The organism is Mycobacterium gordonae (assembly GCF_001417955.2).
Lineage (GTDB): Bacteria > Actinomycetota > Actinomycetes > Mycobacteriales > Mycobacteriaceae > Mycobacterium > Mycobacterium gordonae_B.
The window spans coordinates 1-57,671 of record NZ_LKTM01000124.1 but is presented as its reverse complement, the minus strand read 5'-3'; the positions used below and the strand labels follow the sequence as shown (position 1 = coordinate 57,671).

The window sequence follows — 57,671 nt, the reverse complement described above, 5'->3', positions numbered from 1 at the left end:
CGCTTCTGGCTGACCGAGTCGGGCGATCACGATGTGCGCCGCGCCGGGCTGGTGGGCGCCGCGCACGACCTGCTGGGTGCTGTCGTCGAACGACCCGACTCCGGCGGGCTGGTGTTGACGGGGCAGTTGTCCGTGTCGGCGCAGCCGTGGTTGGCCGATCACGCGGTGACCGGCACCGTGCTGTTCCCCGGCGCGGGCCTGGTGGAGCTGGCCCTGCGGGCCGGTGAGGAGGCCGGCTGCCCGCTGCTGCAGGAGTTGACGTTGTCGACACCGTTGACGCTGCCCGCCCAGGGTGGTGTGCGCGTTCAAGTGGTGCTGGGGGCCGCCGACGATGCGGGCAACCGGGAGATCTCGGTGTACTCCCTCGGATCGGGATCAAAGTGGACGCAGCACGCCACCGGCACCCTGGGGACGAATCCGCCCGCCCCGCAAGCGGACCTGTCCGGATGGCCGCCCGTCGGCGCGGTAGCCGTCGATCTCGCGGATGCCTACCCACGATTGGCCCGCCGCGGCTATCAGTACGGCCCGGCCTTCCATGGCCTGCAGGCGATGTGGCAGTCGCCCGACCACGTCTTCGCCGAAATCACGCTGCCCGACGGACTCACCACCACCGGGTTCGGCATCCATCCGGCGTTGCTGGACGCGGCCCTGCATGCGCTGGGGGTGGCCGGCGAGCAGGACGCGACGGTGTTGCCGTTCTCCTGGCAGGGGGTGTCTTTGCACGCCTCCGGTGCCGCCCGGCTGCGTGTCCGCATCACCCGCGTCGGCACCGACTCGGTGGCCCTGGACCTGGCCGATCCGTGGGGCCTACCGGTGCTGACGGTGCGCGAACTGGCCTTCCGCCCGCTGGTCGCCGGGTCGCTGGCGGCGGCCGCAGGCGGCGATGCCGGTCTGTTCCAGATCCAGTGGACGCCCGTCGCTCCCGCGGCCTCGGATGGGGCGCCGATGACGGTGTGGCAGGCGCTGTCCGAGGGAGGTCCACCCGAGGCGGTGTATTCGGCCACCCACGCGGCGCTGAGCCGGTTGCAGTCCTGGCTGGCCGGCGACGACCGTGGCGTTCTGGTCGTGCAAACCCACGGCGCCGTCGGGTTGGCCGGGGAAGACGTGTCGGACCTGGCGGGTGCGGCGGTGTGGGGTCTGGTGCGTTCGGCTCAGGCAGAGCACCCCGGACGGGTGATCCTGCTCGACTCCGACGGCTCGCTGGACGCAAGCGAACTGATCGGTTGCGATGAGCCGCAACTGTTGGTGCGTCAGGGGGTCGCTTACCAGGCACGCCTGAAGCCGGCCGAATCATCGGCACTGGAACTACCCGCACAGCAGCAGTGGCGACTGGTCACCGGTGGCGGCGGCACGCTGGACGACGTGCGGGTGGGCCCGCTCGAGAGGGCGGAGCTGGCCCCCGGGCAGGTCCGGGTCGCGGTGGCCGCGGTGGGGGTGAACTTCCGGGATGTGCTGGTGGCGTTGGGCATGTACCCCGGCGGCGGCGAGTTGGGGGTCGAAGGCGCCGGCATGGTCACCGAGGTCGGGCCCGGTGTGCGGGATATCGCCGTCGGTGACGCGGTGCTCGGCTTGCTGGGTGTGGTGGGGCCGGAAGCGGTGGTCGATCGGCGATTGGTGGCGGCGGTACCGGCGAGCTGGTCACTGCCGCAGGCCGCCGGAGTGCCGGTGGTTTTCCTGACCGCCTGGTACGGATTGTCGGTGCTGGGGGCGGCCAAGGCCGGTGAGCGGGTGCTGGTGCATGCGGGCACCGGCGGGGTGGGGATGGCCGCGGTGCAACTCGCCCGGTACTGGGGTCTGGAGGTCTTCGCCACCGCGAGCCGCGGTAAGTGGGACACGTTGCGCGCCATGGGTTTCGACGATGAACACATCGGTGATTCGCGGACGCTGGACTTCGAGGATAAGTTCCGGGTGGCCACCGGTGGTGCCGGAGTCGACCTGGTGCTCAACTCGCTCGCCGGGGATTTCGTCGACGCCTCGCTTCGGCTGCTGGCCCCGGGCGGACGTTTCATCGAGATGGGGAAGACCGATCTTCGTGACCCCCAGGATATTGCGCAACGCGGAATCGCCTATCGCGCATTCGATCTGATCGAGGCGGGGCCAGACCTCACCGCTGAGATGCTTTCCGGGGTGATGGCACTGTTCGACGCCGGGCTGTTGAACACACTGCCGTTCAAGACCTTTGACGTCCAGCGGGTTCGTCAGGCGTACCGGTTCGTCAGTCAGGCCCGGCACACCGGCAAGGTGGTGCTGACCCTCGACCCGCTCGCCACCGGCACCGCGCTGATCACCGGTGGCACCGGAATGGCGGGCGCGGCGCTGGCCCGCCACCTCGTTTCCCGCCACCGGGTACCCAGCATCGTGCTGGTGAGCCGCTCCGGTGCGCGGGCTCCGGACACCACGGAGTTGGTGGCGGAGTTGCGCGCGGCCGGCGCGCAGGTGTCGGTGGCGTCCGCCGATGTGGCCGACCGGGAAGCCGTCGCCGGGTTGCTGTCGCAGATACCGCAACGGTTCCCGCTGCGGGCGGTGATCCACGCCGCCGGCGTTCTCGATGACGGGTTGATCGCGACGCTGACTCCCGAGCGGCTGGATGCGGTATTGCGGGCCAAGGTCGACGGAGCGTGGCATCTGCACGAACTCACCCGGGACCTGGATCTGTCTGCGTTCGTGATGTTCTCGTCGATGGCCGGCATCCTGGGTACCGCCGGCCAGGGAAACTATGCGGCGGCCAACAGCTTCCTCGACGCGCTCGCCGAGCACCGCCGGGGACTGGGATTGCCCGCCACATCCGTGGCGTGGGGGTTGTGGGAACAGGCCAGCGCGATGACACGACACCTGGGGGACCGGGACAAGGCCAGGATGAGCCGGGTCGGCCTGGCGACGCTCTCCACGGGTCAGGCGCTGAGTTTGTTCGACGCCGCCCTGCTCGCCGATCCCGCCGTGGTCGTCGCCACCCGGCTGGACACCGCCGCACTCACCGACGACGCGCCCGCTCTGCTCGGTGAGCTGGTCCGCCGCCCCGTCCGCAGGGCGGTTGCGGCAGCCGAGATTTCGACGACCGGCCTGGCCGCGCGGCTTTTCGGGCTCACCTCCGAACAGCGTCACCGCGAACTCATCGACGTGGTGTGCAGCAATGCGGCAACGGTGCTGGGCCGCTCCGGAACCGCCGACATCGGCGCCCAGCGCGCCTTCCAGGAAATGGGTTTCGACTCACTGACGGCCGTCGAACTACGCAATCGTCTCAAAACCGCCACCGGCCTGACGCTTTCGCCCACCCTGATCTTCGATTACCCCAGTCCCAGCGCGCTGGCCGCGCATCTCGACGACCGGTTGTCCGGTCCCACGGGAGACGCCGACCCGTCGGCGCGCTTCGAAGACCTCGCCCGTGAGCTGGACACCCATGTCCGTCAGACTGATTGGAGCACCGAAGAACGAGCGAAGCTGGCCCACCGGCTGCACGATGTCCTGGCCGACCTGGCACTCGACGACGATCTCGCGGCCGCCAGTGAGAGCGAACTCTTCGCCATCCTCGACGAAGAACTCGAATCCTGAGAAACCAAGGAACATCTGTGGACGCCACCAAGCAGGTTGACTACCTGAAACGCCTGACCGCGGACCTGCGCCGCACCCGGCGGCGCCTGTCCGAGTTGGAGGAGCGGCTCTCCGAGCCGGTGGCCGTGGTGGGCATGAGTTGCCGTTACCCCGGTGGCGCGGATTCCCCGGAAGCCCTGTGGCAGTTGCTGATCGACGGTCGCGACGGCGTCGGAGACTTTCCGGCGGACCGCGGCTGGGATGTCGAGGGGATGTATGACCCCGACCCCGATGCGCTCGGGAAGACCTATACCCGGCGCGGCAGTTTTCTCCAGGATGCCGGCGACTTCGATGCCGGGTTCTTCGGTATCGGGCCCAACGAAGCTCTCGCCATGGATCCCCAGCAGCGGGTACTGCTCGAAGTGTCGTGGGAGGCGCTGGAGCGGGCCGGCATCGACCCGACCTCGTTGCGGGGCAGCGCGACCGGTGTGTTCGCCGGGGTGATCCACGCCGGCTACGGCGGCGAAGTCAAGGGTGAGTTGGAGGGGTACGGTCTCACCGGCTCCACGCTGAGCGTGGCGTCGGGCCGGGTGGCCTACGTGCTGGGTCTGGAGGGCCCGGCGGTGTCGGTGGACACGGCGTGTTCGTCGTCGCTTGTGGCGCTGCACCTGGCCGCGCAGTCGTTACGTTCCGGCGAGTGCGACCTGGCGCTGGTGGGCGGGGTCACCGTGATGGCCACGCCCGGCGGATTCGTGGAATTCAGCAGGCAGCGCGCGCTGGCCGCCGACGGCCGCTGCAAGGCGTACGCGGCCGCGGCGGACGGCACGTCGTGGGCCGAGGGTGCCGGGGTCCTGGTGGTGGAGCGGCTGGCCGATGCGCAACGGCTGGGCCATGAGGTGTTGGCGGTGGTGCGTGGTTCGGCGGTCAATCAGGACGGCGCCTCCAACGGGCTCACCGCGCCGAACGGGCCGTCCCAGCAGCGGGTGATCCGGGCCGCGCTGGCCAGCGCGCGCCTCGGCGTGGCCGACGTCGATGTGGTCGAAGGCCACGGGACCGGGACCATGCTCGGCGATCCGATTGAGGCGCAGGCGATCTTGGCGACGTACGGCCAGGATCGTCAGGAACCGCTGTGGCTGGGCTCGATCAAGTCCAACCTCGGTCATTCGTCCGCGGCGGCGGGGGTGGCCGGGGTGATCAAGATGGTGCTGGCGATGCGGCACGGGGTGATGCCGAAAACGCTGCACGTGGATGCGCCGACCCCGCACGTGGATTGGTCGGCGGGAGCGGTGTCGTTGCTCACCGAGGCGAGGCCGTGGCCGGCGCCCGGCCGGCCGCGGCGGGCGGGTGTCTCGTCCTTCGGAATCAGCGGCACCAACGCCCACGTCATCCTGGAGCAGGCTCCGGCACCGGAAGGCGTTGCCCCGGAACCGTTCACCGGTCCGGTCCCGTGGGTGCTGTCGGCACGTTCGCCGGCCGCCCTGGCCAATCAGGCCCGGCGGCTGCTGGCGCACATCCGCTCCGACGCGGAAGTCCGTCCCCTGGATGTGGGCTGGTCGCTGGTGAGCACCCGCTCGCTGTTCGAGCACCGGGCCGTGGTGGTGGGGACCGAACGTGCACAGTTCCAGGAGGCGCTGGCCGCCCTGGCCGCCGGCCAGCCGTCCCGCGATGTCGCGGTGGGCCGGACCCGTCCGGTGGGCCAGACGGCATTCGTATTCCCGGGGCAGGGCGCGCAATACCTGGACATGGGCCGCGCGCTGCATGAGCGATTCCCGGTCTTCGCCAAGGCCTTCGACGCGGCGACCGATGCACTGAACGGTCACCTCCGGCTGCCGCTGCAACAGGTCATCTGGGGTACCGACGCCGCGCTGCTGGAGAGCACCGAGTTCGCCCAGCCGGCGCTGTTCGCCGTCGAGGTGGCGTTGGCCGCGCTGCTGCAATCCTGGGATGTGGTACCCGATTTGGTGCTCGGTCACTCGGTCGGCGAGATCGCGGCCGCACACGTGGCCGGGGTGTTCTCACTCGAGGATGCGGCGCGGCTGGTCGCGGTCCGCGGCCGCCTGATGGCCGCGCTGCCGGCCGGCGGTGTGATGGTCGCGGTGGCGGCCAGTGAGGCGGAGGTGCTCGCCGAGCTGGGACCCGGTGCCGGCATCGCCGCCGTGAACGCGCCTGAATCGGTGGTGATTTCGGGTGAGCAGGCCGCGGTGGACGCGGCTGTGCAGGCCCTGACCGCCCGGGGCCGGCGGGTGCACCGGCTGGCCGTCTCCCACGCGTTCCATTCGGCACTGATGGAACCCATCCTCACCGAGTTCGCGGCGGCACTCGCCGGGATGGCCGTGTCGCAGCCGCGGATCAGCCTGCTGTCCAACGTCACCGGTCAGCTAGCCGGACCCGGGTACGGGTCCGCTGACTACTGGGCCGAGCACGTGCGCGAGCCGGTGCGGTTCGCCGACAGCGTGCGCCTGGCGGAATCGTTGGGGGCCAAGGTCTTCGTCGAGGCCGGACCCAGTGGCGGACTGATGACCCTGGCCGAGCAGTCCCTGGCAGCGGAGCCGGTGGCAGCCACCTTACTGGTCAAAGACCGTCCCGAAGTCGATTCGCTGTTAGTCGCCCTCGGCCGCTTGTTCACCGCCGGGGTGGGCGTGCAGTGGCGCGAGGCGTTCGCCGGCCTCGGAGCTCAGCGGGTGGCGTTGCCGACCTACGGCTTTGCCCGCCAGCACTTCTGGTTGGCCGAGCTGGGTGTGGGACCGGCCCAGCTGGCCACCGTAGGCCTGGCCGGCAGTGGCCATCCGCTGCTGGGAGTGGTGGTGGAACGGCCCGACATCGGTGGTGTGGTGTTGAGCGGTTCGCTCTCACCCGCGGTGCAAGGGTGGTTGGCCGATCACGTCGTCAGCGGGGTGGTGCTCTATCCGGGCGCCGGGTTCGTGGAGCTGGTGCTGCGGGCCGGCGACGAGGCCGGCGCCCCGGTCATCGAGGAGCTGACCCTGTTGGCCCCGTTGGTATTACCGGCTGGCGGCGCGGTGCCGGTACAGGTGGTAGTCGCGGCGGCCGATGACACCGGACGCCGCGGCGTCTGGGTGTATTCCGCTGCAAAGGACGCCGATTCGTGGGTATTGCACGCCGAGGGCGTCCTCGGCCCCGGCACCCTCCGGGGCGGAGCGGATCTGTCGGCCTGGCCTCCGGTCGGCGCGCGGGCGGTCGACGTTTCGGGGGTGTACGAGCAGCTGGCAGCGCGCGGCTACGGCTACGGGCGGGCGTTCCAGGGTGTGCGCGCGGTATGGCGGCGCGGCCGCGAGGTCTTCGCCGAGGTGGCCGCGCCCGAAGGGGTGAACGTGCGGCGCTTCGGAATTCACCCCGCGCTGCTGGATGCTGCGCTGCACGCATGGGGACTGGTGCAGGGCGGAGAGCAGCTGGCATTGCCGTTCTCCTGGCAGGGGGTGACGCTGCATGCCGCGGGCTCGTCTCGGCTGCGAGTTCGCCTGGCCCCCACCGGCGACGGTTCGGTGTCGGTGGAGCTGGCCGATTCTTCGGGCCTGCCGGTGCTGTCCGTGCGGGAGTTGGTGGTGCGCGCGGTATCTGAGCAGGCGTTGCTGGCTGCGGCGCCGGTGGGTGCCAAACCGGGCGGCGGGCTGCTCGAGGTGATGTGGACACCGTTGCCGCACAACGGTACTGACGCCATGACCGTGAAGTCGGTCTGGACGCCGCAGCCGGATGCGGACCTGCCGGGGGCGGTGTCGGATGCCGCGCACCGGGCACTGCGGGCGCTACAGGAGCATCTGAGCTCCGACGGGGTACTGGCCGTTGTGACGCATGGTGCGACAGCGCTGGCCAACGAGGCAGTGTCCGACCTGGCGGGCGCGGCGGTATGGGGCCTGGTGCGTTCGGCTCAGGCCGAGCACCCGGGCCGGATCGTGCTGATCGATTCCGACGACTCGGTGCCGGTCGGGGAGGCGCTGAGGCACGGGGAGCCGCAACTGATCGTGCGGTCGGGCACGGCGTACGGCGCTCGACTGGTGCGCGCGTCCTCGTCGGTGCTGGAACTGCCGGAGGGCTTGTGGCGGTTGGGCGCCGGAGCCGGGGGGACGCTGGAGGAGCTGACCGCCCGGCCATGTGAGCGGATGGAACTGGGCGCGGGACAGGTCCGGGTTGCGGTGGGCGCGGTAGGCGTCAACTTCCGCGATGTGATGCTGGCACTGGGCATGTATCCCGGTTCCGCGGACCTCGGCGTCGAGGGTGCCGGGGTGGTCGTGGAGGTGGGCCCCGGTGTCACCGAGTTGTCGGTCGGTGACGCCGTGATGGGTCAACTGGGCGCGGCGGCGTCCGAAGCGGTCGTCGATCAGCGGATCGTGACGAGGGTACCGGCGGGCTGGTCGTTGGCCACCGCCGCCAGCGTGCCGGTGGTGTTCTTGACGGCGCTCTACGGCCTGTCGGTGTTGGGTGGACTCCGGGCCGGTGAGCGGGTGCTGGTTCACGCCGGTGCGGGCGGGGTGGGCATGGCCGCGATCCAGTTGGCGCGGCACTGGGGGTGTGAAGTTTTCGCCACGGCCAGCCGGGGCAAGTGGGATACGTTGCGGGCCATGGGTTTCGACGACGATCACATCGGCGATTCCCGGACCCTGGACTTCGAGGAGAAGTTCCGGGCGGTCACCGGCGGCGACGGGGTGCACGTCGTGCTCAACTCGCTGGCCGGCGAGTTCCTGGACGCGTCGTTGCGGCTGACGTCCCCGGGCGGACGGTTCCTGGAAATGGGCAAGACGGATGTCCGCGACCCGCAAGTCGTCGCCGCACAGCATCGCGGGGTTCGTTACCAGGCGTTCGACCTGTTCGAGGCCGGGCCCGACCTGATGGCGCAGATGTATGACGAGATACTGGGCCTGATGCGCGCCGGAGCACTGAAACCGCTGCCCATCACGGTTTTCGATGTGCGACGAGTGCAGCAGGCGTATCGATTCGTCAGCCAGGCCCGCCACGTGGGCAAGGTGGTGCTGACGGTGCCGAACGGGCCTGCGGGCGCGCAGTCGCCGCTCACCGGTGCCTCGGTGGTGATCACCGGTGGTACCGGAATGGCCGGTGCGGCGGTGGCCCGGCACCTGGTGGACCGCTACGGAGTGGCGCATGTGGTGCTGGTCAGCCGATCTGGTCGACGGGCCGACGGTGCGGACGAACTGGTGGCCGCCCTGGAACAGGCCGGAGCACAGGTGACGGTCGCGGACTGCGACATCACCGAACGGGCCGCCACCGCCGCGATGTTCGAGCAGATACCGGATGAGTTCCCCTTGAAGGGCGTGTTCCATGCGGCCGGCGTCACCGACGACACGGTCATCACCTCGTTGACCCCCGAGCGGCTCGACGCGGTACTCCGGGTGAAAGTGGACGGTGCGTGGAATCTGCACGAGCTCACCCGCCGGTCGAATCTGGTTGCTTTCGTGACGTTTTCGTCGCTCGCCGGCATCGTCGGCAGTCCGGGACAGGGCAACTACGCCGCGGCCAACGCCTTCCTGGACGGGCTGGCGAGCTATCGCCGCGAACAGGGCCTCCCCGCCAACTCGATCGCGTGGGGCCTGTGGGAAGAGGCCAGCGCGCTGACCCGTCACCTCGGCGAGCGTGACCTTGCCCGGATGAAACAGGTCGGATTGTCGCCCCTGCCGACCGACCAGGCACTCGCGTTGCTCGATGCCGCCCTGCTCGCCGATCACCCGGTGGCCGTGGCCGCCCGGCTGAACACCACCGCCCTGACCAGCGAAGCCGACCTGCCGCCGCTCTGGCATGAGCTGGTCACGCGTCCCAGCCGGCGCGTCATCGATGCCGCCGACACCTCCGCGGCGGCCGCCGGCATGGTGGAGCGGCTGCACACGCTACCGCCCGAGCAGCGTCAGCGGGCCCTGACCGAATTGATATCAACAAGCGCCGCAACGGTTCTGGGCCACAGCAGTGCAGTCGACATCGACGGCCAACGGGCCTTCCAGGAACTCGGGTTCGACTCACTGACCGCCGTCGAGCTGCGTAACCGACTCAAGGCCGCGACCGGGCTGACGCTGTCGCCCACCCTGATCTTCGACTACCCGACCCCCGCCGCGCTGGCCGAATACCTGGCGGATCAGCTGGCCACCAGTGCGCCGGCACCCAGTCAGCAACAGAACCCGTTGGACCGCTTCAACGACATCAGCAGCGACCTCGACGCCCTGGTCCACCAACCCGAGTTGACCGCGGAAGAGAAAGTCCAGATCGCCACCAAGCTGCGCGCCCTCGTCGCCGACCTGACGTCTGCTTCCGACCAATCCGCGAGTATCAGCAGCAGCGAGCTCGCGGCACTTCTCGACGACGACTTCACCCCGTAGGCCGCCGTGCAACCGACTGACATCGCCATCATCGGTGTTGCGTGCAGGTTCCCCGGGGCCGCCAGCCCGCGCGAGTTCTGGGCGCTGCTGCGCGAGGGACGTGAGGTCATCGAACCACTCCCTGAGGTAGCCGATTTCGATGCCGAGTTCTTCAACCTGTCGCCCCGCGAAGCCAGTGCGATGGATCCGCGGCAACGACTTGCCCTGGAGCTGACCTGGGAACTGTTCGAAGACGCGTTCCTGGTGCCCGACAGGCTGCGTGGTGAGCAGATCGCCGTCTACCTCGGAGCAATGAGTGACGACTACGCGCTGCTGACCGCGCGGCCGGGCGGCGATCCGGTCGACCACCATGCCTTCGCCGGCCTGAGCCGCGGGATGATCGCAAACCGGGTCTCATACGTCTTCGGAGTGCGCGGGCCCAGTATGACCGTGGACTCCGGTCAATCGTCATCCCTCGTTGCCGTCCACGAAGCCTGTGCGGGTCTGCGGGCGGGCGATTACACCATGGCGATCGCCGGTGGGATTCATCTCAACCTGGCGGCCGAATCCGCGCTATTGGAGCGGGAATTCGGTGCGCTGTCACCGTCCGGGCACACGTACGCATTCGACCGGCGGGCCGACGGATACGTGCGCGGTGAGGGTGCCGGCCTGGTCCTGCTCAAGCCACTCAGCGACGCCGTGCGCGACGGTAACCGCATCCACGCCGTCATCTCGGGCAGCGCCGTCGGCAACGCCGGGTACGGCGGAGCGGGTCTGACCGTGCCCTCGGTCGCCGCCCAGGCAGACGTCATCCAGCGGGCGCTGGCCGGCGCCGGCCTCCGCCGCGGCGACATCGATTACGTCGAAGCTCATGGAACCGGAACCCAGGTCGGTGACCCGGTGGAGGCCAGAGCGCTGGGCGCGGTTTTCGGCGCGGCTCACCCGGTGGCTATCGGGTCCGTCAAGACGAACATCGGACACACCGGCGCCGCGGCGGGAGTGGCCGGCCTGATCAAAACGGTGTTGTCGATCGAAAACGGTTTCATTCCAGCAAGTCTCAACTTCGCTACGCCTGGCCTCGAGCTGGCGGCGCTGGGCCTGCGCGTCAACGACACGCTGACACCGTGGGGGTCCGCGCCCCGCCGCGGCGGGGTCTCGTCGTTCGGTATGGGCGGCACCAATGCCCATGTGATCGTGGAGCAGTCTCCCGTCGCGGAACCGGCCGCGGCGGCGCCCGCTGACGCGGTGACCGTGCCCTGGGTGCTCAGCGCGCGCTCGCCCGAAGCGCTGGCCAATCAGGCGGGTCGCCTTGCCGCCCACGCCGCCGGGCGCGGGATCGCCGACCTAGGTTGGTCTTTGGCGACCACCCGCACGCAATTTGGGCATCGGGCCGTCGTGGTCGGTTCCGGCGGCGAACAAATGGCGGCGGCGCTGTCCGCTCTGGCCTGCGGCGCAACGGGATCGGGTTCGGTGGTCGGCCGGACCGGGGCGCCGGGCAAGACGGTTTTCGTCTTTCCCGGGCAGGGCTCGCAGTACCTGGGCATGGGCCGGCAGCTCCACGACCGGTTCCCGGTCTTCGCGACCGCTTTCGACGAGGTCGTCGCCGCCCTGGACCCACACCTGACATCGCCGCTGCGACAGGTGATCTGGGGCCGCGACCAGACGTTGCTGCAGAGTACCGAGTTCGCCCAGCCGGGCTTGTTCGCGGTACAGCTGGCCATGTCCGCGCTGTTGCACTCCTGGGGGGTGAGGCCGGATGTGGTGCTGGGTCACTCGGTAGGGGAGATCGCCGCCGCCCACCTGGCCGGGGTGTTGACCCTGCCGGACGCCGCGCGTCTGGTGGCTCTTCGCGGCCGGTTGATGGCCGGGCTGCCCGAGGGTGGGGTGATGGTCGCGGTTGCCCTGGGTGAAGCGGAGGTGGCGCCGCTGCTGGGGGAGGGCGTCAGCCTGGCGGCCGTGAACGCACCGGACGCCGTGGTCCTTTCCGGACCGCAGGCGGCGGTCGGCGCGGTGGCGAAGCGCTTGGCGGCGCAGGGCCGTCGGGTACAGCGGCTTGCGGTGTCGCATGCGTTTCACTCGGTCCTGATGGAGCCGGTCCTCGATGATTTCCTGGCGTCCCTCGCCGGCCTCACCGTCTCGGAGCCGCGAATCAGCTTGATCTCCAACGTCACCGGCGAGCCGGCCGTCGGCGGTTACGGGTCGGCGCGGTATTGGGTCGATCATGTGCGCAGACCGGTGCGGTTCGCCGACGGACTCAGGGCGGCAGCGGCTCTGGGCGGCGGCACGTTCGTCGAGGTAGGCCCGGCCGCCGGTCTGACGGCCGACCAGGATGCCTCGGTTCTCACTTTGACGGACTCTCTCGCCGAGGCCGAGGTCGATGCCGTTCTCGCCGCGGCCGCGAAACTGTTCACCAGCGGAGTCGACGTGCACTGGGCCGCCACGTTCGACGGGTTGGAGCCGCGGCGGGTAGACCTCCCGACGTACGGGTTCGCGCGGCGACGCTTCTGGTTGGGCACCGCGGACCCCACCCCGGTCGCGGCCCCCGATTCAGAGCGGCTGCACGACCTCGATCCGGAAGATCAACGTCGCCGACTCGTCGAGTTGGTGTGCCACCACGCGGCCGTCGTGCTGGGACACGCCGGCCTCGGCGACATCGAAGCCGGCCGGGCCTTCGAAGACCTCGGCTTCACCTCGATGAGCGGTGTTGAACTGCGTAATCGCCTGAAAACCGAGAGCGTTTTGGCCGGATTGTCACTATCGCGCACCCTGATTTTCGACTATCCCACCCCAATCGCGCTGGCCACGCATCTGGCGCAACAACTGTCAGGCGACAAGCACGACGAATCCGGTGACGCCGGGATATGGTCGTTACTGCACACGATTCCAATCAGCGAGCTACGCCGCACCGGATTACTCGACAAACTGCTAATGCTCGCCGGAAATCCGGAAAACGCCACGTCAGAAGTGGTAGACAGCGATGAGGTAATCGACTCGCTGAGCCCCGACGCGCTAATCGCGATGACCCTGGACGGCGACGATGATAATGGCTGACAACAGGTGCTGCGAACAAATGTTTCTCACACAATAAGACAAGTGTCGAATATCACCGTCTTTGCGGCATTGCGGAAAGCGAACTAAACTCCCGAAATTGGGAGTCTTTTCGGGGTGGGCCGTCCGACGAGTAACTGAATGAGGCAGGGTCAATGAGCGTCATCGCCGGGGTCTTCGGTGCGTTGCCACCACACCGATACAGCCAGAGTGAGATCACCGATCTGTTCGTCGAGTTCCCGGGGCTGAAGGAGCACGAAGAGATCGTTCGGCGGCTGCACAAATCCGCCAAGGTGAACAATCGCCACTTCGTGCTGCCGCTGGAGCGCTACCCGTCCCTCAACGACTTCGGCGATGCCAACGAGATCTTCATCGACAAGGCCGTTGACCTCGGCATCGAGGCTTTGATGGGTGCTCTCGACGAGGCGGGACTTCAGCCGCAGGACATCGACATGATCGCCACCACCACGGTCACGGGTGTCGCCGTTCCGTCGCTGGACGCGCGGATCGCGGGGCGGCTCGGGCTGCGTCCCGACGTTCGCCGGATGCCGCTGTTCGGGCTGGGCTGTGTGGCCGGCGCGGCGGGCGTGGCGCGCCTGCACGACTACCTGCGCGGTGCTCCCGACGGCGTCGCGGTGCTGATCTCCGTCGAACTGTGCTCGCTGACCTACCCGGCGGTCCAACCCACGGTCTCCGGCCTGATCGGAACGGCACTTTTCGGTGACGGCGCCGCCGCCGTCGTCGCGGTCGGTGACCGCCGCGCCGAGCAGATCCGGGCCACCGGACCCACCATCATCGATTCCCGTAGCCGCCTGTACCCCGAATCGCTGGACATCATGGGCTGGGACGTCGGATCGCACGGCCTGCAACTGCGGCTGTCCCCGGACCTCACCGGCCTGATCGAAGCGCACCTGCCGGCCGACGTCGACGGATTCCTCGCCCTGCACGACCTGACCCGCGACGACATCGGCACCTGGGTGAGCCACCCCGGCGGACCGAAGGTGATCGACGCGATCACCAGTTCGCTCGATCTCGCGCCGGAAGCGCTCGAGCTGACCTGGCGTTCCCTCGGCGAGATCGGCAATCTGTCCTCGTCGTCGGTGCTGCACATCCTGCGCGACACCATCGAGAAGCGGCCGCCCAGTGGGAGTCCCGGGTTGATGTTGGCGATGGGTCCCGGGTTCTGCGCCGAACTCGTGCTACTGCGCTGGCACTGACTCGCGCACCTGTACTGTCAGGCCCGGCTTGGGACTGAGTGAGGCGAAGTTGGCGGCCCGAATGCGCTGACCAGGCAGCTCCAGGGTGGTCCGCGCGACCAGCCGGGCCAGCATCACCGTCATCTCGGTGATGGCCATCACCGAGCCGATGCACCGGTGCAGGCCGCCGCTGAACGGAATGAACTCGTACGGCGCGGGTTTGCGGTAGTCCGGCGCGCCCGGGTCCCACCGTTGCGGACGGAATTGCGTTGGCTGCGGCCATAATTCGGGAATCCGGTGGGTGACGTAGGCGCTGAAGACGATCATCCGGCCCGCTGGGATCCGGTGTCCGTCGAATCGCAACTCGCGCACCACCCGACGGGCGGAGATGACCCCCGGTGGGTATAGCCGAAGTGTTTCGTGCACAACGCCGTTGAGGTAGGTCAGAGCGGGCAGGTCAGCCGCCGTCGGCACCCCGCCAGTCAGCACCCGGTCGAGTTCGGCGGCGGCAGTGGCCCAGGCGCCGGGCACCGTCAGCAGCAGGTAGGCGGCCCACGCCAGCGCGCCACTCGTGGTTTCAAAACCCGCCGTGATCATCGACACGATCTGGTCGCGAATCTCGTTGTCGGACAGCATCTGCCCTTCATCAGATCGGCCTTGCAACAGGGTCGTCAGCAGGTGGTCGTCAGGTCGCGGCCGGGCGCGGGCATCGGCGATCTCGGCGTCCATCAACTCGTCGATCCGAGCCCGCGCGGCCATCGCGCGTCGCCAGCCGGGGGAGTTGAGCCGTCGTTGCACGGTCATCACCTGGGGCAGGTGGTGGGTCAGGTCCAGCAGCGGCTGCAGTTGGGCGCCAAGGAAATCCGAATGCGCCGCCATCCGGGAACCGAACAGGCTCTCCGCGGTACTGCGCCGCACCGCTGAGCGGAATTCCTGGTAAATGTCCAGGCGTTGGCCGGGACGCCAGTCGTCGATCATGGCGTCCACGGAGCGCACCATGGTCTGCACGTATTCCTGAACCTGGCGGTGGCGCAGCCCCGGTGCCACGACGCTGCGCCGGCGGCGGTGGTCTTCGCCGTCGCTGACGATCAGCGCGGTCGGCCCGTCCACCGGCGCCAGTGTCTCGAAGGTCTCCCGCCAGCTGAACGCATCGGCGTTGGCGAACACGAACTTGTTCGCCTCCGGCCCAAGCAGATAGACGAAGCCGCGGCTACCGATGCCGGCGTTGATCACCGGGCCACGGCGCCGGTATGCCGCCAGCAGCGCCTCACCGGGCGGGTACGACACCGGCTTCATTCCAGGGCCTCCGACAACTCCAGCCACTGGGCCTCGACCGCGGCGACCTCATCCTCGAGGTCACGCAATTGCTTGGTCAATCGCGTGACGCCGACGTGGTCGGACTGGTCGTGTTCGGCGAGTTCGGTGTGCTTGGCCTCGATCCGGTCAGCGAGGCGGGCCAGCTGCCGGTCGACGGAGGCCAGTTCCTTCTCGGCGGCCCGCCGCTGCGCCCCCGACATCGCCTGCTGCGCGACCGGGTTCGGGGCCGGCGCCGCCGGTCTGGCGGGTGACCGGTGTGCCAGGGCGAGGTATTCGTCGATGCCGCCCGGCAGGTGACGCAACCGGCCGTCCAGGATCGCGTATTGCTGGTCGGTGATGCGTTCGAGCAGGTAGCGGTCGTGCGAAACGACGATCAGGGTGCCCGCCCAGGAGTCGAGCAGGTCCTCGGTAGCGGTCAGCATGTCGGTGTCGACATCGTTGGTGGGCTCGTCGAGCAGCAGCACGTTCGGTTGCGAGAGCAGCGTGAGCATCAACTGCATGCGTCGGCGCTGGCCGCCGGACAACTCCCCGATGCGCGCCGAGAGCTGTCCGGAGCCGAAGCCCAGCCGCTCGAGCAACTGCGTCGGGGTCATCTCTCGGCCCTCGACCTCGTAGCCGCTCTGCAACCGTCCGAGCACGTCGGCGATGCGCTCCCCAGCCATCGCGGTCAGCTCGTCACCCTGCTGATCCAGCACCGCCAGCCGGACCGTCTTGCCGCGCTTGACGCGCCCGCTGTCGGGTTGGACGGTGCCGGCGAGCAACCCCAGCAGGGTGGACTTGCCGGCGCCGTTGGCTCCGACGATCCCGGTGCGTTCGCCCGGGGCGATCCGCCACTCGACATCGCGGAGCACCGGGCGCCCGTCGTAGCAGACCGAGACGTCCAGCAGGTCGATGACGTCCTTGCCCAGCCGGGCGGTCGCGAGCTTGGCCAGTTCGACGGTGTTGCGCAGGGGCGGGACGTCAGCGATCAACTGGTTGGCTGCCTCGATGCGGAACTTGGGTTTGGAGGTTCGCGCGGGGGCGCCGCGGCGCAGCCAGGCCAGCTCTTTGCGCATCAGGTTCTGCCGTTTGGCCTCCGACGCCGCGGCCTGACGGTCGCGCTCCACCCGCTGCAGCACGTACGCGGCATAGCCACCTTCGAACGGTTCGACGATGCCGTCATGCACTTCCCACGTCGTGGTGGCCACCTCGTCCAGGAACCAGCGGTCGTGGGTGACCACCAGCAGACCGCCGCTGTTGCGTGCCCAGCGCTGCTTGAGATGACCCGCCAGCCAGGTGATCCCCTCGATGTCGAGGTGGTTGGTGGGTTCGTCGAGGGCGATCACATCCCACTCGCCGATCAGCAACTGGGCCAGCTGCACCCGCCGGCGCTGACCCCCACTGAGCGTGGAAACCATTGCATCCCAAGCGATATCGGAGACCAGACCGGCTACCACGTCACGAATCCGGCTGTCGCCGGCCCACTGGTGCTCGGGTTGGTCGCCGACCAACGACCACCCGACGGTGTGCCCGGGATCCAGGGTGTCCGCTTGCGCCAGCTCGCTCACCCGTAGGCCGCTGCGCTGGGTGACCCGCCCCGAGTCCGGCGTGAGCCGGCCGGTGAGCAGGCCCAGCAGGCTGGACTTGCCGTCACCGTTGCGGCCGACGATTCCGATACGCGCGCCGTCGTTGACGCCCAGGGTGACCGATTCGAAGATCACCTGGGTCGGGTACGCCAGGTGGACGGCCTCGGCTCCGAGCAGGTGTGCCACTGGACTGAGGCTACCGGCCGCCGTCAGCTACCACTCGGACGGCCGGAATGCGACAATGCCCTGGTAAGGCAATGACGATGCAGGAAGCCGGTGCGAAACCGGCGCGGTCCCGCCACTGTAATCGGGGAGCGACCCTCATACGCCACGGCGATTAGCTGGAAGGCGAGGCGAGCGGCGATCCGAGAGCCAGGATACTCGCGTCATCGCGTCCTGCGACCCGGGGCGGTGTACCCCGAGAGAGCGATCGTCGCCCGATGTGTACTCGGCTTCTATTTTGTGATTTCCCAACGCTGACAACGTTTTCCGTCTCCATCCGAACGGTCGTCCGGTGACCGCCCCGATCTGGATGGCCACGCCCCCGGAGGTGCATTCAGCGTTGCTCAGCAGCGGACCCGGTGCCGGGCCGTTACTTGCCGCCGCAGCCGCGTGGAGTTCGCTGAGCACCTCCTACGCCCGGACGGCGCAGGACCTGACCGGCGTGCTGTCGGCCGTGCAGGCCGGTGATTGGAACGGCCCGGCGGCGCACGCCTATGTGGCGGCTCACCTGCCGTATCTGGCGTGGCTCGCCCAGGCGGCGACCAACAGCGCCGCTCAAGCCGTCCGGCAGGAAACCGCGGCCGCCGCCTGGACGGCCGCACTGGCCGCCATGCCCACGCTGGCGGAACTGGCTGCCAACCATGCCACGCACGCGGTGTTGGTGGCGACCAACTTCTTTGGCATCAATACGATTCCGATCGCCCTCAACGAGGCCGACTACGCGCGGATGTGGATCCAGGCCGCCACCGTGATGACCACCTATCAGGGCATAGCCGACGCGGCTGTGAACACCGCACCGCAGACCACCGCCGCGCCGGAGATCGTCACCACCGGCGCGCTGGCGGCCGCCGAGGATCTGCCGCCGGACCGGCAGAACGACTTTTATCAGTGGCTGACCGACATCGGCTACATCGACTTCTACGACGACTACATCCAGCCGCTGATCGACGCGTTGTCCAATTTGCCGTTCTTCCAGGCGCTGTTCTCGGGATTCGATCCCTACCTGGTCATCCTCGGCAATCCGCTGACGTACTTCAGCCCGTTCAACGTCGCTTTCGCCCTGGGTTACCCGATGGATATCGGCACGTACGTGTTGTTCTTGTCGCAGATGTTCTCGTTCGTGGCGCTGGATATCACGGCGGCGTTCGCCTCGGGCAATCCGACGACGATCGGTTTCACCATCCTGTTCGTCACGGTGGAGATCATCGGCACGGTCATCACCGACACCATCGCGCTGCTCAAGACGCTGCTCGAGCAGACCATCGTGCTGCTCGCGGTGGTGGTGCCGCTGCTGACCGCGCCGTTGGTGCCACTGGCGGCGGGCGCGGTGCTGGCGCCGATCGGGGTCAAAGGACTGGTCGCGCTCGCTGCCGCCGCGCCGGCACCACCCGCCGCACCCCCGGTCACTCCGCCGTTGGCGGCCCTGGTTCCGACGGTGCCGACGTCCACCTCGTCGCCGGCGCCCGCCCCGGCCGAGGCCACGGTGTCGGCTCCGGCGCCGGGCGCTCCTCCGCCGACCGCGGCGCCACCGACGTTCACCGGTACCGGTGTCGGTCTGGGTCTGGGGGCCGGCATGGAGAACTTCGGCTATGTGGTGGGCGACCTGGGCTCGGTGGCCCGCAAGGCAGCGGGTACGGGCAGCCGCAAGAAGGCGCCGGACCCGGACAGCGCCGACGAACCTGCGGCTGCCGCGGCGCCCCCGGAACCGGCGGGCGCCCCGAAACGCCGACGGGCGAAGGTGGCCCAGCTCGGCCGGGGGTACGAGTACATGGACCTGGAGCCCGACGTGTCGGCTTCGGAGAAGGGCGCGGCGTCGGGCGTCAGGGGTGCGGGTTTCCCCGGGACGGTGTCGCAGCGCAGCGCCGCGGCGACAGGTCTGACGGCACTGGCCGACGACGAGTTCGGCGGCGGCCCGCGGGTTCCCATGTTGCCGGGCACCTGGGACGGCGAATCCGGGGCCGGATCGACGTGGGACCGGTGACGGACAGACGTGAAACCCGATGGCACTCATCACTGCTCGACGCGAGCGGGTCGACGGCGCTGACCGCCGCCGCGGGTAAAGGCAGTGACCCAGACCACACGCCGTCGCCGATGTGCCATGATGTCCTCGCTGGTCAAGGCCGACGTCAGGAGCATTGAGGAGCAGTGGTGGATCTCAATTTTTCGATGGTCACGCGGCCGGTCGAGCGGCTGGTAGCCACCGCTCAGAACGGTCTGGAAGTGCTCCGGCTGGGTGGCCTGGAGACGGGCAGCATCCCGTCGCCGTCCCAGGTCGTCGAGAGCGTGCCGATGTACAAGCTGCGCCGCTACTTCCCGCCGGACAACCGGCCCGGGCAGCCGCCGGTCGGCCCGCCGGTGCTGATGGTGCACCCGATGATGATGTCGGCCGACATGTGGGACGTCACCCGGGAAGACGGCGCCGTGGGCATCCTGCACGCCAGCGGGCTGGACCCGTGGGTCATCGACTTCGGGTCACCGGACAAGGTCGAGGGCGGCATGCAGCGCACCCTGGCCGACCACATCGTCGCGCTGGATCAGGCCATCGACACTGTCAGGGACGCCGCCGGGCAGGACGTGCACCTGGTCGGGTACTCCCAGGGCGGCATGTGGTGCTACCAGGTCGCGGCGTATCGGCGGTCGAGAAACCTGGCCAGCATCGTGGCGTTCGGTTCCCCGGTCGACACCCTGGCCGCACTGCCGATGGGCATTCCGGCGAACATCGCGCCCGGCGTCGCCGACTTCATGGCCGACCATGTCTTCAACCGCCTCAACATCCCAAGTTGGATGGCGCGCACCGGTTTTCAGATGATGGACCCGATCAAGACGGCGCAGGCGCGAATCGACTTCGTCCGCCAGCTGCATGACCGTGAGGCGTTGTTGCCGAGGGAACAGCAGCGCAGGTTCCTCGAACGCGAGGGATGGATCGCCTGGTCCGGCCCGGCGATCTCGGAGCTGCTCAAGCAGTTCATCGCCCACAACCGCATGATGACCGGCGGATTCGCGATCAACGGTCAGATGGTGACCTTGACCGACATCACCTGTCCGATCCTGGCTTTCGTCGGCGAGGTGGACGACATCGGCCAGCCCGCCTCGGTGCGCGGCATCCGGCGGGCCGCACCGAACACCGAGGTGTACGAATGCCTGATCCGCACAGGCCATTTCGGCCTGGTGGTGGGATCCCGCGCCGCTTTGCAGAGCTGGCCCACCGTCGCCGAGTGGGTGCGCTGGATCTCCAGCAACGGCGACAAGCCGGCCAGCATCAGCCTGATGGTCGAGCAACCCGAGGAACACAACGACAGCGGCGTGGCTTTCAGCTCCCGCATCGCGCACGGCCTCGGTGAAATGTCCGAGGCGGCGCTGGCGCTGGCCCGCGGTGCGGCCGACGCCGTCGTCGCGGCCAACCGCTCCATGCGCACCCTGGCCGTGGAGACCGTTCGCACCCTGCCCCGGCTGGCGCGGCTGGGGCAGCTCAACGACCACACCCGAATCTCGTTGGGCCGCATCATCGATGAGCAGGCCCACGACGCCCCGCAGGGCGAATTCCTGTTGTTCGACGGCCGCGTGCACACCTACGAAGCGGTCAACAAGCGCATCAACAACGTCGTCCGCGGCCTGATCGAGGTCGGGGTGCGCCAGGGCGACCGGGTGGGTGTCCTGATGGCCACCCGGCCCAGCGCGCTGGTCGCGATCGCCGCGCTGTCCCGGCTGGGCGGCGTGGCCGTGCTGATGCGTGAGGACGCCGACCTGGCCGCGCAGGTCCGGCTCGGGGCGGTCAGCGAGATCCTGACCGACCCCACCAACCTCGAAGCGGCACGCCAACTTCCGGGCCAGATTCTGGTGCTGGGCGGCGGCGAGTCGCGGGATCTGCACCTGCCCGACGACGCGAACGTCATCGACATGGAGCAGATCGACCCCGACGCGGTGCAACTGCCCGCCTGGTACCGCGCCAACCCCGGATTCGCGCGCGACCTGGCGTTCATCGCGTTCAACGCCGCCGGCGGCGAACTGGTCGCCAAGCAGATCACCAACTTCCGGTGGGCCCTGTCGGCGTTCGGCACCGCATCGACGGCCGCGCTGGACCGCAAGGACACGGTGTACTGCCTCACACCACTGCACCACGAGTCCGCGCTACTGGTCAGCCTGGGCGGGGCGGTGGTCGGCGGCACCCGCATCGCGCTGTCCCGTGGGCTGCGCCCGGACCGGTTCGTCGCCGAGATCCGTCAGTACGGGGTCACGGTGGTGTCCTACACGTGGGCCATGCTGCGCGACGTGGTCGACGACCCGGAGTTCGGGCTGCACGGCAACCATCCGGTGCGGTTGTTCATCGGTTCGGGCATGCCGACCGGGCTGTGGGGGCGGGTCGTCGACGCCTTCGCGCCCGCGCACGTCGTCGAGTTCTTCGCCACCACCGACGGCCAGGCCGTCCTGGCCAACGTCTCGGGCGCCAAGGTCGGCAGCAAAGGCCGGCCGCTGCCCGGCGCCGGGCGGGTCGAACTCGGCGCGTACGACCCCGAGAACGACCTGATCCTGGAGAATGACGACGGCTTCGTGCAGGTGGCCGCCACCAACCAGATCGGCGTGCTGCTCGCGCAGTCGCGTGGCCCGATCGACCCCACCGCATCGGTCAAGCGCGGGGTGTTCGCTCCCGCCGACACCTGGATCTCCACCGAGTACCTGTTCCGCCGCGACGAGGACGGCGACTTCTGGCTGGCCGGCCGGCGTGGCGCGGTGATCCGCACGGTGCGGGGCATGGTGTACGCCGAGCTTGTCGTCGACGCGCTGGGCCTGATCAGCGCTGTCGATCTGGCGGTGACCTACGGGGTGTCGGCGGGTGACCGGCAGTTGGCGGTCGCCGCGGTGACGCTGCGGCCAGGCGCGACGATCACCGCGGCCGACCTCACCGAGGCCATCGAGGGCATGCCGGTCGGGCTCGGCCCCGACATCGTGCATGTGGTGCCTAAGATGTCGCTCAGTGCGACTTTCCGGCCCACCGTCAGTGCCCTGCGGGCGGCCGGGATCCCGAAATCCGGGCGTCAGGCATGGTACTTCGACGCCGCCACCAACGAATTCCGCAAGCTGACCCCGGCGGCCCGCGCCGAGCTCAGCGGAAAGCAAGTAAATGCCGATGCTTGACGACACCCTGCTGAACATCCTGGTGTGCCCGGGCGACCGCGGCCCGTTGCTGCTGGTGAACGAGGGCCGAGAGCTCTACAACCCGAGGCTGCGCCGCGCCTACCGCATCGACGACGGCATCCCGGTGTTGCTGGTCGACGAGGCCCGCGACGTTGACGACGAGGAACACGCCCGGCTTACGGCGTGAGGCCCTCCGGCAGATCCCCGGTGAGGTAGCGCTGCAGGTTCGGTGCGATGGTCGCCACGATCTGCTCGGTGAGCAGTGACGCGAACGGCTCCACCTTGATGATGTAGCGCGCCATCACCACGCCCATCAGCTGTGAGGCGACGAACTGGGTGCGGAGCTTGCCCGTCCCCGGTGGATCGTCGACCCGCGATCCCACCGCGCCGCCGACGATCTCCTGCAGAAACGAACGCGCCAGGCCCACATCGTCGCCCGAGATCAGCGAGCGCAACGTGGCGATCAGGCCGGCGCCCAGTTCGGAGTCCCACAGCGGCAGCAACAGCGACGGCAGCTTGCACCCCAACTCCTCGACCGGGACTTCCAGTAGCGGTCCGATCACCTGCATCGGGTCGACCGGAATGTGGATAGCAGCGGCGAACAGCTGTTCCTTGGTGCCGAAGTAATGGTGCACCAGGGCGGAATCGACGCCGGCTGCCCTGGCCACCGCCCGGATCGAGGTACGGTCGAAACCATTGACCGCGAACAACTCTCGGGCGCTGGACAGGATGCGGTCCCGGCTGTCGGAGTTTCCGGCGGGCCGTCCCGGACGCCGGCCTGCCACGCTAGGGCGTCCTCCGGCGCAGCGTCACGGCGGCCAGGCACAGGGACGCCAGGGCGAAGGCCAGCACGACAACCATGTCACGCACCGTAACGGCCGTCAGCCCGGCGTGCGCACCCACCTGCTGCAGTGCCTCGAGGGCATAGCTGGCCGGCATGGCGTCGCTGACCCAGTGCAGCCAATCGGGCATCGCGCTGCGCGGCACGATCACACCCGCCAACAGCAACTGCGGGACCATGACCAGCGGTATGAACTGCACGGCCTGGAACTCGGTGCGCGCGAAGGCGCTGCACAGCAGCCCCAGGCCCACGCCCAGAATCGCGTTGATCACGGCGATCACGAAGACCCACAACGGGCTTCCCTCGGTGTGAAAGCCCAGGAACCAGAACGAAACGACACAGGCGACGACGGCCTGGGCCGCGGCGGCAACCGAGAAAGCGGTGCCGTAGGCCATCAGCAGATCGAGCCGGCGCAGGGGGGTGGTGAGGATGCGTTCCAGCGTCCCGGAAGCGCGTTCGCGTTGCATGGTGATCGAGGTGATGATGAACATGACGAACAGCGGGAATAGGCCCAGCAGGATCAGACAGGTGTTGTTGAACGGCGTCGGCATACCCGGCCGGTGCGGCACGTTCTGAAACATGAAGTACATCAACGTGATCACCACCACGGGCACCACCAGGATCATCGCCACGCTGCGGTGGTCGGCAGCCAGTTGGCGCAGGATTCGCGCCGTGGTGGCGGTGTAGCCCTTGATGCCTAGCCGGCTCGGCGCTCTGTGCTGCGCCGGATGATGGACAGAAACGCTTCCTCCAGTGACGTGCACGACGTGTCCTCTCGTAGTTGGGTCGGGGTGGTGTGGGCGACCAGTCGGCCTTCGCGCATCAGCAACAGATCGCCGCAGTGATCGGCCTCGTCCATCACGTGACTGGACACCAGCAGCGTGGTGCCAGTCCGCGCCAGCTCGTTGAACTGAGACCAAAGATCAACGCGGAGAACGGGATCCAGCCCCACGGTAGGTTCGTCGAGGACCAGTAGTTCGGGGCCGCAGACCAGCGCGCAGGCCAGGGACACCCGGGTGCGCTGCCCGCCGGACAAGTTGCCGCAGTAGGCGGTCCGGTGATCGGTCAGGCCGACACGCTCGATGGCGTTGTCGGCGGCGTCCGCGTCATAGCCGTACAGGCTGGCGAAATAGCGCACATTGTCGACGACCCGCAGGTCGTGGTAGATGGTCGGGTCCTGTGGCACGTAGCCGACCCGTCGGCGCAGCGCGGCCGAGCCGGCCGGGTGCCCGAGCACCATGACGGTGCCGGCGGTCACGATCTGGGTGCCGACGATGCTGCGCATCAGCGTGGTCTTGCCGCATCCGGACGGTCCCAGCAGGCCGGTGATGCTGCCCCTGCCGATCTGCACTGAGAAGTCATGCAGCGCAGTTCGTTTGCCGCGGTTGACCCGCAGGTGTTCGATGCTGACGGCCGGGCCGGTTAATTCATCATGCGATGAAGTCATCATGTGATGAATATCCGCCCTTTGTTCGGCGGTTGTCAAGAGCCGGGCAGAATCGGTTCGGTGAGCGCTACCGAACTCCTGGTGGATCCGGTCGAGGCCGCCCACCGGTTACTCGGTGCCACGCTGCGGGCCAGGGGGGTGACGGCGCTGGTCGTCGAGGTAGAGGCGTACGGCGGAGTCCCGGACGGACCCTGGCCGGACGCCGCGGCACACTCCTACCGGGGCATCCGAGACCGCAACGCCGTCATGTTCGGTCCACCCGGGCGGCTCTACACCTACCGCAGCCACGGGATCCACGTCTGCGCCAATGTCGCGTGCGGACCGGACGGCACCGCCGCCGCGGTCCTGTTGCGGGCTTGCGCGATCGAGGACGGTGCCGACGTGGCCCGGGCCCGGCGCGGGGCGGCGGTACGCGGCAGCGCACTGGCCCGCGGTCCGGGAAACCTGTGCGCGGCACTGGGAATCACTATGGACGATAACGGGATCGACCTGTTCGACCCGCGCGGCCCGGTGACGTTGCAACTCAGCGCACCGCTGACGGCGACCGCGGGTCCCCGGGTGGGAGTCAGCCAGGCCGCGGACCGGCCGTGGCGGCTGTGGCTTGCCGGCCGGCCGGAGGTGTCGGCCTACCGGCGAAGCCCGCGGGCGCCGGCGCCGGGCGCCAGCGACTAGGTCTCGCGTCGGGCGGCGCCTCGATACGCGGGATCGAGCCGGCGCACGAGGAACAGGAACGTCAGCGCCACCAGCGGCGCAAGAACACCGTAAACGGCCGGCGGTGTCGCCATTTCGGCATTGTTGAGCAGTTGCGGACTCAGGGCGATGCCGATCGCCACGACGGCATTGTGCAAGCCGATCTCCAGGCTCACGGCGATGGCCTGGCGCGGCGCCAGGTGCATCCAGCGGGGCGCGAGGTATCCGACCGTCAGACTGATCGCGCAGAACGAGACGACGGCCACGCTGAGCACACCGAAATTCTTCGTCAGCGTCGCGCGGCCGCCGGCGATTCCCGCCGCCAGGGCGACCACCAGCAGCACCGCCGCGGCGATCCGGACCGGCTTGTGCAGTCGCCCGGCGAGATCGGGAAAACGGTGCCGGATACCGACACCGATGGCTGTGGGGATCAGCACCACCGCGAACACCCCGAGGAACTTGTCGAACTGCAGCGGGATGAAGCGTCCGTCACCGAGGAACCACGTCATCGACAACGCCAGGATCGCGGGTATCGCGAAGATCGACAGCACGGCGTTGACCGCGGTGAGGGTGAGGTTCAGGGCCAGGTCGCCGTCGGCCAGATGGCTCAGGACATTCGCCAACGTCCCGCCCGGCGTGGCGGCCATCAGCATCAGCCCGACCGCCAGGTTCGGCTGCAGATCGAGAACCTCGGCGACCACCAGGCACAGCAGCGGGAGCAGGACGGATTGGCACAGCAGCGCCACCAGCAGCGGGCGGCGCAGGGTGGCGGCCCGCTTGAAGTCCGCCACGGTGAGCGTCAGGCCCAGGGCGAGCATGATCGCCACCACGACCAACGGGAAGAAGCGGTTATCCATAACCCTCCGCAAACTACCGGATGGCCGTTGCCGGGCAACCGGCTGGAATCAGCCTGAACGCATCCGGCGCGCACCGGCCCGCTACCGCCCTGGAAGGATCGCAGCCATGGGTAACGAGTCGTCCGGGATTCTCGACGAGTTGGGCTGGCGTGGACTGATCGCGCAGTCCACCGACCTCGAGGCGCTGGCCGCCGAGGCGCAGCGCGGACCGATGACCGTGTACGCCGGATTCGACCCGACCGCGGCGAGCCTGCACGCCGGGCACCTGGTGCCGCTACTGGCATTGCGTCGATTCCAGCGCGCCGGGCACCGGCCGATCGTGCTGGCGGGTGGGGCCACCGGCATGATCGGCGATCCGCGAGAGGTGGGCGAGCGCAGTCTGCAGGAGGCCGACACGGTCGCCGAGTGGGCCGAGCGGATCCGCGGGCAGCTGGAGCGCTTCGTCGACTTCGACGACTCGCCGACCGGCGCGATCGTCGAGAACAACCTGGAATGGACCAGTGAGCTGTCGGCCATCGAATTCCTGCGCGACATCGGCAAGCACTTCTCGGTGAACGTGATGCTCGACCGCGACACCGTGCGGCGTCGCCTGGAGGGGGAGGGCATCTCCTACACCGAATTCAGCTACATGCTGTTGCAGGCCAACGACTTCGTCGAACTGCGTCGCCGGCACGGCTGCTCACTGCAGATCGGCGGGTCGGATCAGTGGGGCAACATCATCGCCGGGGTCCGCCTGGTACGCCAAAAGCTGGGTGCCGCGGTGCATGCGCTCACGGTGCCGCTGGTGACCTCGGCTGACGGTAAGAAATTCGGCAAGTCCACCGGTGGCGGCAGCCTTTGGCTGGACCCGCAGATGACCAGCCCGTACGCGTGGTACCAGTACTTCGTCAACACCGCGGACGCGGACGTCATCCGCTACCTGCGCTGGTTCACGTTTCTGTCGGCCGATGAACTCGCCGAATTGGAACAGGCGACCGCGGAGCGCCCCCAACAGCGCGCCGCGCAGCGCCGGCTCGCCGCCGAACTCACCACGCTCGTACACGGCGAGGCGGCCACCGAGGCCGTCCAGCACGCCAGTCGGGCGTTGTTCGGGCAGGGGGAGCTGGACCGGCTGGACGAGGCCACCTTGTCGTCGGCGTTGCGCGAGACGGCGGTGGCGGAGCTGAAACCCGGTGAGCCGGACGGGATAGTCGACCTGCTGGTGGCCAGCGGCCTGTCCGAGAGCCGCAAAGCCGCGCGGCGCACCATCGGCGAGGGTGGGGTGTCGGTCAACAATATTCGCGTCAGTAGCGACGAATGGTCGCCGCAGCCAACGGATTTCCTGCACGGGCGATGGCTGGTGCTGCGCCGCGGGAAGCGGAACGTCGCGGGGGTGGAGAAGGTCTAACCCCCCAGAATGCCGACCTGAATCGAGGGCAGCTGGTCGTCGGCGGCCGCCACCGCGAACAGGCTGGCGGCGTTGTAGAACGCGTCGTTGGTCATCAGGCCGCGTTGCGCGATTTCGACGTGGTCCACCTCGGTGCCCCAGCGCATCCCGAACAAGCGCTTCAGCTGCGTGGGATCGGGCCGTCGCAGGTTCAGATTCGGCTTCTGCCGGGCCAATTCGTCGCGACGGGCCAACGCGTGCGCGGCCATCGTGCGCCAGTCAGGCAGCCGGGGATCCGCGCGCAGTAGTTCCAGGAAGTGTTGGATCGCCGGCAGCGACCGGGTGAAGAACAGGGTGCGGGTGGTCAACCGTGCCGAAACCGAGATGGGGTCGTCGCCGAACCGTCGGCGTTCCTCGTCGGTAAGCCAGTGTGCACGAACGTCTTCGGGAAATCCCGACGCATCGATGATTCCCGATGCCATCGCGTAGTGGTGGGCGATGGTCTCCAGCGCGCGCTCGTTTTCGCCCTCGCCGACGCTGTCGATGGCCCGCGATGCGCGGTCGCGGACGCTGCCTTGGTCGCCGGGATGTGTCAGGTTCCAGTACCAGGCAGCCACCTGCTCCAGAGCCGGGCGGTAGGCCCAGCGGTCGGTGGCGCACACGCTCAACAGCGAAAGCACGTCGACATCGAGGATGTCGACGACGTCGCTGCTCCCGGGCGTCACTTCAACGGGTGTAGGCGGGGCCCACCGTTGCCGCCAACGCTCCGACCACACCGTCGGGGGCGGCCCGGGACGCACTGCGACGTTTCTGGGGCCGCGGATGACTTCCCGCAGTGCCAGTACCGCGTCGGCGTGCTTGATGTCGACCCGCATCGCTTTCAATTGCCGGGCCAGCGTGCGGCTTTCCGGCACTCCCGCGGATTCGAGCAGACGATTCCAGGTGCGCTGGGTGAAGGGTGTGCGGCGGGCCGTCTCGATGAGCTGTTCGGCCGTCGCCGACGGCAGAACGCCGGATTCGACTGCCTGCGAAACCGTTTGACGGATATTGACCAGGGCGTCCACGAAGACCGGGTACCCGTCCTCGGGATCGCCGTGCACCATGCCGACTTCATCGTCGGCGTCGATGATGCCGTCGCGGTAACCCTCGAAGACCCACCCGTAGCCCTCCATGCCGAACGGATGCAGCTCCGCGGCGCGCAGCGCACCCATGCTCGATGAGCCGACTACCCGCACTCCGTCGTCCATCAGGGTCAGTAGTTCCTTGTGCCGGACCGACGCGCTCTGAAAGAACAGGCCGTCGACGATGAGCAGCGTGTCGCCGGAACGCAACCCGTAGCGCAGCGCGTCGCCGAACGAAATCGGTGGCACCACTTCGGCATGCGGGATCACCGCGTGAATGTCTTCGGCGCCGATGGTGGGCCCCGCAGTCACGACGACGCGAGCGTCGGCGGTCATGCGTGCTCCTGCAGTGGGGTGCGCAAGGGCGATTGCACCGTCGCGGACATACCGGGCGCGATCACCTTGACGACGGGTACGCAGGCATCGGGAAAGTCGCACACCACCGCAAGTGGCTCGGCGCCGGCCACCGCCGCGACGGCCGTCGTCGCCGTGGCGAGCAGCTCCGCGAGCGAGTCGGTGCTCGAGATGTGCCAGGGCGTGGGCTCGGCTTCGGGCATCGGCTGCATGGACTTTCGGGCAGGTGCGAAAGTGTGCACCCGGGCGAATCTCTGATAGATCGCCGAGGGCAGATCCTCGCGGGCTCCGCTGATCGCGGTCAGGCGCGACTGTGCGGCTTCGGTAATGGCCCGGGACAGAGCGACATTGGGATCGTGGTGCAGGCCGCTGCCGCTGAACGGAATCTCCATCATGGGTGAGGTGATCTCGGCGGCGAAACAGTAGAAGTCGTCCCAGACGTCCATCCGGGCGACCTGAAGTTCGCTTCCCGCGCGGTGGATCATCTCGACCAGTTCCGCGCACTCCGAGCGCATGACGTCCTCGATCGGCACCTCGAACAGTGTTATCCCCGGCTGAGCGGCGGCCATGCCGTATCGCTCCATGATCTCGTAGAGGCCGTGCAGGGTGGCCTCGTGATAGCTGTTCCCTGACGCCAATCCTGTTGTGTCCATGCCGAAGATCGGTGGGCCCCAGGAGTCGTTGACCGAGATGTTCACCACGGTGGCCAGCCACGGCACCCAGGTTCGGCGGCCGGTCAGCAGGGTCGTCGCCACCATCCAGTCGAGCTTGGCGCCCGGGTGATAGAAACTGCCTGCCGGCCGGTTGAGGTCAGCCGGGTCATAGGTCAGCGCGTCGTTGAGTTCCGTTGTGGGCGTTGATAATAGGTCGGGCTCGATGTTCTCGACGTGCCAGTTCTCCAGGGATTCCATGGCGGCGGACACCTGAGCGGCCCGGTAGGTGGTGGCCTTACCCTGGCTCACCGACAGCGTCAGCGACGCGGGGCGCACCGCTTGCACGGTCGGAATTCCGAGGTCGTCGAGCCAGGTGAGGTCGGCGACCCGGGTGATGCCGGCGGCTTTCAGCAGCGGCTGGATGGCCGCCCATGTCCGGTCCGGGGAGATGATGCGGTGGGTACCCGCGTGGTGGCCGATCTTGAGCGGGTCGGCGTGGCCCAATACCCGTGCGGGCCAATATGACCAATCTGGGCCACTGGCCGGTGCGGTGCCGCTGATGGGCGTTTCCGACATGGGCTTCACGCTACTGAGTAAGGGCATCAATGGAGTGCATTCGGTCGGGTTCGACAGGAAAAATCCAGCGGGATCTCATCGCGAGGGGAGGGGGAGGGGAAGGCGATGAGACCCCGCTGGGAGTCAGGTCACTCGGTGGCTTCGCCCACCGCGAACAACGGGATGGTGTAGGCGCACTCGGTCTCGCAGAACAGGGTCTCGTAGGCCATGTGGCGTTCCTTTCTCGCTTGTGATTCCGTACCAGGACAATTCTTGGCTGTCCGCAACCACCGAGGTATCCCACTGCCGGCTGATGAGCGGCGGAAAACCGATTCCGCCGTCGAGATGAGGGCTGATGTCCACCGGGTGGGGGACAACGAACGCATTAGCCCGCACGCCGCCGGCAGGCGCCGGCAAAACGCGGTAGTGGGCAAACCTTTATCTCACCGTGTTGCGGTTGTGACAGTTGTTGAGCACTGTTGTCACGATGACCGCACCCGCGATCGCCTTCCGGCTTCTGGCCCTGGCCGCAGGCGTGTTCGGGGTGTCGGCCACGGTTGCGGCGCCGATCCATGCCGACATGTTGGGCAACGCGTTTCTGAACGCGCTGAACAATGCGGGCATTCCCTACACTCAGCCCTCTACCGCGGTAGCCCTCGGCCGCTCGGTATGTCCGAAGGCGCTTTCGCCCGGCGGATCGTTCGACGCCATCGTCGAGGAGATGGCGGAGCTCAACGGTCTGCCGCGGGAACGGGCGGCCGCGTTCACCATCGTCGCGATCGCGACCTACTGCCCGGCGCTGATCTCGCCGATGCTGCCGCACCGGCTGCAGGCCTAGGGACTGCTGAACTGGTTGCCTGGTGTTCCGGCGGTGCCGACCGCGCCCCGGACTCCGTTGCTTCCAGCCATCGGACTCCGCTATCCGTGGATACCGTCGTTGTCGGCGATGCCGGCGTTTCCGTCATTGCCGGCGGTGCCGGGGACGTTGTCGATGTTGCCGCCCGATGCCTCGCCCAGTGCGCCGCCGTTGCCGACGGTCTTACCGCCGGCGCCGCCTTCGCCTCCGGCCCCGCCGGCGCCGACGCCGCCGTTTCGCCCGGCGCCTCCGAACAATCCACCGGCCCCGCCGGCACCGCCCTGCTGGCCGCCCGCGCCACCGTTACCGCCTTGCCCGCCCTGGCCGCCGTCGCCGCCGTTACCGCCGTTGCCGCCGGTGTTGTCCGAGCCGCCGGTGGCGGTGGCGCCGTTGCCGCCGTGGCCTCCCGCGCCCCCGTCGCCACCCGCGCCACCTGTACCGCCGACGCCGGCGTCACCACCGGCGCCGCCGAAGCCGAAGAGTTTCCCGCCCGCGCCACCATTGCCTCCGGCGCCGCCCTGGCCACCGGTTCCGCCCACGCCGCCGCTTCCGCCGGTGCCTCCGTCACCTCCCGAGCCGGCGATGCTGCCGAAGTGGGCGCTGTCCGAATGCCCGCCGGCGCCTCCGTTACCGCCGGATCCGCCCTGGTCGCCGGCACCACCGAGGCCGCCGATGCCGCCCTGACCGCCGGCTCCGCCATTACCGATCAGCTGTCCGCCGTTACCGCCGTTGCCGCCCGCGCCGCCCGTGCCGCCGTTCAGCGGCGGGGTTTCCCCAGAGGCGCCGTTGCCGCCTCGACCACCGCTCCCGCCAAAGTTATTGGTCTCGTTACCCACCGCGGAGCCACCGTTACCGCCGTTGCCGCCGGACCCGCCGGGCGCGCTGCCCGGTGCGCCGTTGCCTCCATCACCTCCATGGGTGCTGTCCGCGAGCACATCGTCGGGGGCGTTGACGTTTCCGCCGTTCCCACCATTCCCGCCGTTGGCGCCACCCTGTCCGGCCGCCCCGCCGTCGCCGCCCCTGCCGGCGTTAACGGTGAAACCGCTGGGCTCGCTGCCATTGGCGCCACTGCCGCCGGTGCCGCCGTTCTGGCCGAAACCGCCGGTGGATCCGGTAAGACCGCTGCCATCTGGTTGCACATGGAAGTTGGGCTCGGCCCGCGTCACGTTGAGAGCGTTGAGCCCCGTCCAGCCGGTGCCGCCTTGGCCGCCGGTGCCGCCGTTGCCGATGAGGTAGGAGTTGCCGCCGGTGCCGCCGGTGCCGGGGGCGATGTTGGGGAAGTCGTAGAGGCCGCCGGGGTTGGGGTCGGCGTAGAGGCCGTGTCCGCCTTGGCCGCCGGTGCCGCCGTTGCCGAACAGGTGGCCGCCGTCGCCGCCGGTGCCGCCGTTCATGCCGGGTCCGCCCACTCCGCCGGTGCCGCCGTTGCCGAGGAGTCCGGTGGCACCGCCGTTGCCGGCGGCGCCGCCGCGCAGCAGGGCACCGGCGCTGCCGCCGTTGCCGCCGGTGCCGCCGTCGCCGTAGAGGCTGCCGCCGGTGCCGCCGTTGCCGCCGGCGCCTGCGCCCCCGAACGCGCCGCTGCTGGAGCCGCCGTTGCCGCCGGTGCCCCCGGTGCCCAGCAGTCCGGCGTTGCCGCCGTTGCCGCCGGTGCCGGCGGTGCCGGTCAGTCCGTAGGTGGGATCGGGCACGGTGTTGCCTCCGGCGCCGCCGGCCCCGCCGTTGCCCGACAACCACCCACCGGTCCCGCCGTGGCCGCCGGTGGCGCCGTTGAACCCGGCCCCGCCGGTGCCGCCGGTGCCGCCGTTGCCGATCAGTCCGGCGGCTCCGCCGTTGCCGCCGGCTTGTCCGGTGGCCCCGGTGGCGCCGTTGCCGCCGTTGCCGTAGAGCCAGCCGGCGTCACCGCCGTTGCCCCCGGCGGTGGCGGCATCGGCGCCGTTGCCGATCAGGGCGCGTCCGGTCAACGCCACCGAGGGCGCGTTGACCACATCCAGCAGCGATTGCAGGGGATCGATCGCGGCGGCCTCCGCGGCGGCATAGGCACCCCCGGCCGCATGCAACGACGCCACGAACTGCTCCTGCAGGCCCGCCACCCGCGCACCGAACAGCTGATACTCCACCGCATGACCGCCGAACAACGATGCAACCGCCACCGACACCTCATCGGCGGCCGCCGCCGCGAGGGCCGCCGTCGGCGCTGCGGCGGTGAAATTGGCAGCACTGACCGACGAACCGATGTCGGCCAGATCCGCCGCGGCCGTCGCCACCAATTCGGGAATGACGCTCACAAAAGGCATGGCTCATGCTGTGCAGTGAGCGTTGGGCGATGTATGAACAGTCGTGAAATGTGCTGGTAGCAGCCCTGCCCACGGCAGTGCCAGAGGTACCGCAAATTGTGAGGGCGGTTGCGGTACCCGTAACCTCTAGCGAGTGGTCGATGACAGGCGTGGTCGTAGCAACGAGCGGCGACCGCGATCTGCGTCCAACGGATTGCCACGGCGCTCCGGTCCGGGCCGGGCGCGACCGGCTCAACCCAGCGCCGACACCGCACACGCCGGACCACCGATTCCGGCCGACATCGAGGCGCGGCAGCTGGCCCCCGACGTGCGACGCGAGCTGAGCACGCTGGACCGGGCCACCGCCGACGCGGTGGCCCGCCACCTGGTGGCCGCGGGCGGCCTGCTCGACGAAGACCCCGAGGCCGCACTCAGCCATGCCCGCGCCGCCCGGGCTCGGGCCAGCCGGATCGCGGCGATTCGGGAGGCCGTCGGCATCGCCGCGTATCACTGCGGCGACTGGGGCCAGGCGCTGGCGGAATTTCGTGCCGCCCGTCGAATGGGCAGCAAATCACCGTTGCTGGCCCTGATCGCGGACTGCGAACGCGGTCTTGGACGTCCGCAGCGCGCCATCGACCTGGCACGCGGACCCGAGGCGGCCGAACTCAGCGGTGACGACGCCGACGAGCTGCGCATCGTCGCCGCCGGTGCCCGCGCCGACCTGGGGCAACTCGAACAGGCGCTGACGGTGTTGTCCACCCCGCAGCTTGACCCGTCCCGGACCGGTTCGACGGCCGCGCGGTTGTTCTATGCCTACGCCGAAACGCTGCTGGCGCTCGGACGAGGCGACGAGGCGCTGCAGTGGTTTCTGCGTTCGGCTGCGGCCGACACCGAGGGCGTCACCGATGCCGAAGACCGGGTCAGCGAACTTGGCTGAGATGAACAGCATTGCGCGGCAATATGATTGCCTCCTGCTTGACCTGGACGGAACCGTCTTTCGAGGTCACCAACCCACCGAGGGTGCGGTGGACTCGTTGGACGGGATAGACAGCCGCAAGCTGTTCGTCACCAACAACGCCTCGCGCAGTGCCCACGAAGTCGCCGAACACCTGCGCGACCTCGGTTTCTCGGCGAACGCCGATGACGTCGTGACCAGCGCGCAGAGCGCGGCACACCTACTGGCCGCGCAGCTGTCGCCTGGCTCGAAGGTGCTGATCGTCGGCACCGACGCACTGGCCGCCGAGATCGAGACCGCAGGTCTGCAACCGGTCCGTCGTTTCGAAGACGAGCCCGACGCCGTCGTTCAGGGGCTTTCCATGACGATCGGCTGGCCCGAACTGGCCGAGGCCGCGCTGGCCATCCGGGCGGGCGCGTTGTGGGTTGCGGCCAATGTCGACCTGACGCTGCCCAACGAGCGAGGTCTGTTGCCGGGCAACGGGTCTCTGGTGGCGGCGCTGCGTGCCGCCACCGGTGAGCAGCCGCAGGTGGCCGGCAAGCCGGGGCCGCAACTGATGAAGGACGCGGTAGGTCGCGGCGATTTCGCGGCGCCGCTGGTGGTGGGTGACCGGCTCGACACCGATATCGAAGGCGCCAACGCCGCCGAACTGCCCAGCCTGATGGTGCTCACCGGAGTGAATTCCGCGCGTGACGCCGTTTTCGCCGAGCCCGCGCAGCGGCCCACCTACATCGGTCACGACCTGAGGTCGCTGCACCAGGACGGTGAGGTGCTCAAGGTGGGCCCGCAACCGGGTTGGCGGGTCGAGGTCGAAGGCGAGGTCGCTGTGGTGACGGCCGCCGACGACCAACACGGCGACGACCTTGCGATCGTCCGCGCCGTCGCCAGCGCACTGTGGGACGCGTCCACCCAGGTGCGGATCGAAGCCGGCGACGACCAGGCCCGCGAGGCCCTGGACCGCTGGTCCCTGATGCACGGCGAGTAGCCGGTGACTACCGTAGGAGCGCAATGACTATCGATCCTGAGCAGATCCGCGCGGAAATCGAATCCCTCGTGGCCCAGTTGCCCGACAACGCCGACGCCGGCACCGGGCCGTCCCTCGAGGAGCTCGAAGACATCGCCCGCCGCCTGTCGGAGGCGCACGACGTGCTGTTGCAGGCGCTGGAGTCGGCGGAGAAGGGCTGAGTGCCCGCATGCCCCGGCGTGCTCGCGTCGACGCCGAGTTGGTGCGTCGCGGTCTGGCGCGCTCGCGTCAACAGGCCGCGGAGTTGATCGGGGCCGGCAGGGTGCGGATCGACGGACTGCCGGCGCTCAAGCCGGCCACCTCCGTCGCGGTCACCGCTGCGCTCACCGTGGCCGACGACGGCGAACGCTCCTGGGTGTCGCGGGGGGCGCACAAACTCATCGGCGCACTGGACACCTTCGGAATCACCGTCGACGGCCGGCGCTGCCTGGACGCGGGCGCCTCGACAGGTGGGTTCACCGAAGTCTTATTGGATCGGGGCGCCGCACAAGTGGTTGCCGCCGACGTGGGCTACGGGCAGCTGGCCTGGTCGCTGCGCAGCGACCCGCGGGTGGTCGTGGTGGAACGCACCAACGTGCGCGACCTGTCGCCCGAGGCGATCGGCGGGCCGGTGGACCTGATCGTCGCGGACCTGTCATTCATCTCGTTGGCGACCGTGTTGCCCGCGCTGGTTGGTTGCGCTTCGCCGGACGCCGATATCGTTCCCATGGTGAAGCCGCAGTTTGAGGTGGGGAAGGGTCAGGTCGGTCCCGGCGGGGTGGTGCAGGACCCCCGGCTGCGGATCGATTCGGTGCTCGCGGTCTCGCGGCGCGCCGTCGAATTGGGCTGGCACACCGTGGACGTGACGGCCAGCCCGCTGCCGGGCCCGTCGGGCAACGTCGAATATTTTCTGTGGCTGCGTGCCCGGACGGATCGCGCGCTGGCGGGGGATGAGCTGTTGGCAGCGGCCCAGCGCGCAGTAAGAGAGGGCCCACAGTGACCACCGAACGTACCGTGTTGCTGGTCGTCCACTCCGGCCGGGACGAAGCGACCGAGACCGCGCGCCGCGTCGAGAAGGTGTTGGAAGACAAAGGGATTGCGTTGCGTGCCCTGTCCGCTGAGGCGGTTGACAAGGGCTCGTTGCGGCTGAGTCCCAACGACATGCGGGTGCTCGGTGTCGATATCGAAGTCGTCGACGCCGACCCGATGGCCGCCGACGGTTGTGAGCTGGTGCTCGTGCTGGGCGGGGACGGAACTTTCCTGCGGGCGGCCGAGCTGGCCCGCAACGCCGGCATTCCGGTGCTGGGCGTCAACCTGGGCCGCATCGGCTTCCTCGCCGAAGCTGAGGCCGAGGCCATCGACAGCGTGCTCGAACACGTTGTCGCACAGGACTATCGGGTGGAAGACCGGCTGGTTCTGGATGTCGTGGTACGCCAGGGCGGCGAAGTGATCGACCGGGGCTGGGCGCTCAACGAAGCCAGCCTGGAGAAAGGCCCCCGGCTCGGTGTACTCGGTGTCGTCGTCGAAATCGACGGCCGGCCGGTCTCGACGTTCGGTTGCGACGGTGTGCTGGTGTCCACGCCCACCGGGTCCACCGCATACGCCTTTTCCGCGGGTGGTCCGGTGCTGTGGCCTGACCTGGAGGCAATTCTGGTGGTGCCCAACAATGCTCATGCCTTGTTCGGTCGTCCGATGGTCACCAGTCCGGACGCAGCCATCGCCGTCGAGATCGAGGCGGACGGTCACGATGCGCTGGTCTTCTGTGACGGCCGCCGGGACATGCGGGTGCCGGCCGGCAGTCGGCTCGAAGTGACCCGTTCTGACACGCCGGTGAAGTGGGTGCGCCTGGACAGCGCACCGTTCACCGACCGGCTGGTGACGAAGTTCCGGTTGCCGGTGACGGGTTGGCGCGGGAAGTAGCCGGTGCTCAACGAGATTCGCATCGAGGCGCTGGGTGCAATCAGCCTTGCGACTGCCGAGTTCGATCGCGGGCTCACCGTGCTGACCGGTGAGACCGGCACCGGCAAGACCATGGTGGTCACCGGCCTGCATCTGCTGGGCGGCGCGCGTGCCGACGCGACCCGGGTACGGTCGGGCGCGGAACGTGCCGTCGTCGAAGGTCGTTTCACCACAACCGATGTCGACGACGCGGTGACCGCCCGCCTCGACGAGATCCTGGACGCCTCCGGCGCAGAACGCGACGAAGACGGCAGCGTGATCGCCTTGCGCACCGTCAGCCGTGACGGGCCCTCGCGCGCGTACCTGGGCGGCCGCAGTGTGCCGGCAAAGTCGTTGAGCGGCTTCACCACTGAGTTGCTGGCGCTGCACGGCCAGAACGACCAGCTGCGGCTCATGCGACCCGACGAGCAGCGCGGCGCGCTGGACCGGTTCGCCGGAACCGGTCCGGCACTGGAGCGCTACCGCAAACTACGCGAAGCATGGTTGTCGGCGCGGCGCGACCTCGTCGATCGTCGGGACCGGACCCGTGAGCTCGCTCAGGAAGCCGATCGACTCAAGTTCGCGCTCAACGAGATCGACACCGTCGACCCGCAACCGGGGGAGGACGACGCACTGGTCGCCGATATCGTCCGGCTCTCCGAACTGGACACCCTGCGCGAAGCCGCCGCGTCGGCGCGCGAGGTGCTGTCCAGTTCATCCGATGAGGCCTTCGGCGCCGCCGAGGCCCTCGGACGGGCCCGCGGCGCGTTGGAATCGACGGGTGACGCCCGGCTGCGATCCCTGGCCGACCAGATCGGCGGAGCCTTGACGGTGGTCATCGACGCGGTCGGTGAATTGGGTGACTACCTCGACGCGCTGCCCACCGATGCCAGCGCACTGGACGCGAAACTGGCCCGTCAGGCTCAGCTGCGCACGCTGACCCGCAAGTACGCCGCCGACATCGACCGGGTGCTGCAGTGGGCCCAGGATTCGCGCGACCGGCTGGCGCAACTCGACGTGTCCGAAGAGGGGCTCGCCGCGCTGGAACGCCGGGTGGCGGAGCTCGGCGGCCAATTGACCCAGGCGGCAATCGATCTCAGCAAGATCAGACGCAAGGCGGCCAAGAAGCTGGCCAAGGAGGTCACCGCGGAGCTGGCGGGGCTGGCGATGAACAACGCCGATTTCACCATCGGCGTCACCACCGACGTGGCCGATCCGCATGACCCGTCAGCGCTGGTCCTCCCCGACGGGGAATCGGCGCGGGTCGGTGCCGACGGCATCGACGTGGTGGAGTTCGGCTTCGCCGCCCACCGCGGCATGTCGGTGCTGCCGCTGGCCAAGAGCGCCTCGGGCGGTGAGCTGTCGCGCGTGATGCTGGCGCTGGAGGTGGTGCTGTCGGCTTCTGCCACCGGCACCACGATGGTGTTCGACGAGGTCGACGCCGGCGTGGGCGGCTATGCGGCGGTGCAGATCGGCAGACGGTTGGCAAGGCTGGCCCGCACGCACCAGGTCATCGTCGTCACGCACCTGCCACAGGTCGCGGCCTACGCCGACGTGCACCTGGTGGTGCACAGCCAGGGACCCAGGGGCACCAGCGGTGTACGGCGCCTGACCAGCGACGACAGGGTGGCCGAGCTGGCCAGGATGCTGGCGGGGCTGGGGGAGTCCGACAGTGGACGCGCGCACGCCCGGGAACTGCTCGAGACCGCACAGAGCGACCGGGCGTAACCCTCTCGGCCGCGAGCGTGCGCTTAGTGCCCGTCGTGGCGGCGTGTCGCCGTACCGGAGCGCACCTTCGCGCCCAGGGCTGCCCTCTCGGCCGCGAGCGTGCACGTAGTGCCGCCCGCCACGGCGTGTCGCCGTACCGGAGCGCACCTTCGCGCCAGGTGCCCCCAAACCCTCGCAACCACCCCGCGATACAAATGTGACAGATGTGACGCTTTATAACTTCTGAGGCAGATGTTACGGCGCGCCTCCCCGCCGCAGCCGACGATCGCCGACAGAATCGGCTCCCATGAAGATGTCAGCGCTTCTATCTCGCAACACCGTCCGGCCCGGTCTCGTGGGCACCGCCCGAGTCGATCGCAACATCGACCGACTGCTGCGCAGGGTCTGCCCCGGCGACATCGTCGTCCTCGACATCCTGGACCTCGACCGCATCACCGCCGACGCACTGGTGGAGGCTGACATCGCCGCCGTGGTCAACGCATCACCGTCCGTCTCGGGCCGCTATCCCAACCTGGGCCCCGAGGTTCTGGTCAACAACGGTGTCACCCTCATCGACGAGACCGGCCCCGAGATCTTCAAGAAGGTCAAGGACGGCTCGAAGATCCGCCTGTACGAAGGCGGCGTCTACTCCGGGGACCGCCGACTGATCCGCGGCACCGAGCGCACCGACCATGACATCGCAGACCTGATGCGGGAGGCCAAGAGTGGGCTGGCCGCTCACCTGGAAGCGTTCGCGGGCAACACGATTGAGTTCATCCGCAGCGAAAGCCCGCTGTTGATCGACGGCATCGGCATCCCCGACATCGACGTCGACATGCGCCGGCGGCACGTGGTGATCGTCTCCGAAGAACCCAGCGCCGAAGAGGATCTGAAATCCCTCAAGCCGTTCATCAAGGAGTACCAACCCGTGCTGGTCGGTGTCGGGCAGGGAGCCGATGTGCTGCGCAAGGCGGGTTACCGCCCCCAGCTCATCGTCGGCGACCCCGACCAGATCAGCGCCGAGGTGCTCAAGTGCGGCGCCCAGGTGGTGCTGCCCGCTGACGCTGACGGTCACGCGGCCGGTCTGGAACGCATCCAGGACCTCGGTGTCGGGGCCATGACATTCCCGGCGGCCGGCTCCGCCACCGACCTGGCCCTGTTGCTGGCCGATCACCACGGCGCAGCGCTGCTGGTCACCGCGGGCCACACAGCCAACATCGAGACGTTCTTCGACCGGACTCGTTCGCAGAGCAACCCCTCGACATTCCTCACCCGGCTGCGGGTGGGGGAGAAGCTGGTGGACGCCAAGGCGGTCGCCACGCTGTACCGCAACCACATCTCCGGTGGCGCCATCGCCCTGCTGGCGCTGACCATGCTGATCGCCATCATCGTGGTGCTCTGGGTGTCCCGCACCGACGGCGTGGTCGTGCACTGGATCATCGACTACTGGAACCGCTTCACCCTCTGGATCCAGCACCTGATCTCCTAGGAAGTGCCCTGATGATCTCGTTACGCCAACACGCCATCTCGCTGGCCGCCGTCTTCCTGGCGCTGGCCATCGGGGTGGTGCTGGGCTCCGGCTTCTTCTCCGACACCGTGCTGTCCAGCCTGCGTAACGAGAAGCGCGACCTGGCCGGTCAAGTCAACAATCTCAACGACCAGCGCAATCAGCTGAATGAAAAGCTGAGTGCAGCAAACACTTTCGATGCCCAGGTGCTGGGTCGCATCGTGCACGAGACTCTGACGGGCAAGACGGTGGTGCTGTTCCGCACCCCGGATGCCAGAGACGACGACGTGGCCGCCGTGTCGAAAATCGTCGGGCAGGCCGGCGGCTCGGTCACCGGCACGGTGTCGCTCACGCACGAATTCGTCGAGGCCAATTCCGGCGAGAAACTGCGCTCGGTGGTCAACTCAGCGATCCTGCCGGCCGGAACCCAGTTGAGCACCAAACTGGTCGACCAGGGTTCGCAGGCCGGCGATCTGCTCGGCATCGCCTTGCTGGTCAACACCAATCCGCAGGTTCCCGCCGTGGACGACACTGCGCGCGACACGGTGCTGGGCGCACTGCGGGAGACCGGCTTCATCACCTACCAGCCCAACAACCACATGGCGGCGGCCAACGCTGCCATCGTGGTCACCGGCGGCGCGGTGCCCGCGGACGCCGGCAATCAGGGGGTCACCGTGGCACGGTTCGCCGCCGCACTGGCTCCGCACGGCTCGGGCACGGTGCTGGCCGGCCGCGACGGCTCGGCCGGTGGGAGTGCCGCGGTGGCGGTGGCCCGTGCTGATGCCGGCATGGCGGCCGCCATCAGCACGGTCGACGACGTCGACGTCGAGCCCGGACGCATCACGGCGATCCTGGCCCTGCACGATCTGGCCGGCGGCGGCCATCCCGGCCACTACGGAACCGGGCATGGGGCGACCTCAGTGACCGTTCCCCAGTAGGGCGTGTTCGACGCGGCGGGCGGCCGCGGATGTTAGGGTGAGTTTCCGTGGGTCGGCAGGCCCAGCAAGCTTCACATCCCTGCACCAGCCCTGCCCGTCTTCACGGAGGTCGCCCCGTTGCGCAAGCATTCGCAAATCGCCACCAAGCACCTCTTCGTCAGCGGAGGGGTCGCCTCGTCCCTGGGCAAGGGCCTGACGGCGAGCAGCCTGGGGCAATTGCTGACCGCGCGCGGGTTGCACGTCACGATGCAGAAGCTCGACCCCTACCTCAACGTCGACCCCGGCACCATGAACCCGTTTCAGCACGGTGAGGTGTTCGTCACCGAGGATGGCGCCGAAACGGACCTCGACGTGGGCCACTACGAGCGCTTCCTCGACCGCGACCTGTCCGGGTCAGCGAATGTGACCACCGGGCAGGTGTATTCGACGGTGATCGCCAAGGAGCGCCGTGGTGAGTATCTGGGCGACACCGTTCAGGTGATCCCGCACATCACCGACGAGATCAGACGGCGCATCCTGGCTATGGCCGAACCGGACGCCAGCGGCCACCGGCCCGACGTCGTCATCACCGAAATCGGCGGCACCGTCGGCGACATCGAATCGCAGCCGTTTCTCGAGGCAGCCCGCCAGGTCCGCCACTACGTCGGGCGCGAGGACGTGTTCTTTCTGCACGTGTCGCTGGTGCCCTACCTGGCTCCGTCCGGTGAACTCAAGACCAAGCCCACCCAGCACTCGGTAGCGGCGCTGCGCAGCATCGGTATCAGCCCGGACGCGCTGATTCTGCGCTGCGACCGGGAGGTCCCCGAGACCCTGAAAAATAAGATCGCGCTGATGTGTGACGTCGACATCGACGGCGTCATCTCCACCCCGGATGCACCCTCGATCTACGACATCCCCAAGGTGCTGCACCGCGAGGAACTCGACGCCTTCGTGGTGCGCCGGCTCAACCTGCCGTTCCGCGACGTCGACTGGACCGAATGGGACGACCTGCTGCGCCGGGTGCACGAACCACACGACACGGTGCGAATCGCGTTGGTGGGCAAGTACGTTGAGCTTTCCGACGCGTACCTCTCAGTCAGCGAGGCGTTGCGCGCCGGTGGGTTCAAGCACCGGGCCAAGGTCGAGATCGTCTGGGTGGCCTCGGACGACTGCGAGACGCCCAGTGGTGCGGCGCACACCCTTGGCGACGTACACGGCGTGCTGATCCCCGGCGGGTTCGGCATCCGCGGTATCGAGGGCAAGATCGGGGCCATCCGCTATGCGCGGGCGCGCAGCTTGCCGGTGCTGGGGCTGTGTCTCGGCCTGCAGTGCATCGTGATCGAAGCGGCCCGCTCGGTGGGGCTCACCGAGGCGAACTCCGCCGAGTTCGAGCCGGACACCCCGGATCCGGTCATCTCCACGATGGCAGATCAGGAACAGGCCGTCGCCGGCGAGGCGGACCTCGGCGGCACCATGCGGCTGGGCGCCTATCCGGCCGTCCTGGAACCCGATTCGATTGTGGCCCAGGCGTATCAGGCCACCCAGGTATCCGAACGCCACCGGCACCGTTACGAGGTCAACAACTCTTACCGAGAGCGGATCGCCGAGAGCGGACTGCGGTTCAGCGGGACTTCACCCGACGGGCACCTGGTCGAGTTCGTCGAGTATCCGCCGGATCAGCACCCGTTCATCGTCGGAACGCAGGCCCACCCCGAGCTCAAGAGCCGGCCTACCCGGCCGCATCCGTTGTTCGTGGCATTCGTCAAGGCGGCCATCGACTACAAGGCGGGTGAACTGCTGCCCGTCGAGATCCCCGAGATCCCGGAGCACCACGCTTCCAACGGCAACGACCGTCGCGACACCGACGGTTCGGCGGTAGGGCAGTCGCTAGCCGAACCCGCCACCCGTGGCTGAGCACGACTTCGAGACGGTTTCGTCGGAAATCCTTTACCAGGGAGCCATTTTCGCGCTGCGCCGGGACGAGGTGCGGATGCCGGGCGGTAACATCGCGAGACGCGAGGTGATCGAGCACTACGGCGCGGTGGCGGTGGTGGCGATGAACGAGAACAACGACATCGCACTGGTTTACCAGTACCGCCACACCTATGGCCGCCGGATCTGGGAGTTGCCCGCCGGCCTGCTCGACGCCCCGGGCGAAGGGCCGTACCTCACCGCCGAGCGGGAACTCGAGGAGGAGGTCGGGTTGCACGCCCGCACCTGGCAAGTACTGCTGGACGTCAACACCGCCCCGGGTTTCAGCGACGAATCGGTGCGGGTCTATCTGGCCACCGGGCTGACCGAGATAGGCCGGCCCGAGGCGCACGACGAAGAAGCGGACATGACGATGCAGTGGTTTCCGCTCGATGAAGCGGTGCACCGGGCGCTCAACGGAGAGATCGTCAATTCGATTGCCATTGCCGGTATTTTCGCTGCCCATGCGGTCACCACCGGCATCGCCCGACCACGTCCGCTGGACACTGCCTGGATCGACAGACCGACCGCGTTCGCCGAGCGCAGGGCAGCGCGATGACCGCGGCGCTCACGCTCGATGCCCAGATGCAGGGCTACCTCGACCACCTGACGATCGAGCGCGGCGTGGCGGCCAACACCTTGAGCTCCTATCGCCGCGACTTGCGGCGGTACTCAAAACATCTGGAAGAACGCGGGATTCACGATCTGGCGGCGGTCGGCGAGAACGACGTCAGCGAGTTCCTGGTAGCGCTGCGCCGCGGAGATCCCGATTCGGGGGCGGTGGCGCTGTCCGCGGTGTCGGCGGCGCGGGCGCTGATCGCGGTGCGCGGCCTGCATCGGTTCGCCGCCGCAGAAGGGCTGGCGGAGCTGGATGTGGCGCGGGCGGTCAGGCCGCCGACGCCGGGCCGTCGGTTGCCCAAGAGCCTGACCGTCGACCAGGTGCTGGCGCTGCTGGAGGCCGCCGGTGGCGAGGATGCCTCCGACGGCCCGCTGACACTGCGCAACCGGGCCCTGCTGGAGTTGTTGTATTCCACCGGGTCGCGGATCTCCGAAGCCGTCGGGCTCGACGTCGACGACATCGACACCCATGCGCGGTCAGTGTTGTTGCGCGGCAAGGGCGGTAAGCAACGCCTGGTGCCCATCGGTCGTCCCGCCGTCGCGGCACTCGACGCCTATTTGGTGCGCGGCCGCCCGGACCTGGCCCGACGGGGACGGGGCACGCCCGCGATCTTCCTCAATGCCCGGGGAGGCCGGCTGTCGCGACAGAGTGCCTGGCAGGTGTTGCAGGACGCGGCCGATCGTGCCGGGATCACGTCAGGGGTGTCGCCGCACATGCTGCGGCACTCCTTCGCCACGCATCTGCTGGAGGGCGGCGCCGACGTGCGGGTGGTGCAGGAGTTGCTGGGCCACGCCTCGGTGACCACGACGCAGATCTACACCCTGGTCACCGTGCACGCCCTGCGGGAGGTGTGGGCCGGCGCCCACCCGCGCGCCACCTGACCCGCGCCAACCCCGCGCGAGCAGACGCAAAATCACCTCGGAGCGCATGCTCCCGGGCGATTTTGCGTCTGCTCGCGCGACTTAGGCGAGGAACTCCGATTCCAGCACCAGGTCCGACACCATCGACTGGTATTCCAGATGCGTCTTGTGCTCGGTCGTGTCCCACAGCTTGCCCTGATGCTCGCGCATGTATCCGCGATACTGCGGCGCCCCCGGCACCCGGACGTTGTCGGCGACTGCGATCGAGCCCCGATGCAGCCACCCGCGGTCCATGATGCTCCTCAGGTCGTCCAGGTACGCGTCCTTGTCGTGATCGAGGAACAGGAAATCGACTGTGCCTGAACCGAACCCGTGCTCACCGGCCAGCGCGTCCAACGTCCTGCCGCCATCACCGATGGTGCCGACCACACAGGTCACCCGGTCCGCGACGCCGGCATGAGCCCAGATGCGCCGGGCGTTGGCGGCGTTGGCCTCGGCGAGTTCGATGGAATACACCTTGGCGCCCGGCGCGGCGCGCGCGATCCGCAGCGCGCCGTACCCCACATAGGTACCGAGTTCCAGAGCGACCGACGGATCGGCGCGTCGCACCGCGGCGTCGAGCAGTTGCCCTTTCTCGTCCCCGACGTTGATCAACATCGACTTCTCGTAGGCGAACTTGTCGATGGTGGCCAGCACGTCGTCGATGTCGCCGGCCCGCGCGTTGTTCAGCACGTAGTCGACGGCCGCCGCCTCGCGTCCGTCACCGATCTGACCGGTCCTGGTGATGTTGCGAGCGCCGGTGGCCATCCGCCACACCGACCACCGCAGCAGGGGTATGCGCCGCTTCAGGTCCATACCGACACCCTAGGCCGGAAATGCGGGCGGGCGGCACAGTGTCGGCGCTCACCGCGCCGCTCAGCCGACGCGCCCGCAAACGTTGCCTGCGGGTCTCCCGGCGCAGGCAAGACGAGCCGTTAGACTTTCCTGCAATGTCCACGCTGACGCCCGTCACCACCCACCGCGACCGGGCATGACCGACCCCGGCAACGGTCCAGAGATCGGCCTGACCGGCCGGCCGCCGCGGGCGATTCCCGAACCCAAGCCGCTGTCCAGCCACGGGCCGGCCAAGGTCGTCGCGATGTGCAACCAGAAGGGTGGCGTCGGCAAGACGACCTCGACGATCAACCTGGGCGCGGCGCTGGCCGAGTACGGGCGGCGGGTGCTGCTGGTCGACATGGACCCCCAGGGTGCGCTGTCCGCCGGCCTCGGTGTTCCGCACTACGAGCTGGAAAAGACGATCCACAACGTGCTGGTCGAGTCGCGGGTGTCGATCGACGACGTGCTGCTGCACACCCGGGTCAAGAACCTGGATCTGGTGCCCAGCAACATCGACCTGTCGGCGGCGGAGATTCAGCTGGTGAACGAAGTCGGGCGCGAGCAGACGCTGGCCCGGGCGCTGTATCCGGTGCTGGACCGCTACGACTACGTGCTGATCGACTGCCAGCCGTCGCTGGGACTGCTCACCGTCAACGGCCTCGCCTGTGCCGAAGGCGTCGTCATTCCCACCGAGTGCGAGTTCTTCTCGCTGCGCGGCCTGGCGCTGCTCACCGACACAGTCGACAAGGTGCGCGACCGGCTCAACCCCAAACTGGACATCAGCGGCATCCTGATCACCCGCTACGACCCGCGCACCGTGAACTCACGTGAGGTGATGGCCCGCGTCGTCGAACGATTCGGTGATCTAGTGTTCGACACCGTGATCACCCGCACCGTCCGCTTCCCGGAGACCAGCGTCGCGGGCGAGCCCATCACCACCTGGGCCCCCAAGTCGGCCGGGGCGCTCGCGTACCGCTCGCTGGCTCGCGAGTTCATCGACCGATTCGGCGTGTGAGCGGCCCAGACGGTCAGGCGGCCTCCGAGCACGGGTTTCAGGTCCGGCTGACCAATTTCGAGGGCCCGTTCGACCTGCTCCTGCAGCTCATCTTCGCCCACCGGCTCGACGTCACCGAGGTGGCGTTGCACCAGGTCACCGACGACTTCATCGCCTACACCAAAACCATCGGCGCACAGCTGGACCTGGAGGAGACCACCGCCTTCCTGGTGGTCGCGGCCACCCTGCTGGACCTCAAAGCGGCCCGGCTGCTGCCCACCGGCCAGGTCGACGACGAGGAGGATCTGGCGCTGCTGGAGGTGCGCGACCTGCTGTTCGCGCGGCTGCTGCAGTACCGGGCTTTCAAGCACGTCGCGGAGATGTTCGCCGAACTCGAGGCCACCGCGCTGCGCAGCTACCCCCGTGCGGTGGCCTTAGAGGAGCGCTTCGAGGGCCTGCTGCCCGAGGTGATGATCGGTGTCGACGCCCAGCGGTTCGCCGAGATCGCCGCGATCGCCTTCACCCCACGCCCGGTTCCCACCGTCGGTATCGGGCATCTGCACGTCGAGCCGGTGTCGGTGCCCGAGCAGGCCCGCCACATTCTGCGGATGCTGGAAGGGCGGGGCAGCGGCCAGTGGGCGTCGTTCTCGGAACTGGTGGCCGACTGCACCGTGCCGGTCGAGATCGTCGGGCGCTTCCTTGCGCTGCTCGAACTGTATCGGTCCCGGGCTGTAGCATTCGACCAGTCCGAGCCCCTTGGCGTGCTCCAGGTTTCATGGACCGGGGAACGGCCAGCGAGCGAATCGTTGCTAGAAGTGCGAGATCAGTAGATGACCGAACTGCCGCCTGAGGGCGAGCTGGATGCTGGCATCCCCGATATCGCCGAACCCGCAGAAATGGATCCCGATGAGCTTGGGCGGGTGCTCGAATCGCTGCTGCTGGTGGTGGACACGCCGGTGACCGCGGAGGCGTTGGCGTCGGCCACCGAGCAACCGGTCTACCGAGTGGCGGCCAAGCTGCGGCTGATGGCCGATGAACTCACCGAGCGCGACAGCGGCATTGACCTGCGACACTCCGGTGAGGGTTGGCGGCTGTACACGCGGGCGCGGTTCGCGCCCTATGTCGAGAAGCTGCTGCTGGACGGTGCGCGGACCAAGCTCACCCGGGCCGCCCTGGAAACCCTCGCCGTCGTGGCCTACCGCCAGCCCGTGACGCGGGCCCGGGTCAGCGCGGTGCGAGGCGTCAACGTGGATGCCGTGATGCGAACGCTGTTGGCGCGCGGTCTGATCACCGAGTTCGGTAACGACGAAGACAGCGGCGCAGTCACTTTCGCCACCACCGAGCTTTTCCTCGAGCGGCTCGGACTGACGTCGTTGTCCGAACTGCCCGACATCGCGCCACTGTTGCCGGACGTCGACACAATCGACGACCTCAGCGAAACGCTGGACAGCGAGCCGCGGTTCATCAAACTCAACGGCGGCCGGGTCTCGGATCAGCCGCTGACCTTCGACGTGGACCACGACTGATGGTCGAATCGGACGAGCGGGGGATCCGCTTGCAGAAGGTGTTGTCCCAGGCCGGGATTGCCTCGCGCCGGGCGGCCGAGAAGTTGATCCTCGAGGGGCGCGTCGAGGTCGACGGGCAGGTCGTGACCGAACTGGGCACCCGGGTCGACCCGGACACCTCGGTGATCCGCGTCGACGGAGGCCGCGTGGTGCTGGACGATTCGCTGGTCTACCTGGCGCTGAACAAGCCGCGCGGCATGCACTCGACCATGTCCGACGATCGTGGCCGGCCGTGCATCGGTGACCTGATCGAACGGAAAGTCCGCGGCAACAAGAAGTTATTCCATGTGGGACGGCTGGACGCCGACACCGAAGGATTGATCCTGCTGACCAACGACGGGGAGTTGGCCCACCGGTTGATGCACCCTTCCCACGAGGTGCCCAAGACCTACCTCGCGACGGTGACCGGTGCCGTCCCGCGGGGACTGGGAAAGCAGTTGCGGGCAGGTATCGAATTGGACGACGGCCCGGTGAAGCTCGACGATTTCGCGGTGGTGGACGCCATCCCGGGCAAATCGCTGGTGCGGATCACGTTGCACGAGGGCCGCAACCGAATCGTGCGCCGGTTGCTGGCGGCGGTCGGCTTTCCGGTGGAAGCGTTGGTGCGCACCGACATCGGCGCGGTGACCCTGGGTAAGCAGCGCCCCGGTTCGGTGCGGGCGTTGCGGCATGACGAGATCGGGCAACTGTACAAGGCGGTTGGGTTGTGAGCGGAACGAGCGCAGCGAGTGACGGGAGTGCAGCGAGCCATTGGGCACCGAGTGTGGTTGTGGCGATCGACGGTCCGGCGGGCACTGGAAAGTCCTCGGTGTCAAGGGGATTGGCGCGCGGCCTGGGGGCACGGTTCCTCGACACCGGAGCGATGTACCGGATGGTGACGCTGGCGGTGCTGCGCGCAGGCGTCGATCCCAGCGATGCCGGGGCCGTCAGCGAGATCGCGTCAGGCGCCCGGCTATCGGTCGGTTACGACCCGGACGCAAACAGCTTCGCCCTTGCTGGAGAGGACGTTTCGGCGGAAATCCGGGGTGACGACGTCACCAGGGCCGTGTCCGCGGTATCGGCCGTGCCGTCCGTGCGTACCCGACTGGTCGATATTCAGCGCCAGATGGCCGACGGCCCGGGCACGATCGTCGTCGAGGGACGCGACATCGGGACCGTGGTCTTCCCTGATGCGCCGGTCAAGATCTTCCTCACCGCCTCTGCCGAGACGCGCGCACAGCGCCGCAACGCCCAGAACATCCGGGCCGGACTGGCCGATGACTACGAGGCTGTCCTGGCCGATGTGCGGCGCCGTGACCACCTTGACTCCACCCGTGCGGTCTCGCCGCTGAGGGCTGCGCCGGACGCGATCGTCGTAGACACCAGCGACATGACCGAGGCCGAGGTGATCGCCCACCTACAAGAGTTGGTAACCCAGCGAAGTGGGGCAGTGCGATGACCGAGGACGGTACCTGGTCTGACGAAAGTGATTGGGAGCTCACTGATTTTGAATCAGATGAGCTGAATGAGGCCGGTCCGGCGCCCGTTGTGGCGATCGTCGGGCGGCCCAATGTCGGAAAATCGACACTGGTCAACCGGATCATCGGCCGGCGCGAGGCGGTGGTGCAGGACGTCCCGGGAGTGACCCGGGACCGGGTGTCCTACGACGCCCTGTGGACCGGGCGTCGATTCGTCGTGCAGGACACCGGCGGATGGGAACCCGACGCCAAGGGGCTGCAGCAGCTGGTGGCCGAGCAGGCCTCGGTGGCCATGCGCACCGCCGACGCGGTGATCCTGGTGGTGGACGCCACGGTGGGCGCGACCGCAGCCGACGAGGCCGCCGCCCGCATTCTGCTGCGGTCGGGCAAGCCGATATTCCTGGCCGCCAACAAGGTTGACAGTGAGCGCGCCGAATCCGACGCCGCCGAGCTGTGGTCGTTGGGCCTGGGCGAACCCTATGCGATCAGCGCCATGCACGGCCGCGGCGTGGGTGAGCTGCTCGACGCGGTGCTGGCCGCGGTGCCCGAGGTCTCCGAAGTGGCCTCGACCGGAGGTGGTCCGCGCCGGGTCGCCCTGGTCGGCAAACCAAACGTGGGCAAGAGCTCGCTGCTGAACAAGCTGGCCGGTGATCAGCGCTCGGTGGTTCACGACGTCGCGGGAACGACGGTCGACCCGGTCGACTCGCTGATCGAACTGGGCGGCAAGGTGTGGCGGTTCGTCGACACCGCCGGCCTGCGCCGCAAGGTCGGGCAGGCCAGTGGTCACGAGTTCTACGCCTCGGTGCGAACACGCGGCGCCATCGACGCCGCGGAGGTGGTGATCATCCTGATCGACGCCTCCCAGCCGCTCACCGAACAGGACCTGCGGGTGCTGTCGATGGTGATCGAGGCCGGGCGCGCTCTGGTGATCGCGTACAACAAGTGGGACCTCGTCGACGAGGATCGGCGCGACCTGCTGGACCGCGAGATCGACCGCGAGTTGGTGCAGGTGCGCTGGGCGCAGCGGGTCAACATCTCCGCGAAAACCGGCCGGGCGGTGCAGAAGTTGGTGCCGGCGATGGAGACCGCGCTGGCGTCCTGGGACGCCCGGATCCCCACCGGCCCGCTGAACAGCTGGATCAAAGAGGTGGTGGCCGCCACACCGCCGCCGGTGCGCGGTGGCAAGCAACCGCGCATTCTGTTCGCGACGCAGGCCGCGTCCCGGCCCCCCACGTTCGTGTTGTTCACCACCGGGTTCCTGGAAGCCGGCTACCGACGGTTCCTGGAGCGGCGACTGCGCGAGACGTTCGGGTTCGAGGGCAGTCCGATCCGGATCAACGTGCGAATGCGCGAAAAGCGCGGTGCCCAGCGGCGCTGACGCTGCTCTTTCTACCCGCTCGCAGCCCAACTCCCGCAATGCGGGCATAGAAAGCTACATCACAAGAATGTGTCGTTGACATGCGTCGATAGCGCTTCTTAATATCTCTCGTATAGCGGATATTAATAACCGCATCGTGGGATTAGTGAGGAACACGGAATGACGACGCAAGAGGCGCTCAGCAGCATTCAGACGCGATTCAGCGTTCGCGACAAGTCGATATTGATCACCGGCGCCACCGGTTCGCTGGGCCGAGTCGCGGCGCGGGCCCTCGCCGACGCGGGAGCGCGGTTGACCCTGGCCGGCGGCAACTCGGCCGGATTGGACCAACTCGTGGACGACGCCGGCATCGACGGTGCCGTCCTGATGCCGCGCCGTCCGGAAACTCCCGCCGACGCGCAGGCTATGGTCGAGGCGGCCGTCGCACACCACGGCCGGTTGGACGGAGTGCTGGTCGCCTCCGGCATGAACCACGTCGCGCCCATCACCGAGATGGCCGTGGACGACTTCGACAACGTCATGCACGCCAACGTGCGGGGGGCCTGGCTGACTTGTCAGGCGGCCGGACGGGTCATGCTCGAGCAGGGCCTCGGCGGCAGCATCGTCCTGGTGTCCTCCGTGCGGGGCGCGCTCGGCCACCCCGCGGGATACAGCGCCTACTGTCCGTCCAAGGCGGGTACCGACCTGCTCGCCAAGTCGCTGGCCGCCGAGTGGGGCGCTGATCGTATTCGGGTGAACGCCCTGGCCCCCACGGTCTTCCGGTCTGAGCTGACCGAGTGGATGTATGCCGACGACGAAAAGGGCCGCACGACACGCGAAGCCATGTTCGCCCGAATTCCGTTGGGCCGCTTCGCCGAACCCGAGGACTTCGTCGGCGCCCTGATCTACCTGCTCAGCGACGCCTCCAGCTTCTACACCGGCCAGGTGATGTATCTGGACGGGGGATACACCGCATGCTGAGATCGCACGGCTTCGCCCGGGCGACCGTCGTCGGTGCCGGCTTGATGGGCCGTCGCATCGCGGGTGTGCTGGCATCGGCGGGACTTGATGTCGTCATCACCGACACAAATGACGAAATCCTCGAAGTCGCAGCAGCAGAGGCGCGCGAAGTCTCCGGGGCGGGACGCGGTTCGGTGTCTGCCGTCGGCGATCTGGCCGCGGCGGCGCGGGATGCCGATCTGGTGGTCGAGGCCATCGTGGAAAACCTTGCGGTCAAACAGGAACTCTTCGCACGCCTGGCCGGCCTTGCGCCCAATGCCGTTCTGGCGACCAACACTTCGGTGCTGCCGATCGGCGCCGTCACCGAGCGGGTCGAAGACGGTAGCCGCGTGATCGGTACCCACTTCTGGAATCCGCCCGACCTCATCCCGGTGGTCGAGGTGATCCCCAGTGAGCGGACCAGCTCCGACACGGTTGAGCGGGTCATCGGTCTGCTGACCGAGGCCGGCAAGATGCCGGTGCGGGTCTGCCGCGACGTTGCGGGGTTCATCGGCAACCGGTTGCAGCACGCGCTGTGGCGCGAAGCGATGGCCCTTGTCGCCGAAGGCGTTTGCGATGCCGAGACGGTGGATCTGGTGGTGCGCAACACGATCGGGCTGCGGCTGGCCGCCCTCGGTCCGCTGGAGAACGCCGACTACATCGGCCTGGACCTGACGCTGGCCATCCATGACGCGGTGATCCCGAACATCAACAGCGACCCGCATCCCAGCCCGCTGCTTCGCGAGCTCGTCGAGGCGGGCCAACTCGGAGCCCGCACCGGCCGGGGGTTCCTGGACTGGCCCGAGGGGGCGCGAGAAGAGACGGCCGCCCGGTTGGCCGGGCACATCAGTCGGCAACTCAACACAGAAAGGACGTTGTAGTCATGGAATTCACCTGGCCCCTCGGTAAAGCCGAGTCAGCCCTGGAGTTCTACGACCTGTCGCACCCGTGGGGGCACGGGGTGCCGGCGTGGCCGTACTTCGAGGACGTCAAGATCGAACGGCTGCACGGTATGGCGAAAAGCCGGGTGCTGACCCAGAAGATCACCACTGTCATGCATTCCGGTACGCACATCGACGCACCCGCGCACGTGGTCGAGGGAACCCCGTTCCTCGAAGAGATCCCGCTCAGCGCGTTCTTCGGAACCGGGGTCGTCGTCTCGATTCCCAAGGGCAAGTGGGGCGTCGTGACCGCCGACGACTTGGAGAAGGTCACCCCGGAGATCCGTCCCGGTGACATCGTCATCGTCAACACCGGCTGGCACCACAAGTACGCCGACAGTGCCGAGTACTACGCGTACTCGCCGGGTTTCTACAAAGAGGCCGGCGAATGGTTCGCGGCCAAAGGCGTCAAGGCGGTCGGCACCGACACCCAGGCGCTGGACCATCCGCTGGCCACCGCGATCGCCCCGCATGGCCCGGCGGAGGCCCAGGGCGGTCTATTGCCCTGGGCCGTCAAGGAATACGAAGAGCAGACCGGCCGCAAGGTGCTCGACGACTTCCCCGAATGGGAGCCCTGCCACCGAGCCATTCTGTCCAAGGGCATCTACGGCTTCGAGAATGTCGGCGGCGACCTGGACAAGGTCACCGGCAAGCGGGTCACCTTCGCGGCCTTCCCGTGGCGTTGGGTAGGTGGCGACGGCTGCATCGTGCGGCTGGTCGCGATCGTCGACCCGACCGGGGGTTACCGCATCGAGACGGGTGAGGCGGCCTGAGCATGAACGTCACTCGTGTGTGCGACGCCCCGACATATGTGGCACCCGCGCACCACCACGTGTGCACCTCGCGGTTGCAAGGTCTGGAAGCCGGTCCCAGCGAACGATTCTGGGTCGGAGTGTCGCTGTATCACCCCGGCGGTATGGCCGAAAAAGCGGCTGCCCCAGCGGAAACCGTCTACGTCGTGCTGGATGGCGAGTTGGTGATTCACACCGACGAGGGTGAGACGGTGTTGGGCCGGCTCGACAGCATGCACCTGGCCAGGGGCGAGACGCGGTCAATTCTCAATCGTTCGGACCAGGAAGCGCTGCTGCTGGTTACCATGGCCCACCTGGACGGGGAGGACTCGTGAGCGTCCTGTTGACGGTTGCGCCGACCGGGCCCATCGCGACCAAGGCCGACAACCCCGCCCTGCCCACCACTCCGGAGGAGATCGCGACCGCCGTCGAGCAGGCCTACCACGCCGGCGCTTCGGTCGCCCACATCCACCTGCGCGACGAATACGAAAGGCCCACAGCTGATCTGGATATCGCGCGGCGCACGATGGATCTGATCGCCGATCGTTGTCCGATCCTGATCCAGATGTCGACCGGAGTCGGCCTCAGCGTGCCGTTCGAAGAACGCGAGAAGCTGGTGGAGCTGCGGCCGCGGATGGCCACGCTCAACCCGTGCTCAATGAGCTTCGGCCGCGGGGAATTTCGCAACCCGCCGGATGCGGTGCGCCGGCTGGCCGGCCGCATGGCCGAGCTGGACATCAAGCCCGAGCTGGAGATCTACGACACCGGCCATCTGGAGGCCTGCCTGCGGCTGTGGGCCGAGGGACTGCTGGCCGAACCGCTGCAGTTCAGCATCGTGCTCGGGGTGCAGGGTGGGATGGCTGCCACCGCCGATAACCTGCTCACCATGGTGCGCCGGCTACCCCCGGGGGCGATCTGGCAGGTCATCGCGATCGGTCGGGCCAACCTGGAACTCACCGCGATGGGTCTGGCGCTTGGCGGCAATGCCCGGGTGGGGCTGGAAGACACGTTATATCTGCGCAAGGGTGAGCTGGCGTCGAGCAATCTGGCGCTGGTATCCCGCACTGTGCGGCTGGCCCATGCCCTGGACCTGTCGCTGGCCCCTGTGGAAGAAGCCGAAGCCGTGCTGCAGCTGCCGGCCGGGAGAGGAGTGCGGGCATGACAGTCGCGCCGGAGACTGCGGAAGTCCGCAGCGGCGGAATACAGGTCATTGCCCGGGCCGCCGAGATACTGCGGCTGCTGCAGTCGCACCCGGGTGGCTTGAATCAGGCCGAGATCTGCGAGCGGGTCGGGATGGCGCGGTCGACGGTGAGCCGGATATTGAACGCGTTGGAAGACGAGGGGCTGGTCGCGTCGCGCCGGGGCGCCCGGGGGCCCTACCGATTGGGCCCGGAGATCGCGCGGATGGCCAACACGGTGCGCCTCGGGGTGGTCACCGACATGCACCCGTTCCTGACCGACCTGTCGCGCAGCCTCAACGAAACGGTGGACCTGTCGATTCTGGACGGCGACCGCGCCGACTTCATCGACCAGGTCGTCGCGCCGCACCGCCTGCAGGCGGTGAGCGCGGTGGGGGAGACGTTCCCGCTGTACTGCAGCGCCAACGGCAAGGCGTTGTTGGCGGCGCTGCCGCCTGATCAGCTGGCTCAGGCCATGCCCAAGCGGCTGGTCCAACTCACCCCGAACACCATCACCGATCAGGCCGCTCTGCGTGACGAGCTGGACCGGGTCCGTGCCGATGGCGTCGCCTACGACCGCGAGGAGCAGACCGAAGGCATCTGCGCGGTGGGGGCGGTGCTGCACGGCGTGAGTGATGTGCTGGTGGCGGTCAGCGTGCCGGTGCCGGCGCAGCGCTTCTACGGCCGCGAGGCCGAACTCGCCCAGGTGTTGCGGGCGTGGGTCGCAAAAGTCGACACCCGGTCCCGCGTAAGGTATTGAGGAGTTTCATAGATGTCAAAATCATTGCGTGACAGTCTTGTTGGAGCCTGGCGGCTCGTTTCTTACGTGGAGCGGGACAGCCCAGACGGGCCGGCCAGGTACCCGCACGGCGAGGATGCCCAGGGCTTGATCATGTACACCCCGGACGGGTTCATGTCGGCGCAGATCCAGTCCTCGGGACGGCCGGACTACGACCGTCCGGTGGCCAGTGGCGGCACGCCGGAACAGGCGGCCGCCGCGGCCCTGGGATACCTGGCCTACAGCGGGCGGTACTTCGTCGATGAGCAGACCGGTGACATCCGGCATCAGGCGACGCTGTCGTTGGTGCCGAACTACCTGGGCCAGTTCCATCTGCGCCACAGCGACCTCGACGGCGACCGGCTGACCCTGTCGTCGGAGTTGGCCCTGCCCGACGGGCGGACGGTGTACTCGTCGCTGCTGTGGCAGCGGGCTGCGGCTTCCGACGCGCAGGTGGCCTAGGTCTGGCCTTTCGGGTGGCTGCGGTAGGCTGTCGACCTGCTGTTGGTTCGCGGATCTTTCAAAGGCCGGCAGCACCGGGCTGTGGCGCAGTTTGGTAGCGCACTTGACTGGGGGTCAAGTGGTCGCAGGTTCAAATCCTGTCAGCCCGACTTATGTTCGATCGCACAACCGGATTCACCCGTTCTGTCCGGCCAAGCCGTCAGCACCCGTACCACCAGGAGTAGCTGACCCTCCCGGCGATGACCCAGTCCCGGCCGTGCCGGCGCCTCCGCCGCTGACCCCGCTGCCTCCGCCGCCTCCCGTTCCGCCGGGTCCGGCGCTGCCGGCGATGCCGGCCTGACCGAACCAGCCACCGGCACCGCCAAGGCCCCCGGTGCCGCTGCCGCCGCCGTTGCCGCCGTTGCCGCCGGCTCCACCGGTGCCACCATCGCCGGCGTCACCGCCTTGGGTGAACGTGCTCGGGGCGAAGGAGGCAGCGTCACCGCCATTGCCACCGCGACCGCCAAGGCCGCCGTCGCCGCCCAGGCCGCCGTGCCCGCCGATACCGGCGTTGCCCCCGGTGCCGCCGTGCCCGAACAGCAGCCCCCCGGCGCCACCGTTGCCACCCGGTCCGCCGGCACCGCCGGCGCCGCCCTGGCCTCCGGAGCCGCCGGCGCCCCCGTGGCCACCCTGACCGCCTTGAGCAACGAGCGCTCCTGTCGCCCCGCCGGCCAAGTTTGACTTGCCGCCGGCGCCACCTGCGCCACCATCGGCTCCGATTCCGCCAGCGCCGCCGGTGCCGCCAACGCCGCCGACTCCGCCGGTGCCGGCCAGTAGCCCGCCATGACCACCGTTGCCGCCTGCGCCTCCTACGCCACCGGTGCCGCCGGCAATTCCTGTGGCGCCGCCGCCGCCATTACCGCCGAACCCCGAAAAGCCTTGCGATCCAACGTTGTCGGCCAGGGCCCCGCCGCCGCTTCCCCCGTCGCCGCCCGCGCCACCGGGGGCCGATGCGTTAGTCCCGTTGCCGCCGTTGCCTCCGAAGGCCAGACCGCTGCCTTGTGCAACGGCACCGCCGCCGGCACCGCCGGCGCCCCCGTTGCCGCCGGAGCCACCGGTGCCTCCGTTACCGCCGTGTGCGGTACCGCTCAACGGGGCGTACTCCGTGGCACCCGCGCCGCCGGTGCCGCCCGTGGCACCGAGACCACCGTCCGCGCCGTCGCCACCGGTAAAGCCGAAGGCATCGCCGGTACTCGGGTTGAAGGTGCTGCCGCCCGAACTGCCCGTGGCGGCTGTGCCGCTGACCACCGGGTTAACGCCATCGGCACCGGCCAGGCCGGTTCCGCCCTGACCGCCGGCGCCGCCGGCGCCGAAAAGCATCGCGCTGCCGCCATCACCGCCGCGCCCCGGCAGGCCGCCGTTGATGCCCGCCGTGGCGGCGCCGCCGTGGCCCCCCGCGCCGCCATTGCCGCTCAGCCATCCAC

At 68.5% G+C, this 57,671-nt stretch carries 45 protein-coding genes, 1 tRNA gene and 1 riboswitch (1 of these 47 running past the window's edge); of the genes, 35 read left to right on the top strand and 11 right to left on the bottom strand.

Annotated elements, in window-relative coordinates:
- The 4 genes from AO501_RS12775 to AO501_RS12760 all read left to right on the top strand — a co-directional run.
- Positions 1 to 3,549 carry the 3' portion of a type I polyketide synthase gene (locus AO501_RS12775; RefSeq protein WP_055578083.1) on the top strand. The gene continues 2,697 nt to the left of window position 1, outside the view, so only the last 3,549 of its 6,246 coding nucleotides appear in the window; its start codon lies off the left edge, out of view; its stop codon occupies positions 3,547 to 3,549.
- A 17-nt stretch (positions 3,550 to 3,566) separates the two neighbouring features.
- A complete protein-coding gene (locus tag AO501_RS12770) occupies positions 3,567 to 9,863 on the top strand; it encodes a type I polyketide synthase (RefSeq protein ID WP_055578082.1) in 6,297 nt (2,098 codons plus the stop codon).
- 6 nt (positions 9,864 to 9,869) lie between these two features.
- Positions 9,870 to 12,893 carry a type I polyketide synthase gene (locus AO501_RS12765; RefSeq protein ID WP_055578081.1) on the top strand — a complete coding sequence of 1,008 codons (3,024 nt, stop codon included), beginning with the start codon at positions 9,870 to 9,872 and terminating at the stop codon, positions 12,891 to 12,893.
- A 152-nt stretch (positions 12,894 to 13,045) separates the two neighbouring features.
- On the top strand, positions 13,046 to 14,107 hold the full coding sequence (locus AO501_RS12760) for a type III polyketide synthase (protein WP_055578080.1): 1,062 nt from the start codon (positions 13,046 to 13,048) through the stop codon (positions 14,105 to 14,107).
- Here AO501_RS12760 and AO501_RS12755 read toward each other — a convergent pair.
- Both AO501_RS12755 and AO501_RS12750 read right to left on the bottom strand, forming a co-directional pair.
- Entirely contained in the window at positions 14,090 to 15,373 is a 1,284-nt protein-coding gene (locus AO501_RS12755) for a cytochrome P450 (RefSeq protein ID WP_156452515.1), read from the bottom strand. The genes AO501_RS12760 and AO501_RS12755 overlap by 18 nt on opposite strands.
- Positions 15,374 to 15,378: 5 nt before the next feature.
- Positions 15,379 to 17,154 (bottom strand): ABC-F family ATP-binding cassette domain-containing protein, encoded by a 1,776-nt coding sequence (locus tag AO501_RS12750; RefSeq protein WP_055578078.1) that lies wholly within the window; start codon positions 17,152 to 17,154, stop codon positions 15,379 to 15,381.
- Positions 17,155 to 17,192: 38 nt separating this feature from the next.
- A riboswitch (cobalamin riboswitch) is annotated at positions 17,193 to 17,372 on the top strand.
- A 110-nt stretch (positions 17,373 to 17,482) separates the two neighbouring features.
- On the opposite strand from AO501_RS12750, the gene AO501_RS12745 reads away from it, so the two are divergent.
- The 3 genes from AO501_RS12745 (at position 17,483) to AO501_RS12735 (ending at position 22,510) form a co-directional block, all read left to right on the top strand.
- On the top strand, positions 17,483 to 19,171 hold the full coding sequence (locus tag AO501_RS12745) for a PPE domain-containing protein (protein WP_055578077.1): 1,689 nt from the start codon (positions 17,483 to 17,485) through the stop codon (positions 19,169 to 19,171).
- A gap of 164 nt (positions 19,172 to 19,335) precedes the next feature.
- Positions 19,336 to 22,323: an acyl-CoA synthetase gene (locus AO501_RS12740; RefSeq protein WP_156452513.1), complete on the top strand. Its 2,988-nt coding sequence runs from the start codon at positions 19,336 to 19,338 to the stop codon at positions 22,321 to 22,323.
- Positions 22,316 to 22,510: a Trm112 family protein gene (locus tag AO501_RS12735; protein WP_055578097.1), complete on the top strand. Its 195-nt coding sequence runs from the start codon at positions 22,316 to 22,318 to the stop codon at positions 22,508 to 22,510. Before AO501_RS12740 ends, AO501_RS12735 begins: the two co-directional genes overlap by 8 nt.
- On the opposite strand, the gene AO501_RS12730 is transcribed toward AO501_RS12735, so the two are convergent.
- From AO501_RS12730 to AO501_RS12720, 3 genes are read right to left on the bottom strand one after another with little or no spacing between them, the layout of a single operon-like run.
- Positions 22,500 to 23,108, bottom strand: coding sequence for a TetR family transcriptional regulator (locus tag AO501_RS12730; protein ID WP_055578076.1), 609 nt, complete (start codon positions 23,106 to 23,108; stop codon positions 22,500 to 22,502). The genes AO501_RS12735 and AO501_RS12730 overlap by 11 nt on opposite strands.
- A gap of 1 nt (position 23,109) precedes the next feature.
- A complete protein-coding gene (locus AO501_RS12725) occupies positions 23,110 to 23,859 on the bottom strand; it encodes an ABC transporter permease (RefSeq protein ID WP_231752467.1) in 750 nt (249 codons plus the stop codon).
- A 2-nt stretch (positions 23,860 to 23,861) separates the two neighbouring features.
- Positions 23,862 to 24,614: an ABC transporter ATP-binding protein gene (locus AO501_RS12720; protein WP_055578074.1), complete on the bottom strand. Its 753-nt coding sequence runs from the start codon at positions 24,612 to 24,614 to the stop codon at positions 23,862 to 23,864.
- Between the two features lie 57 nt (positions 24,615 to 24,671).
- On the opposite strand from AO501_RS12720, the gene AO501_RS12715 reads away from it, so the two are divergent.
- Complete coding sequence (locus AO501_RS12715; RefSeq protein ID WP_156452512.1) at positions 24,672 to 25,283, top strand: DNA-3-methyladenine glycosylase; 612 nt, start codon at positions 24,672 to 24,674, stop codon at positions 25,281 to 25,283.
- Here AO501_RS12715 and AO501_RS12710 read toward each other — a convergent pair.
- Positions 25,280 to 26,158 carry a bile acid:sodium symporter family protein gene (locus tag AO501_RS12710; protein WP_055578073.1) on the bottom strand — a complete coding sequence of 293 codons (879 nt, stop codon included), beginning with the start codon at positions 26,156 to 26,158 and terminating at the stop codon, positions 25,280 to 25,282. The two genes, AO501_RS12715 and AO501_RS12710, sit on opposite strands and share 4 nt — an antisense overlap.
- A gap of 106 nt (positions 26,159 to 26,264) precedes the next feature.
- Here AO501_RS12710 and tyrS point away from each other — a divergent pair, with 106 nt between their 5' ends.
- On the top strand, positions 26,265 to 27,545 hold the full coding sequence (tyrS, locus tag AO501_RS12705; RefSeq protein WP_055578072.1) for a tyrosine--tRNA ligase: 1,281 nt from the start codon (positions 26,265 to 26,267) through the stop codon (positions 27,543 to 27,545).
- Here the strand turns inward: tyrS and AO501_RS12700 are convergent.
- A complete protein-coding gene (locus AO501_RS12700) occupies positions 27,542 to 28,981 on the bottom strand; it encodes a TfuA-like protein (protein WP_055578071.1) in 1,440 nt (479 codons plus the stop codon). The genes tyrS and AO501_RS12700 overlap by 4 nt on opposite strands.
- Positions 28,978 to 30,228 (bottom strand): YcaO-like family protein, encoded by a 1,251-nt coding sequence (locus AO501_RS12695; protein WP_055578070.1) that lies wholly within the window; start codon positions 30,226 to 30,228, stop codon positions 28,978 to 28,980. Before AO501_RS12695 ends, AO501_RS12700 begins: the two co-directional genes overlap by 4 nt.
- A 466-nt stretch (positions 30,229 to 30,694) precedes the next feature.
- On the opposite strand from AO501_RS12695, the gene AO501_RS12690 reads away from it, so the two are divergent.
- Positions 30,695 to 31,045: a DUF732 domain-containing protein gene (locus AO501_RS12690; protein WP_055578069.1), complete on the top strand. Its 351-nt coding sequence runs from the start codon at positions 30,695 to 30,697 to the stop codon at positions 31,043 to 31,045.
- Positions 31,046 to 31,125: 80 nt separating this feature from the next.
- On the opposite strand, the gene AO501_RS40195 is transcribed toward AO501_RS12690, so the two are convergent.
- Entirely contained in the window at positions 31,126 to 33,354 is a 2,229-nt protein-coding gene (locus AO501_RS40195; RefSeq protein WP_197419829.1) for a PE family protein, read from the bottom strand.
- A 133-nt stretch (positions 33,355 to 33,487) separates the two neighbouring features.
- Here AO501_RS40195 and AO501_RS12680 point away from each other — a divergent pair, with 133 nt between their 5' ends.
- The 11 genes from AO501_RS12680 (at position 33,488) to xerD (ending at position 44,831) form a co-directional block, all read left to right on the top strand.
- Positions 33,488 to 34,270: a hypothetical protein gene (locus AO501_RS12680; RefSeq protein WP_082658585.1), complete on the top strand. Its 783-nt coding sequence runs from the start codon at positions 33,488 to 33,490 to the stop codon at positions 34,268 to 34,270.
- 1 nt (position 34,271) lies between these two features.
- The gene (locus tag AO501_RS12675; protein ID WP_055578068.1) at positions 34,272 to 35,273 is read left to right on the top strand and encodes an HAD-IIA family hydrolase; all 1,002 of its coding nucleotides are present in this window, start codon (positions 34,272 to 34,274) and stop codon (positions 35,271 to 35,273) included.
- 23 nt (positions 35,274 to 35,296) lie between these two features.
- A complete protein-coding gene (locus tag AO501_RS37150) occupies positions 35,297 to 35,473 on the top strand; it encodes a hypothetical protein (protein WP_156452511.1) in 177 nt (58 codons plus the stop codon).
- A gap of 8 nt (positions 35,474 to 35,481) precedes the next feature.
- The gene (locus tag AO501_RS12670; protein WP_055578067.1) at positions 35,482 to 36,291 is read left to right on the top strand and encodes a TlyA family RNA methyltransferase; all 810 of its coding nucleotides are present in this window, start codon (positions 35,482 to 35,484) and stop codon (positions 36,289 to 36,291) included.
- Complete coding sequence (locus AO501_RS12665; protein WP_055578066.1) at positions 36,288 to 37,211, top strand: NAD kinase; 924 nt, start codon at positions 36,288 to 36,290, stop codon at positions 37,209 to 37,211. The genes AO501_RS12670 and AO501_RS12665 overlap by 4 nt, the downstream gene beginning before the upstream one ends.
- Positions 37,212 to 37,214: 3 nt before the next feature.
- The gene (recN, locus tag AO501_RS12660) at positions 37,215 to 38,957 is read left to right on the top strand and encodes a DNA repair protein RecN (RefSeq protein ID WP_055578065.1); all 1,743 of its coding nucleotides are present in this window, start codon (positions 37,215 to 37,217) and stop codon (positions 38,955 to 38,957) included.
- A 286-nt stretch (positions 38,958 to 39,243) separates the two neighbouring features.
- Positions 39,244 to 40,425 (top strand): putative cytokinetic ring protein SteA, encoded by a 1,182-nt coding sequence (gene steA / locus AO501_RS12655; protein WP_055578064.1) that lies wholly within the window; start codon positions 39,244 to 39,246, stop codon positions 40,423 to 40,425.
- 11 nt (positions 40,426 to 40,436) lie between these two features.
- Positions 40,437 to 41,381 (top strand): copper transporter, encoded by a 945-nt coding sequence (locus AO501_RS12650; RefSeq protein ID WP_055578063.1) that lies wholly within the window; start codon positions 40,437 to 40,439, stop codon positions 41,379 to 41,381.
- A 117-nt stretch (positions 41,382 to 41,498) separates the two neighbouring features.
- Positions 41,499 to 43,274 (top strand): CTP synthase, encoded by a 1,776-nt coding sequence (locus AO501_RS12645; protein ID WP_055578062.1) that lies wholly within the window; start codon positions 41,499 to 41,501, stop codon positions 43,272 to 43,274.
- Positions 43,267 to 43,890, top strand: a complete 624-nt coding sequence (locus AO501_RS12640) for an NUDIX domain-containing protein (RefSeq protein ID WP_055578061.1) — start codon at positions 43,267 to 43,269, stop codon at positions 43,888 to 43,890. Before AO501_RS12645 ends, AO501_RS12640 begins: the two co-directional genes overlap by 8 nt.
- Positions 43,887 to 44,831 carry a site-specific tyrosine recombinase XerD gene (xerD, locus tag AO501_RS12635; RefSeq protein WP_055578060.1) on the top strand — a complete coding sequence of 315 codons (945 nt, stop codon included), beginning with the start codon at positions 43,887 to 43,889 and terminating at the stop codon, positions 44,829 to 44,831. The genes AO501_RS12640 and xerD overlap by 4 nt, the downstream gene beginning before the upstream one ends.
- A gap of 81 nt (positions 44,832 to 44,912) precedes the next feature.
- Here xerD and AO501_RS12630 read toward each other — a convergent pair whose 3' ends face one another.
- Positions 44,913 to 45,665 carry an O-methyltransferase gene (locus AO501_RS12630; protein ID WP_055578059.1) on the bottom strand — a complete coding sequence of 251 codons (753 nt, stop codon included), beginning with the start codon at positions 45,663 to 45,665 and terminating at the stop codon, positions 44,913 to 44,915.
- Positions 45,666 to 45,840: 175 nt separating this feature from the next.
- Between AO501_RS12630 and AO501_RS12625 the strand changes: the two genes are divergently transcribed.
- The 14 genes from AO501_RS12625 (at position 45,841) to AO501_RS12560 (ending at position 56,357) form a co-directional block, all read left to right on the top strand.
- Complete coding sequence (locus AO501_RS12625; RefSeq protein ID WP_055578058.1) at positions 45,841 to 46,701, top strand: ParA family protein; 861 nt, start codon at positions 45,841 to 45,843, stop codon at positions 46,699 to 46,701.
- Positions 46,698 to 47,510, top strand: a complete 813-nt coding sequence (locus tag AO501_RS12620) for a segregation/condensation protein A (RefSeq protein WP_055578057.1) — start codon at positions 46,698 to 46,700, stop codon at positions 47,508 to 47,510. Before AO501_RS12625 ends, AO501_RS12620 begins: the two co-directional genes overlap by 4 nt.
- Positions 47,511 to 48,206 carry an SMC-Scp complex subunit ScpB gene (gene scpB, locus AO501_RS12615; RefSeq protein WP_055578056.1) on the top strand — a complete coding sequence of 232 codons (696 nt, stop codon included), beginning with the start codon at positions 47,511 to 47,513 and terminating at the stop codon, positions 48,204 to 48,206.
- Entirely contained in the window at positions 48,206 to 48,955 is a 750-nt protein-coding gene (locus AO501_RS12610) for a pseudouridine synthase (protein ID WP_055578055.1), read from the top strand. Before scpB ends, AO501_RS12610 begins: the two co-directional genes overlap by 1 nt.
- Entirely contained in the window at positions 48,952 to 49,683 is a 732-nt protein-coding gene (cmk, locus tag AO501_RS12605) for a (d)CMP kinase (RefSeq protein ID WP_371934959.1), read from the top strand. Before AO501_RS12610 ends, cmk begins: the two co-directional genes overlap by 4 nt.
- On the top strand, positions 49,680 to 51,080 hold the full coding sequence (gene der / locus AO501_RS12600; protein WP_055578053.1) for a ribosome biogenesis GTPase Der: 1,401 nt from the start codon (positions 49,680 to 49,682) through the stop codon (positions 51,078 to 51,080). Before cmk ends, der begins: the two co-directional genes overlap by 4 nt.
- A gap of 159 nt (positions 51,081 to 51,239) precedes the next feature.
- Positions 51,240 to 52,040, top strand: coding sequence for an SDR family NAD(P)-dependent oxidoreductase (locus tag AO501_RS12595; protein WP_055578052.1), 801 nt, complete (start codon positions 51,240 to 51,242; stop codon positions 52,038 to 52,040).
- Entirely contained in the window at positions 52,034 to 52,939 is a 906-nt protein-coding gene (locus AO501_RS12590; protein ID WP_055578051.1) for a 3-hydroxyacyl-CoA dehydrogenase family protein, read from the top strand. Before AO501_RS12595 ends, AO501_RS12590 begins: the two co-directional genes overlap by 7 nt.
- Before the next feature lie 2 nt (positions 52,940 to 52,941).
- Entirely contained in the window at positions 52,942 to 53,772 is an 831-nt protein-coding gene (locus AO501_RS12585) for a cyclase family protein (RefSeq protein ID WP_055578050.1), read from the top strand.
- Positions 53,773 to 53,774: 2 nt separating this feature from the next.
- Positions 53,775 to 54,125 (top strand): cupin domain-containing protein, encoded by a 351-nt coding sequence (locus AO501_RS12580; protein ID WP_055578049.1) that lies wholly within the window; start codon positions 53,775 to 53,777, stop codon positions 54,123 to 54,125.
- Entirely contained in the window at positions 54,122 to 54,952 is an 831-nt protein-coding gene (locus AO501_RS12575; protein ID WP_055578048.1) for a 3-keto-5-aminohexanoate cleavage protein, read from the top strand. The genes AO501_RS12580 and AO501_RS12575 overlap by 4 nt, the downstream gene beginning before the upstream one ends.
- Positions 54,949 to 55,728, top strand: a complete 780-nt coding sequence (locus tag AO501_RS12570; RefSeq protein ID WP_055578047.1) for an IclR family transcriptional regulator — start codon at positions 54,949 to 54,951, stop codon at positions 55,726 to 55,728. Before AO501_RS12575 ends, AO501_RS12570 begins: the two co-directional genes overlap by 4 nt.
- A gap of 12 nt (positions 55,729 to 55,740) precedes the next feature.
- A complete protein-coding gene (locus tag AO501_RS12565) occupies positions 55,741 to 56,208 on the top strand; it encodes a lipocalin-like domain-containing protein (protein WP_055578046.1) in 468 nt (155 codons plus the stop codon).
- Between the two features lie 75 nt (positions 56,209 to 56,283).
- Positions 56,284 to 56,357: transfer RNA gene (locus AO501_RS12560), tRNA-Pro, on the top strand.
- A gap of 25 nt (positions 56,358 to 56,382) precedes the next feature.
- On the opposite strand, the gene AO501_RS40190 is transcribed toward AO501_RS12560, so the two are convergent.
- A partial coding sequence (locus tag AO501_RS40190) for a hypothetical protein (protein ID WP_055578045.1) occupies positions 56,383 to 57,671 on the bottom strand: 1,289 nt, incomplete at its 5' end.

Excerpts from the sequence above, each read along its gene's own strand:
- AO501_RS12760 (WP_055578080.1), top strand. The coding sequence starts at position 13,046 with ATGAGCGTCATCGCCGGGGTCTTCGGTGCGTTGCCACCACACCGATAC.
- AO501_RS12735 (WP_055578097.1), top strand. The coding sequence starts at position 22,316 with ATGCTTGACGACACCCTGCTGAACATCCTGGTGTGCCCGGGCGACCGC.
- AO501_RS12720 (WP_055578074.1), bottom strand. The coding sequence starts at position 24,614 with ATGATGACTTCATCGCATGATGAATTAACCGGCCCGGCCGTCAGCATC.
- AO501_RS12710 (WP_055578073.1), bottom strand. The coding sequence starts at position 26,158 with ATGGATAACCGCTTCTTCCCGTTGGTCGTGGTGGCGATCATGCTCGCC.
- tyrS (WP_055578072.1), top strand. The coding sequence starts at position 26,265 with ATGGGTAACGAGTCGTCCGGGATTCTCGACGAGTTGGGCTGGCGTGGA.
- AO501_RS12700 (WP_055578071.1), bottom strand. The coding sequence starts at position 28,981 with ATGACCGCCGACGCTCGCGTCGTCGTGACTGCGGGGCCCACCATCGGC.
- AO501_RS12695 (WP_055578070.1), bottom strand. The coding sequence starts at position 30,228 with ATGTCGGAAACGCCCATCAGCGGCACCGCACCGGCCAGTGGCCCAGAT.
- AO501_RS12690 (WP_055578069.1), top strand. The coding sequence starts at position 30,695 with ATGACCGCACCCGCGATCGCCTTCCGGCTTCTGGCCCTGGCCGCAGGC.
- AO501_RS40195 (WP_197419829.1), bottom strand. The coding sequence starts at position 33,354 with ATGCCTTTTGTGAGCGTCATTCCCGAATTGGTGGCGACGGCCGCGGCG.
- AO501_RS12675 (WP_055578068.1), top strand. The coding sequence starts at position 34,272 with ATGAACAGCATTGCGCGGCAATATGATTGCCTCCTGCTTGACCTGGAC.
- AO501_RS37150 (WP_156452511.1), top strand. The coding sequence starts at position 35,297 with ATGACTATCGATCCTGAGCAGATCCGCGCGGAAATCGAATCCCTCGTG.
- AO501_RS12670 (WP_055578067.1), top strand. The coding sequence starts at position 35,482 with ATGCCCCGGCGTGCTCGCGTCGACGCCGAGTTGGTGCGTCGCGGTCTG.
- steA (WP_055578064.1), top strand. The coding sequence starts at position 39,244 with ATGAAGATGTCAGCGCTTCTATCTCGCAACACCGTCCGGCCCGGTCTC.
- AO501_RS12650 (WP_055578063.1), top strand. The coding sequence starts at position 40,437 with ATGATCTCGTTACGCCAACACGCCATCTCGCTGGCCGCCGTCTTCCTG.
- xerD (WP_055578060.1), top strand. The coding sequence starts at position 43,887 with ATGACCGCGGCGCTCACGCTCGATGCCCAGATGCAGGGCTACCTCGAC.
- AO501_RS12630 (WP_055578059.1), bottom strand. The coding sequence starts at position 45,665 with ATGGACCTGAAGCGGCGCATACCCCTGCTGCGGTGGTCGGTGTGGCGG.
- AO501_RS12625 (WP_055578058.1), top strand. The coding sequence starts at position 45,841 with ATGACCGACCCCGGCAACGGTCCAGAGATCGGCCTGACCGGCCGGCCG.
- scpB (WP_055578056.1), top strand. The coding sequence starts at position 47,511 with ATGACCGAACTGCCGCCTGAGGGCGAGCTGGATGCTGGCATCCCCGAT.
- AO501_RS12610 (WP_055578055.1), top strand. The coding sequence starts at position 48,206 with ATGGTCGAATCGGACGAGCGGGGGATCCGCTTGCAGAAGGTGTTGTCC.
- der (WP_055578053.1), top strand. The coding sequence starts at position 49,680 with ATGACCGAGGACGGTACCTGGTCTGACGAAAGTGATTGGGAGCTCACT.
- AO501_RS12595 (WP_055578052.1), top strand. The coding sequence starts at position 51,240 with ATGACGACGCAAGAGGCGCTCAGCAGCATTCAGACGCGATTCAGCGTT.
- AO501_RS12590 (WP_055578051.1), top strand. The coding sequence starts at position 52,034 with ATGCTGAGATCGCACGGCTTCGCCCGGGCGACCGTCGTCGGTGCCGGC.
- AO501_RS12585 (WP_055578050.1), top strand. The coding sequence starts at position 52,942 with ATGGAATTCACCTGGCCCCTCGGTAAAGCCGAGTCAGCCCTGGAGTTC.
- AO501_RS12580 (WP_055578049.1), top strand. The coding sequence starts at position 53,775 with ATGAACGTCACTCGTGTGTGCGACGCCCCGACATATGTGGCACCCGCG.
- AO501_RS12570 (WP_055578047.1), top strand. The coding sequence starts at position 54,949 with ATGACAGTCGCGCCGGAGACTGCGGAAGTCCGCAGCGGCGGAATACAG.
- AO501_RS12565 (WP_055578046.1), top strand. The coding sequence starts at position 55,741 with ATGTCAAAATCATTGCGTGACAGTCTTGTTGGAGCCTGGCGGCTCGTT.